The following is a 54,038-nucleotide window of genomic DNA, read 5'->3' as shown; positions in this document are numbered from 1 at the left end:
CGCACCGGCGCGGTGATGCCCGCAGCCTGCGTGGCTTTCGCAATGGTGCAGGCCTCGACGACGAAGTCGCTCGTGAGCAGGCCACGGCGACCGAAGCCGCCGCCGGCCATCTGCACGTGCATCGCCACCTGCTCGGGCTTGATGCCCAGCGTGCGCGCGGCGGCGGCCGTGTCCAGGCCCGGCATCTGGGTGCCGGTCCACACGCTGGCCTTCGCGTTGGCGCCCGAGCCCTCGATCTGCACGGTGCAGTTCAACGGCTCCATGGGCGCGTGCGCCAGGTAGGGGAACACGAACTCGGCGCTGATCTTCTGCGGCGCGTTCGCCAGCGGCGCCATGTCGGCGTTGTGCTTGATGTGGCCGGTCTTCGCGGCCAGTTCGCGGTAGCTCGCGAGCTGCTTCGCGCTGTCTACCTTCTCGCGGCCTGCGTCGTCCCACTGCACCTTCAGGGCGTCGCGGCCCTGCTTCGCGGCCCAGTAGCCCTCGCCCACCACGGCCACGCCTTCGCCACCGTCGTGCAGCGGTATGCGCAGCACGGCCTTCACGCCCGGCACGGCGCGCGCGGCGGCGTCATCGACCGACGCCACCTTGCTGCCGAACACGGGTGGGTGCTGCAGCACGGCGGTGAGCATGCCGGGCAGGCGCACGTCCATGCCAAAGCCTTGCTGGCCGCTGGCCTTGGCCTTGGCGTCCAGCCGTGTCGTGGGCTGACCGATCAGCTTGAAGCGCGACGGGTCCTTCAACGTCACCTGCGCGGGCACGGGCTGCTGCATGGCGGCATCGGCCAGCGCGCCGTAGGTGAGCTTCTTGCCACCCGGGCCGATCACCACGCCGCGCTCGGTGGCCAGCGCCGTCACCGGCACATTCCACTGCTTCGCAGCCGCCGCAAGCAGCATCGCACGGGTGCGCGCGCCGAGTTCCCGGTACTGGGTGTACGAATGCTTCACCGCTGTGGAGCCGCCGGTGATCTGCATGCCGAAGGCGGGGTCGTTGTAGGCCGGGTCGGCGTTGCCGTGCACGGCCTGCACGCGGCTCCAGTCGGCGTCGAGTTCTTCGGCCAGCACCATGGCCAGCCCCGTGTGCGTGCCCTGGCCGAACTCCAGACGGTTGACGGTGACGGTGACGGTGCCATCGCGCGCGATCTTCACGAACGCGGCGGGTTGCTGGTCGGGCTTGAGGCCCGAGGCGGCCGGCGCTGCGCCCTGCTGGGCGTTCGCCATGAAGGGGTAAGCGCCGAGCGCGAAACCCGAGGCGGTGGCGATCTTCAGGAAACTGCGGCGCGCGATGCCTTCAGCGGTCCCGGCGTCCGCCAGGCGGTGTGCGAGCGCGGGCGGCAGGTGGGCGCGGATCTGTTCAGCGGAGTGGTGTTGGAGGTGCATGGCGGTTCCTTTCAGGCCAGCGTGCGGGCCGCGTCCTTGATGGCGATGCGGATGCGCGAGTAGGTGCCGCAGCGGCAGATGTTGCCGGCCATCGCCGCGTCGATGTCGGCATCGCTCGGCTTCCTGTTCGTCTTGAGCAGCGCGGTGGCGCTCATGATCTGGCCGCTCTGGCAGTAGCCGCATTGCGCCACGTCGGCCTTGACCCAGGCCTGGTGCACGGCCTTGCCCACGCGATCGGTCTGCAGCGCTTCGATGGTGGTGATCTTCTGACCCACCACCGCCGAGATCGGCGTGACGCAGGAGCGCGTGGCCGTGCCATTCACGTGCACGGTGCAGGCGCCGCACAAAGCCGCGCCACAGCCGAACTTGGTGCCGGTCATGCCCAGCGTGTCGCGAAGGGCCCAGAGAATGGGCGTGGATTCGTCGGCATCGACGCGGACGTCCTTGCCGTTGATGTTGAGCGTGGTGGGCATCGTGGTTTTCTCCTGAGGGTGGGTGGGGAAATGGTTTATGAATGAACGTTCATTCGGTTTTTGAAGGCAATTCGGCTTTCAGATTCAAGTGGCTCAGGCCTTGATGCCGTCCCAGCAGAGGCTGAAAGCCTGGTTCAGCGCAGCGTCGGTATCAGGCAGGTCACCGCTGCGCAGCAGGCTGGCGGTGTCGCGCACGGAGCCGAAGAAGTGCGCCGCCAGCATCATGGTGGGCGCATCCTTCACGATCTGCTGCTCACGCGCTTCGTCGAAGAAGCGAAGGCAACCGGCGGCGAATCGCGCAGAGAACTGGCGCGAAGCCTCGCTGAACCACGGCGAGTTGTAGTACTGGTCCATGAAAACGGCCTCCGGGCCGTGCGCCAGCCGGTGCCGCAGCAGGCGCGTCCAGTTCATCTGGAAGCGGGTTCGAAACGGCGTGGCGGGATCGATGTCGACATCGATCAACCCCACCAGCGCGCCCTTGACCTGCTCGTACAGCGCGTTGAGCAGCTCTTCCTTGGAGCGGTGGTAGACGTACAGCGTGCCGGTGGCAATGCCGGCCTCGCGCGCAATGGCCGCCATGGTCAATCCGCTCAGGCCGACGCGCTCCACCAGCGCCAGGGTGGCGCTGGCAATGGCCTGCTGCTTGTCGTCGTCCTTGGGTTTCATGGCGACGCGATCTTAAGCGAATGAATATTCACCCGTCAATCGTTGTCTTCGAGCCCATGGCATTTCTTGTACTTCTTGCCGCTGCCGCACGGGCAGGGATCGTTGCGGCCCGGCGCGGCGGCCTTGCGCACGGGCGCCACGCGCGGCCCGAGGCTGCGGCCGATCTGGCACAGGTCGTACACGGCCCAGATCGCGGCACCGAAATCGTTGAGGCGCTCGTCGCTCACGCTCGGCGGGCCTTCCTCGTCGTGCATGTTGACGGTGGGCTTGCCGGTGTCGTCCTCGGTCAGCGCCACGATGCGGTCCAGCGCCTCGTCGATCCACGCGGCGGTGTCCTTGTCGCGCGGCGGCGCCCAGTCGTCCGACCAGTTCTCCACCACGAACATGAAGCCCAGCGCCCAGACCTGGGCGTAGGCGGGCAGGTCCTGGTTCTTGAAATCGGCGCGCTCGGCCTCGGGCAATGCAGCCACAGCGCCTCGCACGTCCATGAGTTCCGGGTGGTAGCTGCGCTCGTCTTCCAGGGTTTCAACCGGGGCCGCGAGCGACGCGGCCACCTCGGCGCCACGCCGCGCCCACAAGCCCATGAAGCGGTCGTACTGGGCGGTGTTGGCGAAGTGCGTGCCCTCTTCCTGCGGCGCCGTGGGCAGGGAGCCGGTGCCCAGCAGCACCGGCAGCCATTCGGCCGGCGAGAGGGTGCGGCGCGTGCACAGCAATGCGGCCATGGCGCCTTCGCAGAACTCCCATTGCGGCACCTCTTCGTCGCGCGTGCGCAGGTCGTCGAGGATCTCGTCGAGCGCGTCGTAGTCGGTGTGGTCTAGGGGTTCGGGCAGGGTACTCATGAGCGGCATCTTTATGATGGCCGCCAGTGTAGCCCCCGCCATCCCTGGAGACGACCGCATGCTAGAACGACTCAATGCCCTCTACCCGGTTCGCTACACGGCCTTTGCGTTGTGCGTGCTGATTGCGCTGCTGAGCCTGTTCACGCTGGTGGGCTTCGGCGTGGGTGGCTGGACCTTCCTGCTGTTCGCCGCGCTCTCGGCGGTGGGCCTGTGGGACCTGCGCCAGACCAGGAGCTCGGTCCTGCGCAACTACCCGGTCATCGGGCATCTGCGTTTCATGCTGGAGAAGATCCGCCCCGAGATGCGGCAGTACTTTCTGGAGAGCGACAACGAGGCCACGCCGTTCTCGCGCAGCCAGCGCAGCCTGGCCTACTCACGCGCCAAGGGCGAGACCGACAAGCGCCCCTTCGGCACCCAGCACGACCAGAGCGCCAACGGCCACGAGTGGCTGAACCACTCGCTGCAACCCAGCCACATCGCCACGCACGATTTCCGCCTCACCATCGGTGGCGCTGACTGCACGCAGCCCTACGAGGCCAGCGTGTTCAACATCTCGGCGATGAGCTTCGGTTCGCTCTCGGCCAACGCCATCCAGGCGCTGAACGCGGGCGCCAAACGCGGCGGCTTCGCGCACGACACGGGCGAAGGGTCCATCTCCGCGTACCACCGGCTGCATGGTGGCGACCTCATCTGGGAAGTGGCCTCGGGCTACTTCGGCTGCCGCGACGAAGAAGGCCGCTTCAGCCCCGATCGTTTCAAGGCCAACGCCATCGACGCGCAGGTGAAGATGATCGAGATCAAGCTCAGCCAGGGTGCCAAGCCGGGCGTGGGCGGCATCCTGCCCGGGGCCAAGGTCACGCCCGAGATCGCCGCCGCGCGCGGCGTGCCGGTCGGCATGGACTGCATCTCGCCACCTTCGCACAGCGCGTTCTCCACGCCAGTGGAACTGATGCATTTCATCGTGCAGTTGCGCGAACTCTCGGGCGGCAAGCCGGTGGGTTTCAAGCTCTGCATCGGCCACCCCTGGGAGTGGTTTGCCATGGTCAAGGCCATGCTGCAGACCGGCATCACCCCCGACTTCATCGTGGTCGACGGCTCCGAGGGCGGCACCGGCGCAGCACCGCTGGAGTTCACCGACCATGTGGGTGCGCCGCTGCAGGAAGGGTTGCGCCTGGTGCACAACACGCTGATGGGTGTGAACTTGCGCGACCGCATCAAGATCGGCTGCGCAGGCAAGGTGATCAGCGCGTTCGACATCGTGCGCGCCATGGCGATCGGTGCGGACTGGTGCAACAGCGCGCGCGGCTTCATGTTCGCGCTGGGCTGCATCCAGGCCCAGAGCTGCCACACCGGCACGTGTCCCACCGGCGTGACCACACAGGACCCCGTGCGCCAGCAGGCGCTGGTGGTGCCCGACAAGGCGGACCGCGTCTATCACTTCCACCAGAACACGCTCAAGGCCCTGAAGGAACTGGTGCAGGCCGCCGGCCTTCTGCACCCGCGCGAGATCACCGCCCACCATCTGGTGCGCCGCGTGAGCGAGAACGAGGTGCGCCTGCTCTCCAACCTGCTGCCGCACACACCAGCCGGTGCACTGCTCACCGATGTGGCCGCCCAGCACGCGGTGTTCACCACCTACTGGGACCGCTCCAGTGCGGAGCGCTTCAGCCTGGGTTGAGGGGAGCGGTTTCGCCGCCGGGCCGCCCCAAGGCGAACCAACCCCTTAGGAGCAGCGACCCGCGCAGCGGCGGAGCGTGCGGGTGCGTCTCAGGCAGCCTTGCGCTGCTCCATGGCCAGGCGCACGGCCAGACCGCCGAGCACAAAGCCCATGATGTAGCGCTGCGCCGCCATCCAGCGCGGGTGGTGCACAAACCAGGTGGCCAGGGTGCCCGCCGACAGTGCGATGGCCAGGTTGATGGTGAAGCTCACCCCGATCTGCGTGAAACCCAGCACCATGCTCTGCACGAAGACCGAACCGTTCTCGGGTGACACGAACTGCGGAAAGATCGCCAGGTAAAAGACCGCGATCTTGGGGTTCAGCAGGTTCGTGAGGAAGCCCATGAAGAAAAGCTTCCTCGTCGAGTCCACCGGCAATTGCCGCGCCTCGAAGGGAGAACTCGCACCCGGCCTCACCGCCTGCCAGGCCATGTAGAGCAGGTAGGCCGCCCCGGCCCACTTGAGCAGTTCGTAGGCCAGCGGCACCGCCATGAACAGCGCCGTCAGCCCCAGCGCGGCGGCAAACATGTGAACGAGAAAACCCGCCATGACGCCGAACAAGGAAATCACCCCCGCCTTGCGACCCTGGCAGATGGAACGGGAGATCACATAGATCATGTTCGGCCCAGGCGTGAGCACGATCAGCAGGGCGGCGCCGACGAACAGCAGCCAGTCATTGAAGGGAACCATCGATGCGTCTCCGGATTGAGATGAACGTGGATCGAGTTCCGCGGTTCACATGTCGCGGCCGTTGAACTCGTGCACCGGTATCGTAGCCAGATCCACGCCCTGGAGGCAGCGCAGGTTGATCGCGGCCATCGCCTGGCCCTTCGGGTCGACCCCTTCGCCATACGGATGGATGCCGCAGGTGGGGCAGAACCGGTGCTTGATCACATGCTTGTTGAACATGTAAGTGCCCGCGGCGTCTTCGAGTGTGATCAGCTTCATCTGCTCACGGGGGACGAACCAGAGCAGGCTGCCTTTGCGCAAGCAGATCGAGCAGTTGCAGGACAGCGCGCTGTCGATCTCGCCTTTGACTTCAAAGGCGACCTGGCCGCAGTGGCAGCTTCCGGTGTAGGTGTTACGGATCATGGTGTTGTCTCGACGTTGACCAGAGGACGGCCCTCTGACTCTACGACGAACACCGCATGCCCGGATCGACAGCCCCGGGGCGGGAGGAGGCACCCGGGGAGCCGGAGCCTCAGTTCTTGGCCGTGGTGGCCGGGACTTCGGTGCCGACCGTGGGCACCCCGTCCTTTTCGGCCATGCGGTCGAACACCAGCGATTTTCCGAACACCAGTTGTACCCAGAGCGGATACGAGTAAGCCGTGCCCTTGTTGTGGTCGATGATGGCGCCGATGCCGCCGCCAAGAATGATGTTGCCGAACATGCCTCCGTTGGCGCGGGAAATGGCCTTGGCCACCGCGTCGGGATTCGCAGGGTCCTTGCAGACGATCTCAAGGTCTTTGCTGGAACGACGAACTTGCACGGTATCGCCGGATTTCACCGGGAAAACCCCATAATCGTTGGTCAGCTTGCACTCGGCTCCAGCGACCACGTTGCCCGTGGAGGTCTTGGTCTCCACCTTCATCGGATGGGTCACGTCGTTGATGACAGAGGCGCAGCCGGTAAGAGCGAGGGCACCGACGGCGAGCAGGCAGGAACGGAACATGGGAGTCTCCCTGGTTGATGTGCCGGCGAGTGTAACGACGGCTCGCAGGGCTTTGATACCCCTGTCTGAAACGTACGACACATTGCTTACCAGGGCGTGTTGAACGTCACGTGGTTGCCAGGCTCATTGATGCGCAGACCGCCGAAGCCAATGCCGCTGCGGTGCGCACATGGTTCCCCCAGGTCCATTCGCTCAGGTACAGCTTCCAGTAACTCGCGGCTTCGGGTGAGTGCGCGTCCAGCCGCGCCAGGCGATCGTTGCGCGGCACGTTCAGGGCGCCCGTCACGCCGAACGTGCCCACCGCATAGAGCAGGCCTGCCGCCAGCAGCCAGCCGGAAGCTGGCGAGCCCCAGGACATCGCAGCCACCGCCACGCATCCCAGGGCGAGCAGCGCAGTGCCCAGGAACGTGCCCAGGAACAAGGGGTTGATCACCACCACGTTGATGCGCTGCATGGCAGCGATGCCCTGGGCCGGTGGCAGGTCGGCCAGCGCTTTCATCACGAAGGAAGAGAACGCAAAGAACACGCCACCGACCGTGGCGGCACCCAGCGCGGTGAACAGCGCGAGCGCCGTGTGCCAGCTCATGCCGCCGGCTCCACCAGCGCACCCTTCTCCAGCAGCAGCTCGCGCAGGATGGAGCGGTGGCAACGGGATTCGTCCTCGCAGTAACAGCCCACGGAGAAATCGCTCTGGTGCGAGAGCCTGGCCAGCAATTCGATGCTGCGAACGTGGTCGGGCAGGGCCATCTCGGTGCGGTACTTGCGGGTGAAACCCAGCCACTGGGCCGGCGTGCGCGCTTCCTGACCGAGCTTCATGGTCTCCACGCTGGGTGCGAGGTTCGGGTACCACACGTCGTACCAGTTGCCCGAAGCGAACTCGGACTTGGGCACGCCACGCGGCGGACGCCGCACGGTGCCGATGCGCATGCCCTCGCCGGCCGCTCGCTCGCTGCCCAGTCGCACCACCCGAATGACCATGTCCGTTCTCCTCGTCGGTTTGAGACGCGCCGTCCTCAGATGCGCGAGCCGTCTTCCAGGAAACGTTCCTCGCGCTCCAGGGCGCCCTGGGCATCGTAGCGCTTGCGGCGCAGCAGCAGGCCGCGCTCGCCGTGCTCCTCCTCGCGCTGCAACACACCGTCTTCGCTGAAGTATTTCTGCCAGCCCCACAGTCGACCGTTGCGCTCCTGATTCACCGCGGCGGGCTTGCCGTTGTCCCAGAAACTCTCGGTGGTCCGCTCCTGGTTGCGGCCTTCGCGCCGGATCTGCTGGCGCACCTTGCGCTGCCCGTTCAGGTACCACTGCTCGATGCGTTGCTCGTAGCCGCCCACCCAGGTGCTCACCTGCGTGAGCTGGCCGCTCTCGGCCCATTCACGCGCCGTGCCCTCGCGACCTTCGCTGCTGTTGGGGTCGCGCTCGATGAAGTCGGTCTCGGAGCGCGGCTGGCCGGACGCGTAGAACACGCGCTTGATGCGCCGGCCGTCTTTCAGTTCCTCGCTGCGCACCAGCCGGCCTTCGCGGTCCAGCACGGTCTGGCGCTGCATCTGGCCCTTGAGGTAACTCACGGTGCCCGAAGGCTTGCCCGCCTCGCGGTACAGCGTGACTTCACTGGCGCGACCGGCATGACCGCACACGTCGCGGTCCTGCGGCACCAGCGTGACGGGCGCGCAGCGCAGCTCGCTGAGTGCGCCATCGGCCAGGTAGCCGATCGTGAGCACAGTGCGACGGCCCAGCGCAAAGTGCAGCTCCTGCAGATGGCCGGCCTCGGCGAAGTTCTTCTGCACACCCACCGCGGCGCCGTCTTCCAGGTTCTCTTCCTTTCGCAAGGTGCCCTTTCCATCGAAGGTGCGCGCCACGCCATCGCGGTTGCCGCGGTCGTTGACGCTGTACTCGCGGCGCTCGCCGTCGGCCAGCACCATCACCACGGGTCCGACGAAGCGGCCGTCGCGCAGGGTCTGTTCGCGCCGACGCACCTGGCCGTCCTCGTCAACGCAGCGCATCACACCGCTCTTGCCGGCGGTGGTGTGGCCGTTGTTGGGGTTGACGCTCTCGCCGTTGAGCTCGCAGCGCGGGATGGCGTGGGCATTCACGCACGTGAAAACCCCCAAAAGGGCAAGCAGGATCAGCGTTCTAGACATGCAAGGGACTCCATTCGCGGCGGACGTGCACACCCACGCGCGCCAGGCGCCTGGCCATGCAGAGCACGGCATCGTCCTTGCTGATCAGCGTGGCGCGGTGTTGCACCGCGAGGTCGATGAACTTCTGGTCGTCGGCATCCTTGCAGGTGTAGGCGGCCTTGGGGGCCTCGGGCACGATGCGCGCGTGGCGATAGAAAGCGTCGAGCACCTCCGCGGCGGGCCGCGCCAGCGCATCCAGGCGGCGGGCGATCTGCGGGTAGCCGAGAACGCGCGCGAACTCTTCGCGCATGGGTGCAGTGGCGATCCAGGCGTTCCGATCACCCTCCAGCCATTCACGCAGGGGCGCGATGGCCGGATCCTGGAACACGAAAAGATCGAGTGCGATGTTGGTGTCGAGCACCAGCGCGTCGGTGATCTCCGCCGCGACCTCCACGTTCAGGCCTCAGCGGTGGGGCGCGGCTTGCGTGCCAGCAAATCGAATCGGAACAGCCGGCATTCGATCGGACCGTTCCACAGCGGCACGCGGCGCGACTCCTTGAAGCGCATCTTGCCCGGCAGTTTGAGGTCGGGCGTGAGCAGCCAGGCACTCCAGCCGGCGTAGTGGCTTTTCCAGTGCGCGGCGAGCTGATTGAAGAACTCGCTGCCGTCGCCACCATCGGCCATCTGCGCGCTTTCGCGACCCTGGCCTTGCCCCACGGTGAAGGTGCGCGGCTCCCGGCGCTGGGCGCGTGCGCTGGCGTTCTCACCTGCCACACCAGCCGCCGCGATGCGCTCGCCGTACGGCGGGTTGAGCAGCAGCACGCCCGGCCGCTCGCTCGGCGGCATGCGTTGAAGCGCATCACCTCCGCGCAACTCGACGGCATGCGCTACGCCGGCGCGCTCGGCATTGCGCTGCGCGAAATCGACCATGCGGAACGACACGTCGCTGCCGAAGACGATGGGGGCGTGGCCGGCCGGCCATTCGCGCTGCTGCTTCGAGGCGTCGTCCTTGATGGCCTGCCACACATGCGGCTGGAAGGGCAGCAGCTTCTCGAACCCGAACCGGCGCAGTTGCCCGGGCGCGATGCGCAGCGCGATCTGAGCCGCCTCGATCGCCACGGTCCCGCTGCCGCAGCAGGGGTCGTAGAGCGGCACGATCTCATCCAGCGGCTGGTCGGCGCAGGCGTCCCAGCCGGTAGCGGTGATCATGGCCGCGGCCAGCGTTTCCTTCAGCGGCGCATCGCCCTTGTCCTCGCGCCAGCCGCGCTTGAACAGCGGCTCGCCCGAGGTGTCGATGTACAGGCTCACCGTGTCGGTGGTGAGGTGTACGTGGATGCGCACATCGGGCCAGGTGGTGTCGACGCTGGGTCGCTCGCCGCGCTTCTCGCGGAAGCGGTCGCACACGGCGTCCTTCACCTTGAGCGCGGCAAAGTTGAGCGAGGTCAGTGGGCTGTGCTGCGCGGTGATCTCGACCTTGATGGTCTGCGCGGGCGTGAACCAGATTTCCCAGGCCACGTCGCTCGCGGCGCGGTACAGGTCCTGTTCGCTGCGGTATTCGCCGTGCCAGAGCTGCACCAGCACGCGCTGCGCCAGGCGGCTGTGCAGGTTCAGGCGCATGGCATCGCGCCACGAGGCATTCACCGCCACACCGCCGCGCGCCTTGTAGGGCGCGGCCTCACCGGTGATGCGGCTCACCTCGGCGGCGAGCATGTCCTCCACGCCGGCGGCGCAGGGCAAGAAAATTTGCAGTTGATTCATAAGGGAGCGTTTCGCCGCCGGGCCGCCCCAAGGCGAAACAGCCCCCTTGGGGGGCAGCGACCCGCGAAGCGGCGGAGCGTGGGGGTCATAGCGCTTTGCGGAGGTTCGCGGGCGCAATGCGCAGCGCTTCGCGGTACTTGGCCACGGTGCGGCGCGCGCACTCGATGCCCTGTTCGCGCAGCAGGTCGGAGAGCTGGTTGTCGGACAGCGGCTTGGCCGGCTCTTCGGCCGAGATGAATTGCTTGAGCAGCGCGCGCACCGCCGTGCTCGACGCGTTGCCACCGGTCTCGGTGCCCAGCGACGAGCCGAAGAAGTACTTGAGTTCGTAGGTGCCGAAGGGCGTGGCCATGTACTTGGCGGTGGTCACGCGGCTGATGGTGGACTCGTGCAGGCCGAGCTCGTCGGCGATCTCGCGCAGCACCAGCGGGCGCATGGCCAGTTCACCGTGCATGAAGAAGTTGCGCTGGCGTTCGACGATGGCACTGGACACGCGCAGGATGGTGTCGAAGCGCTGCTGGATGTTCTTGATGAACCAGCGCGCTTCCTGCAGGCGCTGCTGCATGGCCGCGTGGCCGGCCTCGCCGCCGTTGTCACGGCCGCCCCGGTTCTGGCGCATGGCGTTGGCGTACACGTCGTGCACTCGCAGGCGCGGCATCACGTCGGGATTGAGGATGACCTTGAAACCGCGACCGGCGCGCGTGACGATCACATCGGGCACGACCACGTTGCGCTCGACATCGACGAAGCGACGACCCGGCTTGGGTTCGAGGCGGGCGATGAGCCCGAGCGCGGCGCGAGCGGTTTCGTCGTCGATGCCGCAGAGGTTGCACAGGCGCTTGACGTCGCGCTTGGCCATGAGCTCCAGCGGCTGGCCGCAGATGGCGAGCGCGGCACGCGCCTCGGGCGTGTTGCGCAGTTCCAGGATCTGCAGGCGCAGGCATTCGCCCAGGTCGCGCGCGCCCACGCCCGCGGGTTCCATGTGCTGCAGCCATTGCAGGGCCACGCCCAGGCGCTGCTCCAGTTCCTCGCGCGCTTCCTGCGCGGCAGGATCGTTCTCGATCAGGGTCGCCACCGCCGAGAGATGCAGCCAGGCACCGGCCAGTTCGGCCAGACTTTCTTCCAGATAGCCGTCGTCGTTGAGGGATTCGATCAGGAAGTACAGCGCAGCGCGGTCCTCATCGGACAGGCGCAGGCAGCGCGCCTGGTCGTGCAGGTGGTCCTGCAGGCTGACCGGTGCGCGCGCGAGATCGGCGGCGCTGGCGGTTTCGTCGCCGTCGCCCGATCCGCTGTTGCGCGCCGGGGCCTCGCCCCCCCACTCGCTGTCGTCCGGCGCCATCTCCACCGTGCCGTCGCCCTCCCAGCTTTCCTCCACCGGGCTGGCGCCTTCGAGCTTGCTTTCCAGCCCATCGCCGTCGGTGGCCTCGGAACTGGAGGAGCTCGATTCTGAGATCGACTGCGCGGGAAGAGGCGCTTCCGGGAGGGAGGCATCGGCAATCTGCTCCCCCGCGCTCACCGGCACGTCGACCTGCTCCAGCCCGAAAGCTTCGCGCTCGGCGATTTCCTCGGTGCGTTCCAGAAACGGGTTCTCGTCGAGCATCTGCTCGACTTCCTGCGCCATCTCCAGCGTGGACAGTTGCAACAGGCGGATCGACTGCTGCAACTGGGGCGTAAGCGCCAAGTGCTGCGAGACGCGTAAGGACAGGCCTTGTTTCATGGTCTGCCGGCTTACATTCGAAAGTGTTCGCCGAGGTACACCCGGCGGACGTCGGCGTTCTCGACGATTTCGGACGGTGTGCCGCTGGTGAGCACGTGGCCGTCGTTGATGATGTACGCGCGGTCGCAGATGCCCAGCGTCTCGCGCACGTTGTGGTCGGTGATGAGCACGCCAATGCCGCGCGACTTGAGAAAACCGATGATGCGCTGGATCTCGATCACGGCAATGGGGTCGATGCCGGCAAAGGGCTCGTCCAGCAGGATGAAGCGCGGGTCGGTGGCCAGTGCACGGGCGATTTCGACGCGGCGGCGTTCGCCGCCGGAGAGCGCAGGTGCGGGGGAATCGCGCAGGTGCTCCACGTGCAGGTCCTGCAGCAGCCCGTCGAGCCGGCTCTCCACCGCATCGCTGCTCAGGGCCTTGCCCTTTTCATCCACCTGCAGTTCCAGCACGGCGCGCACGTTTTCGGCCACGCTGAGCTTGCGGAAGATCGAGGCTTCCTGGGGCAGATAGCCCAGCCCCAGGCGGGCGCGGCGGTGGATCGGCAGGTCTTCGATGGCCCGGCCATCAAGCAGGATCTGCCCGGCGTCCGAGCGCAGCAGGCCGACCAACATATAGAAAGACGTTGTCTTGCCCGCTCCGTTGGGACCGAGCAAGCCCACCACTTCACCCTTGAAGACGGCCAGCGAAACGTCCTTGACCACCTTGCGGCTGCCATAGGCCTTCTGCAGGCCACGCGCCTCCAGCCGACTGACGGCGGGACTGCTGGGCATCGCCGTCACTGACGGCCCTCTTCGATCTGGGGACTGGGCCGCAGCGTGGCCGGCGGTGTGGGCGCGGGGGGAGGGGCCGAACCCGGCGCCGCTTCCTTGGGCACCGGTGAAAGCATGGCCCGCACGCGCCCGGTGGGGTTGGAGGCGGTGCGGTTGGCGCTGCCGCCATCCACCGTGAACACGTCCGTGGTGTTGTTGTAGACGATCACGCTGCCGGTGGTCTCGTCGCTGAGCTGCGTGCCCTTGAAACGTTTCATGACCGCGTTGCCGATGAAACGCACGGTGTCGGCCCGGCTGTCGTACTCGATGCGCTGGCCGGTGCCCTCGATGAATTCGTCCACACCATCGCGCTTCTGCCGGAAAAATGCCGGCGCGGCAGGGCCAGCGGTGACCGTGCCGAACTGGTTGCCCTGGGGGTCCTGCCGCACCTCCACAACCGCCCCCCGGATCAGGATCGTGCCCTTGGTGATGACCACATTGCCGGTGAACACGCTGACCTGGCGCGCGTCGTCGTAGCGAAGCGAATCGGCCTCGGCATTGAGCGGCTGGTTGCGGTCGGCCTTTTCAGCCAGCACCGCACCACTCCACCCAAGCCCTGCCGTGAGGCAGGCGGCGAAAGAAACAACTCGAAACAAGTGAGGGAATGCAGGCATGGGGATATGAGGGCACGAAACTTGCATTCATTGTAGCGGCGCAGACACCGCCAGATGGCTTGCGAAACCGCTTTGTGCAAGCGATCCGGCATTCCGTGCAAATGTTGTCAGGCCGAGCGAGCAGCCTGATCGAGAGACACCGAGGAACCGGCTTTGCCGGGCCTCAGGTGTCGCCCCCTAGAGGGGGTCGCGCAAAGCGCGGCGGGGGTGCCTACCCTTTCCTCGCTTCCGCTATCAGCGCATCCGCCACCACCAGCGTGCGAGGCCCCTGCCCGCTGATGTAGTAACGCCCGGCCACACCCAGGGCGGGCGTGCCCTCCACGCCGTACTCGTCCTGCAGCTTGGCGGCACGGGCGGCTTTTTCACCGGTGGGCCCGCTGTTGAATGTCTCGGTGAAGCGGGCACGGTCCACGCCCTGCCTGGCCACCCAGTCGACGATGGCCGCTGGCGTGGTCAATGGCAGGCGCTCTTCATGGATGGCGGCGAACACCTTGGCGTGCAGCTTCTCCACCAGGTTCATGGACTCCAGCGAGTAGTACAGGCGCTGCATGGGCACGAAGGCGGGACTGAACGCCACAGGCGTGCGGCGCACCACCACATGGGCGGGCTGCTTCTTGATCCAGGCGTCGAAGATCGGCTCGAAGTTGTGGCAATGGATGCAGCTGTAGGCGAAGAACTCCACCACTTCCACCTGGCCGGCGGTGCTCTGCACGGGGGCTTGTCGCGGCAGGCGGACGAAATCCACGCCTTCCTTGGGGCCGATGCGCTGTGCCATGGCCGGGTTGAGCGTCAGGCCGCCGACGGCGCCCAGCGCGGAGCCAGCCAGAAGGGACCGGGAAAAGACGCGACGTTGCATGAAATCAGACTCCTTGATACACCCTGTGGGCAGGCCCGGTTGGGCCGGCCGCGCCGCCAAAAGTTCCTTCAGCGCTGAACCCGGACCAGCGCCGCTTCAACGCCATTGACCTGGAGCTGCTCCTGGGTGAGATCGGCCATCGCCTTCTGGGTGAACGGACCCACGCGCACGCGGTAGACCGTGCGGCCAGACTGTTCACGCTCGGTGATGGCGGCGTCGATGCCGAGCATGGCCAGCTTGGCGCGCTGCGCTTCGGCGTCGTCTTGCGAGCGGAAAGCACCGGCCTGCACGAAGTAGGTGAACGGATCGGCACCCGCTGGCAGGGGAGCGGAAGCTGCGGCGGCGGGCGTGGCCTGGCCCATGCGGGATTGCGCCAGATCGCCCAGCGGATCGGCAGCAGGCGCGGGCAGGGGGCGGCCATCGGCCGGGGGCACCACGATGGCGCCGGCCTGCCCTGCGGGCGGGACGGCCGCAGCGGGTGGTGGAACAGCCGGTGCACCGGCCGCAGGCGGGTTGCGGCTCAGTGTGCTGTTCGGATTCCAGCCCTTGTTGCGCTCGGCCTCCAGCGCGTCGAGATCGGAGTTGCGCGAGACGCCCCGGTCCACGAAGGGAATCGGCACGCGGGTGACGTACACCGCCACGGCCAGCGCCACACCCAGCCCCACGAGCAGACCCACCACGAAGCCGATGAGCGTGCCGCCGAGGGTGCTGCGCGCCTGAGGGGATTTCTTTTTCATTGCAGGTTTCACCATCACATCTTCTGCGGGGCACCGACGCCCAGCACAGCCAGACCATTGTGCAACACCTGCGCCGTGGCGGCGACCAGCGCCAGCCGCGCGTTTTTCACCGCCTCGTCGTCGACCAGGATGCGCTCGGCGTCGTAGTAGCTGTGGTAACTGGCCGCGAGCTCGCGCAGGTAGAAAGTGACGTCGTGCGGCGCGAAGTCGCGCGCGGCGTCGGCCAGCATGGCCGGGTACTTCGCCAGCAACAGCATGAGGGCCTGCGCGGGCGCGCTGTCGAGCGCGGCCAGGTCGGCGTCCTTGAGCGTGGCCACGTCGCCACCCCACGAGGCCAGCACCGAGCAGATGCGCGCGTGCGCGTACTGCACGTAATACACCGGGTTATCGTTGTTCTTCTGCACTGCCAGGTCCACGTCGAAGGTGTATTCGGTGTCGGGCTTGCGGCTGAGCAGGAAGAAGCGCACCGCGTCCTTGCTGGTCCACTCGATCAGGTCGCGCAGCGTCACGTAGCTGCCCGCACGCTTGCTGATCTTCACCTCTTCACCCCCGCGCACCACCCGCACCATGGTGTGCAGCACGTAGTCGGGGTACCCCTGCGGAATGCCCACGCCAGCGGCCTGGAGGCCGGCGCGCACGCGCGCAATCGTGCCGTGGTGGTCGGTGCCCTGGATGTTGATGACCTTGGTGAAGCCGCGCTCCCACTTGGCGATGTGGTAGGCCACATCGGGCACAAAGTAGGTGAACGAACCGTCGGACTTGCGCATCACGCGGTCCTTGTCGTCGCCGTAGTCGGTGGACTTCAGCCACAGCGCGCCGTCCTGCTCGTAGGTCTTGCCGGCGTCGATGAGTTTCTGCACCGTGGCCGCCACGCGCCCACTCGTGTACAGACTCGACTCCAGGTAGTAGTGATCGAATTTGACCGCGAAGGCCTGCAGGTCGAGGTCTTGTTCGTGGCGCAGGTAGGCCACGGCGAACTGGCGCATGCCGTCCAGATCGTTCACGTCGCCGCTGGCGGTGAACTCGCGGTCGTCGGACTTCACGGTCTTCTTCGCCAGGAAATCGTTGGCGATGTCCTGGATGTACTCGCCGTTGTAGGCCGCTTCGGGCCATTCGGCGTCGCCGGGCTTGACGCCCTTGGCGCGCCACTGCGTGGAGGTGGCCAGCGTGCCGATCTGCACGCCCGCGTCGTTGTAATAGAACTCGCGGTGCACCTGCCAGCCCTGTGTCTGGTACAGGCTGCAGATGGCATCGCCCAGCGCGGCCTGGCGGCCGTGGCCCACGTGCAGCGGACCGGTGGGGTTGGCCGAGACGAACTCGACCATGAGCTTCTGCCCGTTGGACGGCTGCACACCGAACCCGGAGCCAGCGCCCAGCACCTCGCGCACGATCTGCTGCTTGGCTTCGGGCTTGAGGCGGATGTTGAGGAAGCCCGGGCCGGCCAGGTCGATATCGGACACCCAGCGCTGGTAAACAGGCTGCGCCAGCAGCGCCGCGCGCAGGTTCTCGCCGAGCTGGCGCGGATTCAGCTTGAGCGGCTTGGCCAGTTGCATGGCGGCGGTGCTGGCGAAATCGCCGTGCGCGGCCACCTTGGGCGATTCGAACGCTGCCCTGGCGCCTGCGCCGGGAGACAGCGTTTCCAGCTCGGCGGCCAGGCCGTCGAGCAATTCCTGTTTGATCTTGAGCATAAGGATGGGATTTTAGGCGGGGGGCCGCAGGTGCTCGCGCGCCGCGGTCTTCACCGCCGCGGTGAGCCGCTGGGCCGAAATCGATTCGTGCGCCCAGTGCTGCCAGTACAGCACCACGTCCACCGCCGCCCCGGGCAGGATCTCTTCGAGGCCCGGGCGCTTAGCGAGGTGCTGCTCGGGCACCATGCCCCAGCCCAGACCGAGTTCGAGAGCGGTCTCGAAAGCTTCCACCGCGGGCGCGAAATGGCGCGGGTAATGGGGCTGGCGCAGGCCGAAGTGCTGTTCCAGGAAGGCGTCCTGCAGCGCGTCCTTGCGGTTGAAGATCACCGCCGGCTGCGCCAGCAGCTTGTGCGGCGACACGGCTCCGCGTGGCGTGCGGCAGCGCCGCACCAGGTCGGGCGCACCCACGCAGAGGTAGCGCATCACGCCCAGCGGCTCGGCCACGCAGCCACGCATGGCACTGGAAAGCGTGGTCACACAACCCATCACGTCGCCGCTCTTGAGCGCGTCGTGCGTGTGGTCCTGATCGTCGATCACGATTTCCAGCACCAGGTGGTGGCGCCGCAGCAGCGGCGCCACGCCGGGCAGGAACCAGCTCGCCACCGAGTCGGCGTTGATCGCCACCGACAGGCTCTGCCACCGCACGCCGCCTTGCCCGCTCTCTCCCGCCATACCGCCCTGCAGGCCATCGAGCAGATCCGCTTCCATCAAGCGCACCTGCTTCACATGGCCCAGCAAGGCCTGCCCGGCTGGCGTGGCACGCACCTGCTTGCCGCGCACCAGCAGGCGCTGGCCCAGCGTGTCTTCCAGCGATTTGATGCGCAGCGACACGGCGGCCAGCGTGAGTGACAGGGCCTGCGCGGCCGGGCCGAAGCCGCCGTGTTCGACCACGGCGGCCAGGGCTTCCAGTTGGCGGGCGTCCAGCATGAATCACTCAATTTATTTTGAATTGATTAGAGTTTAAGTTAACTTGGTTTAATTTGTATGCAATCCAGGCCACACTGCGATCCATTCATCTGGAGTTCGTCATGGCCCTCGCTTTTCCCACCTTCACCGCCGGCATGGTGCTCAGCATGTCGCTGATCATGGCCATCGGCCCCCAGAACGCCCACGTGCTGCGTGTAGGCCTGCAGCGCCAGCACCTGTGGCTCACCGTGCTGGTCTGCGCGCTGGCCGACGTGGTGCTCATCGGCCTGGGCGTGCTCGGCCTGGCGCAGCTCGGCGGCCTTTCGGACAAGCTGCATGGCGCGCTGATCGGCGCGGGCATGCTGTTCCTGGCGGTGTATGGCTGGCAGGCCTTCCAGCGCTTCCTGCATCCGCGCCACGTGGCGCTGGAGAACGCCTCGGCCCCGGTTGTGGCCGAACCGGTCTCGCGCCGCCAGGCGGTGCTCTCTGCGCTGGCCTTCTCCTGGCTCAACCCCCACGCCTGGCTCGATACCGCCGTGCTGATCGGCACCGCCTCGCTGGCCTACGGCCAGGGCAGCAAGGTGTTCGGCCTGGGCGCAGCCACCGGTTCGCTGGTGTGGTTCCTGGTGCTCGGCACAGCCGCCTTCTGGCTCGGCCGCCGACTCAATTCGTTGAAGGTGTGGCGCGCACTCGATGGCCTCGTCGCCCTGATGATGTGGGGCACCGCGCTCTGGCTGCTGTCCAGTCTGTTCTGAGTCCGCCTTGGGCCGGGGCAGGTACAGTCGCAAAACCGCGACGAAGCCCTGCCCCATGTCCGACCTCCTGCCCCCCTGGCCGCTGCTCTCGGCCTTCATGCTCGCCAGCCTGGTGCTGGCGGTCACGCCCGGGCCCGGCGTGTTCTACATCCTGGCTCGCAGCCTTTCGCAGGGACGGCGCCATGGCATGGCTTCCGTGGCGGGCGTGGCGCTGGGCAACTTCGGCAACGCGGTGGGCGCGGCGCTCGGCCTGGCCGCGCTGTTTGCGGTGTCGTCGCTGGCCTTCACGGTCGTCAAGATCGCGGGCGCGGCCTACCTCGTGTACCTGGGCATCCAGGCGATCCGCACACCCGAAGCCGCACCGGGTGATGCGTTACCGTCACCACAAAGCCTGCGCCGCATCTTTCGCGACGGTTTCCTGGTGGCGCTGCTCAACCCCAAGACCGCGCTCTTCTTTGCCGCCTTTCTGCCGCAGTTCATGGCGCCGCAGGCGTCGGTGATCGGCCAGAGCGTGGCCCTGGGCGCCCTCTTCGTGGTGATCGCGGCGCTCAGCGACACGGCTTACGCGCTGGCGGCCGGGTGGATCGCCCCCCGGCTGGGACGCCTGGGTGGCCTGCGCCGCGCGGGACGCTACCTCACCGGTGGGGCTTTCATCGGTCTGGGTGTGCTGGCCGCACTGGCCAGCCGGCGCGACGCCACGCCCTGATGAGGGCCACGCCGTGGCACTCTGTTACAACGTTTGACTGACGGCCGGTACAATTTCCGACCGTCCACTGCCCCGGCACCACAGGCCTGTTCGACACGGCTCCTGCGGTGTGTCCTCATGAACCAAGACCCACAGGGACCCGAACGTCAGGCCTGCGACGTTCTCGTGATCGGCGGGGGGCCGGCCGGCTCCACCGTTTCGCCTTTGCTGGCCCGCCTGGGCCACCGCGTCGTGCTGCTCGAGAAGGCCCATCACCCTCGCTTCCACATTGGCGAATCGCTGCTGCCGGCCAACCTGCCCTTGCTCGAACGCCTGGGCGTGGCCGACGAAGTGCGCGCCATCGGCCAACACAAGCCGGGGGCCGAGTTCGTTTCACCCCACCACGAACATTCGCAGACCTTCCTGTTCGCCGAGGCCTGGGACAAGTCCATGCCCGCGGCCTACCAGGTCAAGCGCGCGGAGTTCGACGAGATCCTGATCCGCAACGCCGCACGCGAAGGCGTGCAGGTCCACGAGGGCTGTCAGGCGAAGTCGGTCGAATTCCTGCCCGACCGCACGGTGCGCGTGAGCGCCACGCACGACGACGGCCGCACCACGGTGTGGGATGCGAAATTCCTGGTCGATGCTTCCGGAAGAGACACCTTTCTGGCCTCGCGCTTCAAGATCAAGGACCGCAACCCGAGCCACAACAGCGCCGCCATCTACGGCCACTTTGGCAACGCGCGGCGCAACGAGGGCGAGTCCGAGGGCAACATCACCGTGTTCTGGTTCGACCACGGCTGGTTCTGGTTCATCCCTCTCACGGGTGGCGCCACCAGCGTGGGCATGGTGACCTGGCCGTACCACATGAAGACGCGCGGCGGGCGCAGCCTGCAGCAGTTCATGATGGACAACGTGGCCACCTGCGCCGGCCTGGCCGAGCGACTGAAGGATGCCGAGCTGCTCACCCCGGTGGAGGCCACCGGCAACTTCTCGTACTCGGCGCGGCACAACCACGGCGACAACTACCTGATGCTGGGCGACGCCTTCACCTTCATCGACCCGGTGTTCTCGTCGGGCGTGTGGCTGGCCATGAGCGGCGGTGAACTCGGCGCGCAGACCATTCACACCTGCCTGCGCGAACCTGCGCGCGCGCGCGCCGCGCTCAAGCGCTTCGACCGCCAGATGCGCCACGGCCCGAAAGAGTTCTCGTGGTTCATCTACCGTGTGACCAACCCGGTGATGCGCGATTTCTTCATGGGGCCCAGCAACATCTTCCGCGTCAAGGAAGCGCTGCTGTCCATGCTGGCCGGCGACATCTTCGGCCGCACGCCGATCTGGCGCTCGCTGCTGATGTTCAAGGCGCTTTATTACGGCGCCAACGTGCTGCAACCCCGACGCGCCTTCGCGGCCTGGCGTCGGCGCCGCCACAACGTCCGCCCGGCCGACGACGCCGCGCTGGCGCACCCGTCGTGAGCGTGACCACCCGCCGGCCACTGCCGTCCCGATGAGCGCGCGCCTGCGGTCCACATCCCTGCCGTGGGGCGTGTACGAACACCTCGCGATGGTGCTGGGGTTCTGCGCACTGGCACTGCTCTGCCTGGCCTGGTTGCCATTGGCGTTCGCGCTGCGCCCGGTGCTGCCGCAACGGCTGGGCCAACGGCTGGGACGCCGGGTGGTCATGCACGGCTTTCGGCTCTACATTGGCCTCTTGCGCCTGCTCTGCGCCTGCCGATTCGACATCGAGGCCATCGACGCGCTGCGCGACCAGGGCCCGATGGTCATCGTCGCCAACCACCCCTCGTTGCTGGACGCCGTGCTGATCACCTCGCGCCTGCCCAATGTGGTCTGCGTGATGAAGGCCGAAGTGATGGACAACCCCTTGTTCGGTGCGCCTGCGCGCATGGCCGGTTACGTGCGCAACGAACCGCCGCTGCACGTGGTGCTGCGCTGCCGCGAGGCCTTGCGGCAAGGGGCCCAGGTGGTGATCTTTCCTGAGGGCACGCGCACTCCGGGCTACCCGGCCAACCCGGTCAACCCGCTGTCGCGCACGGCCGCCCTGATCGCCTCGCGCGCGGGTGTGCCGGTGCAGACGCTGATCATCGAGTTCTCCAGCCCCTACCTGGGCAAAGGCTGGCCGTTGCAGCGAGCACCGCGCCTGCCGCTGGCCGGCCGCATCCGCCTCGCCCAGCGATTCGAGCCCCCGCGCGATCCCCGTGCTTTCACCACCGAGCTGGAGGCGCACCTGCGCGCCGAACTCGCCAGACCCACGACACCATGACGCCGAAGCACAGCACCTCGCACCTGGTCCTCATCCCCAGCTACAACCCAGGCCGCAAGGTGCTGGAGACGGTGCGCGCTGCCCGCGCGCAATGGACGCCGGTGTGGGTGGTGGTCGACGGCAGCACCGACGGCTCCGCCGACTGGCTGCGCGAAGAAGCCGCCACGGACCCCGGCCTGCGCGTGCTGGTGCTGCCGAAGAACCGTGGCAAGGGCTCCGCGGTGCTCGAAGGCATCACACGGGCGGCGCAAGCGGGCTTCACCCACGCGCTGACCATGGACTCCGACGGCCAGCACCCAGAGACGCTGATTCCCCACTTCATGGCCACCTCGCAGGCCTCGCCGGATGCCATGGTGCTGGGCAAACCGGTGTTTGGACCGGAAGCGCCCGCACTGCGCGTGAACGGTCGCAAGGTGTCCAACGCCTGGGCCAACCTGGAGACGCTGGGCATGGGCATCGGCGATTCGCTCTATGGGTTTCGCGTCTACCCCATCGCACCACTGATGCGCGTGATGCACAGCACCCGTTTCATGCGCCGCTTCGATTTCGACCCCGAGGCGGTGGTGCGGTTGTGCTGGGCCGGCGTGCGGCCGATCAATGTGGACGCGCCGGTGCGCTACTTCACGCCGCAGGAAGGCGGCGTGTCGCACTTCAACTACCTGCGCGACAACCTGCTGCTGAGCTGGATGCACACCCGCCTGTTTGCCGGATTCGTGCTGCGCCTGCCGCTGCTGCTGTGCCGGCGCCTGTTCGGCTGAGCGACATGAACACCACCGAGATCTACCTGATCGCCATGGCGATCATCTTCACCGTGCCGTGGCTGATCTGGCGTGTGGCGCGCACCGACTATTGGGCACCGCTGGTGGTGGTGCAGATCGTCACCGGCATCCTGCTCGGTCCCGGCGTGCTGGGCAAGGCGTTCCCCGAATACCACGCCTTCGTGTTCAACCCGGTGGTGACCCAGTCGCTCAACGGCATCGCCTGGTGGGCGGTGATGCTGTTCGTGATGATCGCCGGCGTGGAGCTGGATCTGCGGCAGGCGTGGAAGCAGCGGCGCGACAGCGGCATCACCGCCGGGCTGGCCCTTGGCGCGCCCATGCTGGCGGGGTGTCTTGCCGCGGTGCTGCTGCTGGGCCAGGCTGGCTGGATCGGCGCTTCGGCGAGGCCGTGGCAATTCGTGCTGGGCGTGGGTATGGCCTGCGCGGTCACCGCGCTGCCCATCCTGATCCTGCTCATGGAAAAGCTGCAGGTGCTGCGCCAGCCGCTGGGCCAGCGCATCCTGCGCTACGCCAGCCTGGACGACATCGCCATCTGGGGGGTGCTGGCACTGATCCTCATGGACTGGCAGCGCGTGGGCAGGCAGGTGGTCTTCGTGCTCGCGTTCGCCAGCCTCGCCTGGGTTTTCCGCCGCCTGATGCGCTGGCTGCCCGAAGGCGACCGCTGGTACATCGCCCTGATCTGGCTCGCCGTGTGCGCCTTCGGTGCCGACTGGTGCGGCCTGCACTACATGGTGGGGGCCTTCCTGGCCGGGGTGGTGATGGACGCCGAATGGTTCGACCAGGACAAGCTCGACCAGCTGCGCCACCATGTGCTGCTGGTGATGATGCCGGTGTTCTTCCTCTCCACCGGCCTGCGCACCGAATGGGGCGTGGGCGGCGTGGCGGTGTTCGGCGCGGCAGCGCTGCTGCTGGTGGCCTCGGTCGGCGGCAAACTGCTGGGTGTGCACGCCGCCGGGCGATGGCTGAGATGGCCCGCCGGGGAAGCCTCCATCATCGGCTGGCTGCTGCAGACCAAGGCCCTGATCATGATCATCTTCGCCAACGTGCTGCTGGACAAGCACATCATCACGAACGAGACCTTCACCGCCCTGCTGCTCATGGCCGTGGCCAGCACCATGCTGACCGTGCCGATGGTGGCGCCGAAGCTGCGCGGCACAAAGCCCGCTGTCGTCAGGCCATCGCTCCGTTGATGGAAATGACCTGGCCGCTCACGTAGGCGGCTTTGTCGGACACCAGAAACGCCACCAGCTCCGCGACCTCATCGGCGCGGCCCGCGCGCTGCATGGGCACCAGCCGCTTGATGGTCTCGGCATCAAAGGCCCCTTCGATCATGTCGGTCTCGATGATGCCGGGCGCCACCGCGTTGACGGTGATGCCCCGGCTGGCAAGTTCGAGCGCGAGCGCCTTGCTCGCCGAATGCAGCGCACCCTTGGCCGCTGCGTAGTTCACCTGACCCCGGTTGCCCATGATCGCCGTCACCGAGGAGATGCTGACGATGCGGCCCCAGCGCGTGCGGATCATGGGCATCGTGAGCGGCTGCGTCACGTTGTAGAAACCGTTGAGCGAGACGTCCACCACGCGGTCCCATTGTTCGCCGCTCATGCCGGGGAACACCGCGTCGTCGTGCACGCCCGCGTTGTTCACCAGGACCTGGATCGCGCCGGCCTCGGTGAGCGCGGCCAGCGCGCTCGCACAGGCTGAGCGATCGGTCACATCAAACGCCACCGCCTCGGCGCTGCCTCCGCTCGCACGAATGGCTTCGGCGGTGGCCTCGGCCTTGTCGAGCGCGCGGTGGGCGTGCACGATGACGTGGTGGCCGTCAACCGCCAGGCGCTGGCAGATGGCCGCGCCGATACCGCCGCTGCCGCCAGTGACCAGCGCCCTTTTTTTCATGGGTGTGCCCCCGGTTCAAGTTGTTCGGCGTCCAGCACCACCGCCGCGCGGCCTGCGAGCAGGCAGCGCTCGCCATGGTGCAGGCTGAAGCGGTAGAGCACCTGGTTGCTGTCGCCCGAGAGGCGTTCGGCGCGCACGCAGAGCGGGCCTTCCAGATCGTCGAGCCGCTCCACATGCAGGCCGACACCGCGCACGCTGGTGAGGTAACCCTGGCGCGGCGCGTCCTCGGCGCCTGCCACGAGTGCGCCATGAACGGCCATGGCCTGCGCCGCGTACTCGATGCCGCTCGCCGCGCCCAGGCGCCCCGCCGCCCGCAGCGGATGCGCCGGGTCGGTGTGGCCGGTCGCCCGGCACTCGATGTGGTCGGCCGACCATTCGCTCACGGCGTCCAGCAGGCACATGTCGCCCTGGTGGGGAATGTGGGCGGCGATCCAGTCGCGGTTCATGCGGCCTCGATCCGCACCGCCAGCTGCAGGCCGGGCAGATAGTCCAGACAGGCCTCGCCCCACTCGGCGCGTGCGAGACGCTCCAGCATCGGCAGGCCCCGCAGTGCGGGCACGCTCGCGCGCAACGGCTCCAGTGTCGCGTGCTGCCAGGGCGTGGCGCTGGCGTCGGTGGTCCATGCGGTGAGGCGGGCCAGCGAGCGCGGCGTGGCCACGGGCTCGAGCAGCAGGCCCACACCGGCGCAATCGGGCAGCGGGCGCACGCCGTGCAAGGGCTCGGGGTACTCGCTGTCGTAGGCCATCAGCAGGGTCGACTGTTGGTCGAGAACCACTTGGCCCAGCGCGTCGAGCAGGCCGGCGCCGAAGCTGCCGTCGTAGGCGCACAGCACCTGGCAGGGCGCCATGGATTTCGTGGCGATGCCCCAGTAGCCGGCGGGCGCGTTGTGCACCGAGTTGTGGAAACGCGTGGGCGAGATGTGGCGGTCTTCGGTGGCCAGTTGTTCGCAGATCGCATGGCAGTTGTGTCCATCGGACCCCGACGCGGTGAACACCGTGGCCAGGCGGGCCACGTCGTCACCTGCGGCGGCCTCCAGGCCCAGGCCCAGTGCGAGCTTGATGACGCGGCTGGCGCGGCGGCGCTCGGCCGGCGGCAGGAGCGCCGGCACCGGCAGCACCGAGGGCGCCGTTACCCAGGGCGCTTCGCCGCGCAGCACCGCGCGCGCGCTCGGCCAGTCGGGCAGGCCAGGTGCGATCAGGCCGATGCCGTTGATCCAGGCGGTGAGGGGCGTGATCACTGGAAGTCTCCCGCGCCCAACACCAGGCTGCAATTGCTGCCGCCGAAACCAAACGAGTTGGTCAGCACATGGCGCAGCGTTGCAGGGGCGCCGCGCAACTGGTAGCGAAGCGGAATGGCGGGATCGAGCTCGCGCGTGCCGGGACTGCCGGGCAAGAACTGCTCGCTCAGCGCAAGCGCGCACAGCACGGATTCCACCGCGCCGGCCGCACCCAACGTGTGGCCGGTGGCGCCCTTGGTGGAGGAACAGATCACGCCCTCGCCAAACACGGCGGCCACGGCCTTGCCTTCGGACACGTCGTTGGCGGGCGTGGCGGTGCCGTGCAGGTTGACGTAGTCAATGTCGCTGGCCCCGAGGCCCGCCGATCGCAACGCGGCCTGCATCGCCAGGCGCGCGCCCAGGCCTTCAGGGTGCGGAGCCGACATGTGGTGCGCATCACTGGACTCGCCCGCGCCCAGCAGCCAGAGCGTATCGGCGGCAGCGCCAGCGGATCCCGCGCGCTCCAGCAGGGCGTAAGCCGCGCCCTCGCCGATGGAGATCCCGTTGCGCCCGGCGTCGCACGGGCGGCAGGGTTCGCGAGACGTGAGTTCCAGCGAGGCAAAGCCGTACATCGTGGTCAGGCAAAGGGAGTCCACGCCGCCGACCAGCGCCGCGTCGATGGTCCCCAGTTCGATCTGGCGTGCAGCGGCGGCAAAGACCTTCGCACTTGACGAGCAGGCGGTGGAAATGGCGGTCGACTGGCCGGTGATGCCCAGGTGCTGGCGCAGGAACTCAGCCAGCGCGTAAGGGTTGTGCGTGGTGGCGTAGCCGAAGTCGGCGGGCAGCGCACCGGTGGAGGGGTCGCGCCGGCGGTAGGCGAGTTCGGTCTGCAGGATGCCGGAGGTGCTGGTGCCCATGAACACGCCGACGCGGCTCGCGCCATGGCGCGCCACGGCCTCGCGCATCCGCTCGTCGAAACCATCGGCCTGCAGCGCGAGCATTGCCAGGCGGTGGTTGCGGCAGTCGTAGGCGGCCAGCGCCTCGGGCAGCACGACATCGTCCACACCGGCCACTTCGCCCACCCAGGTCGGCAGGTCCACGGTTTCGAAGGCGCAGGGCGCGAGGCCGCTGCGGTTCTCGCGCAGGGCCTCGCGGTGCGCGTTCAACCCCACACCCAGGCAGGTGGTGACGGTGCAGGCGGACAGCAGCAGGGGCTTCACGAGGGCAGACGAAAAACAGGGTCGCGCATTGTCTCAGATGGTGGCAGGTGAACGCGCGCCGTTCGGTGCGGAACCCGACAAACCAGCATCACATTGGCAAAGGGCTTGCGCCCGCTCATGGGTTGGGTTTCCACCACGAAGCCCAGGCGCTCGAGTTCGGCCACCCAGTCGGCCAGCGTGCGGCAGTACAGCGTGGGCAGGCGGTGTCCTCGGGCGTAGGTCACCAGGCGGTCGACGCCGTTGCAGATGCGGTGGGGCAGACCGGCGCTGGCGTCGCCGATGCGGGTGAGGAACACGCCGCCCGCAGGCAGGGCCTGCCGGATGCGCGAGAGCACCTCGCGCTGCTGCACGTGGCTGAAGTAGTGCAAGGCGTCCAGGATCAGAACCGCATCGGGACGGCCAAAGTCCACCGCATTCATGTCGCCCTGCTCCACGCACACCACCGGGTGCTGCGGGCCGAAGGCGCGCGCCGCCCGCTCCACGTCCTTCTGCATCAGCTCCACCCCGCGCAACCGGCGTGGCTGCGGGGGCGGTGCCCAGCCGGCGGGCCAGTGCCCCTGGTCGTGCAGCCGGCGCGCCGCGAGCAGCCAGGCAAACAGACTGCCCTGGCCACAGCCCAGATCGAGGTAGTGGCCTCCCTCGGGCAGCAGGCCCCGGCGCAACATTTCGTGAAAGATGTTGTCATGGCCGAGCTTGCCGCGTGCGTAGTGATGCGCAAAGTGCCCGCTGGGACGAAAGGTCTGGCTGGCCTCGGCCACCAGGAGTTTGAGGAAGGGTCGGTTCATGGAACGGAATCGGCCAGGGTGACGGGATGCAGATCGCGCTCGGCGATGCGGCGCAGCAGGCGCGGCAGCACCGCGAGGATTACCGGCTCACCATCGGGCGTTCGGGCGCCGTGGCCGTCGTGCATCAGCACGATGTCGCCCGCATCGAGGCGAGCGGTCAGGCGCTGGAACACGCGCTCGGCGTCGCCGGTGCGGGTGTCGTAGGCGCGGCGCGTCCAGGTGGCCAGCGTCAGGCCCAGGCCGTGCAGCACCGGATCGAGGAAGGGATTGCGCAGACCCGCAGTGGCGCGGAAGAAACGCGGCGCCTGGCCGGTGATGCCGGTGAGCGTGGCCTGCGCCAGCGCAATGTCGCGCCGCATGCGGGCCGGGCCGAAAAGCGAGAAAGCGTTGCTGTGCGCATGGCCGTGGTTTTCCACGCGGTGGCCGCGCTGCACGATCTCGCGGCACAACGCAGGATGCCGCTGCGCGAGATGGCCGATACAGAAGAAGCTGGCCTTCGCATTCGCCGCGTCGAGCAGGTCGAGCACGCGCGGTGTGACCTCAGGGTCGGGGCCGTCGTCGATGGTGAGTGCGATCTCGCGCCGCTGCGCGGCGGCCTCGGGCAGGCGGATCAGGTTGGGGCCGAGCAGGCGCGAGCTCGGCCAGAGGCCGGCACCGGCGAGCAGCGCGTGGTTGGCCACCAGCGCACCCAGGGCCCACGGCCAGGCGGCGGGCACCAGCACCGTGCCCAGCGCGGCCACGCCGTGCGCGGCGGCGCTGGCACGCAGGAAGGGGGAGGGCGTCCACCGGGTCGTCATGTCAGGCGATGTGTCCAGCGTCGAGGAAGCGTTCCCACAGTGGCAGCCAGGCGGACCAGTCGTGCCCGCCACCGACGGTGTGGCGCGAGGCCGGTGGGAAACGTTCGGCCACTTGCTGGATGCGTCCGGCAAAGCGGTCCTCGCGGCCATGGCCGATGAACACCAGCAGATCGGCCGGTGGGCGCTGCAGCCACTGCCACACGCGCAGCTCGGGATCCTGCAGGTCTTCTGCGCTGGGTCGCCAGCGGTCGGGGCCACCGGCACGCTCGATCACATTGGTGCTCGGACGGCTGCCGGCGTAGGGTGCCAGCAGACACAGGCCGGCGACCACGCCCGGGCGCGCGGCCACATGCGCCATGGCCAGTAGCCCACCCAGAGAGATGCCACCCAGCCAGACCTGCGCTGCGCGCGAGCGGGCCGGATCGATGATCTCGTTCTGCAACGCATCCCATCGGTCCATGGCATCGAGCCCCACGCCACCAATGTCCACGCAGAGCAGATCCAGCGGTAGCCCGCGCTGCTCGATGGCACGGGCGAAGCCGGCCTCGAAGATCGCCTCCGGTTGCATGGCCACACCGGGCAGCATCACCATGAGGTGCGGCGCCGAGCCGGCGGTGCCCACGGTGCGCAGGGAGGTCACGGCGCGGGCTTTCTGACGGCAAAAGCCGCCGAGAGAATCAAGGCTAGCACGGCGCCCGGCCCCACCGTGATGCCCAGGGCGTGCAGCACCGGCACCGAGGACCATGCCAGCACGCCGAAACCGATGGCGGTGGTGAAACTGGCCACGCCGATGGACAGCAGGGTCTCGTCGTCCAGCGTTTCACCCAGCGCGAGGCGGTCGAAGAACAGCGTGTAGTTGGAACCCACGGCCACGGTGAGCAGCAGGCCCACCAGGTGCAGCAGATGCAGGCGAACGCCGCTGACATGCAGGCCGGCCACCACCACCATCACCGCCATCACCAGCGGCAGCATCACCCCCAGCAAACGCGCGGGGCTGCGCAGCACGAAGGCGAGCACGACGACGATGGCGGCAAAACCCGCCAGCGACAACACGATGGCTTCATCGATGTAGTCGCCGTAGAGCGTGTCGAACTCGCCTTTGAGATCGACGAACAGCGCGCCGCTGCCCGCCAGCGCCGCGCGCACTTCCTCGACCGGGATGTCCTTGTCGGGTGCCGGGCGCAGCGGCAGCAACACGCTCCAGCCTTGCGCACGCTGCAGCAGCAAGGCATCCACCGCCAGCCCGAGGCCGGTGCCGTCGAGGTCCTGCCGCGTGAGGTTGGCCGAGGCGCGCGCGGCCCGCACGTCGTCCAGGAACGGCTGGAGGCGATCGGCCGGAATCGGCGCATCGACCAGCGCGGTGCGCAGGCGCGCATCGAGCTCTTCGAGTGTCGGCAGGCTGGCGCGGCGCGCGTTCTGCATGGCCTCGCTGGGCAGGAAGCGCGCCGGTGTGTCAAAGCCACCGATGTGCCCGTCCTCCACCAGCCGCCGCAGGGGCGCCCCCGCGCGCTCGGCCGCCTGCAAGGCGCTTTCGCGATCGGGCGCGGTGATCACCGCCATGTAGCGCGCATCGGGCGCGCCGAGGTCGCCGCGCAGCCGGGCATCGAGTTCGCCTTCGGCCTGCGTCACCGTGGAGAGCGCCGACAGGTTGGGGTACCAGAGTTCGTTGCGGTTCTGCACCAGGTACGCCCCGGCCACCAGCACCACCGCCAGCAAGGGCCAGCGGAGTGTGCCCGCGCGTTCCACCAGCGGGCGCAACACGCGTCCCTGGCGTGCGCCGTCGTTCAGGTGCACGCCAGGACCCGCCAGGTGGGGCAACAGGTAGCGCGTCACCAGGGCGGCCGTGAGCACGCCGCTGATGGCGTACAGGCCGAGCTGGGCCAGGCCTGGAAAGCCCGAGAACAGCAGCGCGCCAAAGCCCAGCAGCGACGTGAGCACGCCCAGGCGGATGGTGGGCCAGTACTGTTCTCGCCAGGAGCTCATGCCCATGCGGCCGGACTGCACGAAGTAATAGATGGCGTAGTCCACCGCCTCACCAATGAGCGCGGCGCCGAAGCCCACCGTGATGCCGAACACCGTGCCGTGCACCAGGCCGACCGTGACGATGGCCGCGAGCGTGCCGCTGAGCACCGGCACCAGCGTGAGCAGCATCAGGCGAGCGCGGCGGTAGACGAAACCGAGCAGGATCGCGAGGATCACCGAACTCATGAGCGACAGCCGTGCGACCTCTTCCTGGATGGTGGCGCGCGCGCGCACCGCGAACAGACCCGGCCCGGACATCTCCAGCGTCAGCGCCTCCAGGCCACTCTGGCGGGTGGCTTCTGCGAAACGTTCGCGGATCAGATCGATGGCGGCAGCCTGGCCGTCGGTATCGGAGCCCAGCGCATGGGTCTGCAGGATCAGCATGGCGCGCTCGCCATCGCGCGAGGCCCACACGCCCTCCCTTTCGTTGGGTTGCACACCCGCGCCCAGGCCCGAGACCAGTTCCACCAGTTCGCCCGTGGGGTCGCGCGCGAGGAAAGGCTTGAACAGCAGACCGGCCGAGGAACTGAGCAGGTCGATGCTGTTGTTCACGGCGCTGCGCAGGCCTTCCACGCTGAAGTGTTCCGGCGTGACCGCACTGCTGAGCAGGTAGCGGTGATCGAGCAGGAAATCGCGCGCCGTGTCCAGCGCTTCGGACTCACCGTTCTGCACCGTGGCAAAGGCCTCGTTCCCAGCCAGCGAGGCGCGCAGTGCGCGCGAGGCATCCGCGCGCTGCTTCGCGTCGCCACCGGCAATCGACAGCATCAGCAGCCGCGACACCGCGCCTTCGCGCAACTGGTCGACCATCACCGACTGTTCGGCGGTGGGCCTGGAGGGCAGGAAGAAGGAGACGTCGGCGGAGAAGCGCGTGTTCAGGAGCAACACCACGCCGATCGCCATCGCACCGAGCCAGACCACAAGGGCCTGCCAGAAACTTCGGGTCATGGCGCCTTCACCGGCTCGATGCTCATCTCCGTGCGATCGCCATCGGCCTGCAGGTATTCGATGCCCAGCACCTGTTCGCGCACGCCGCTGAGCGTGATGCGCTTGAGCAGCGTGGCGATGCGGGCGTCACTGGGCACCAGCGTGAGCACCCAGGCGTCCAGGCTGCCGGTGAGCGAAAGCTGGTAGCTGCGCTCCAGGGACGCGCGGTTGCCTGAAAGCGTGCTGCGGATGCTCTCCACGAAGGCCGCCACCTCGGGCCGCTGGCCGAGCTGGATCGACATCTTGCGGCGGTCGCGCTCCAGGCTGAGCGTGTCCTTGTCGAGCAGCATCGTCTCTGGCTTGGGCGTGAGCGTGCGTTTCTCCAGCCGGTCGGGGGCGGTGTAGGTCATCTCGCCGGTGGCCACCACCGGTTTGTCGAGCAGGGCCAGGTGGCGTTTCTCGACGAACTTCGCCTGACCGCCAGGGTTGCGGGCCAGCTCGGTCATCAGCTGGTCGATGTCGAAGGCGGCCTGCGCCAGGCCGGTGAAGACCAGAAGTGCAAGGGCGGTGAGAAGACGTCGGATCATGAGCGGTTCCAGAAATCGTAGAAGTTGAACCAGTTGTACGGCGCACGACGGCAGAAATCGCCGAGCCGGTCGGCGTAGGCCTGCATGGCTGCTGTCACCGCAGCTTCGCGTTCGCCGCGTTCGATGGTCGTGAAATCGGCCAGCGGCTCGAAATGCAGCTCGTAACGGTTGCCACCGAGGTAGAGGCCGGCCATGAAGAACACCGGCCGGCGCAACATGGCTGCCATGCGCCAGGGTCCCACCGGAAAGCGCGCGGGGGCACCGAGGAACATGCATTCTGCCGTGGAGTCGTTGGCCAGGGATCGGTCGGCGAGCATGCCCACCAGGCAGCCGGCCTCCAGACGGTCGCGCGCCTTGAGCATCGAATCGGGGTGGCCCAGTGCCACCACGTCCTGCTGCGCGGCCGGGTTGATGGCGTGCAGGATGGCGTTGATCTTGCGCGCGTTCTCTTCGTACATGAGCATGGCCACCGGCGCCTGGGCATGCGTGTGCCCCACGGCGCGCAGCACCTCGAAGCTGCCCAGGTGCGCACCCATCAGCAATGCGCCGGGCTGATGCCGCAGCGCCTCGCTCACCAGCTCGCCACCGACGATGCGGATGTCGAAAAGATCGAAGCGATCGTTGAGCAGGTAGACGCGGTCGTGCACGGTGCTGGCGAAGCTGAACACGTGGCGGTAGCCATCGGCCCAGGTGGGCGTGCGGCCCAGCGCACGTTCCAGATAGGCGCGGCCATTGCGGCGGGCCTTGGGCGAGAACAGCACGAAGTACAGCGCAATGCCACACAGCACCAGACGCCCGACACGGCGGCCCAGGCGCAACGAGATCCACACCATGAGGCGCAGCGCGCCCAGGTGGCTGCGCTCCTGCTCGCGCATCCACTCGGGAGTAGGGCCGTGGGTCATGGCGCGGGCGGCACCAGGTTGCCGCTGGCCACATCGCGCCCCTCGCAGATCACGCGAAAGCCGATGCCGCCGCGCGCGGTGGCTTGCAGGACAAACTGCAACATGGCCCCCGGCCCGACCGGCACGAAGAACTTGGCCTGCGCGACCTGCCAGCCCGCGGTGGTTTCGGCTCCGTGCAGGCGCTCCGCGAACAGCAGGGCCTGGTCGAGCAGCACGACGCCGGGCACGATGGGCCGCGCAGGAAAATGGCCAGCGAAGGCAGGGTGGTCGACCGGCACGGTCCACGTGAACTCAGCGCTGTCCATGCCCCACCTGCTCGGCGTAGAGCGCCTGCAATGCCTGCCGTGTGAGTTTGCCGGTGCTGTTGCGCGGCAAGGCGTCCACCAGCACCAGCGGACGCGGCAGAAAGATGGCGTCCAGCCGCGGGCGCAGGCCCGCCATGAGCGTGCGCGCATCCAGCGTGGGCGCAACCACGAAGGCCACCAGACGCGTCACGGCTTCGACGCCCTCAGCCCCTTCGGGCGCATCGGGCAGAAAAAAGGCAACATCGACCACACCCGGCAGCGCGCCGAGCTGGTGGTTGAGGTAGGCCAGCGAGGTGCGCTTGCCGGCGATGTTGACCAGATCGGCGTGGCGGCCGTGCAGCAGGAAGCGGCCGTCGGCGCGGGTCTCGATGAGGTCCGCGAGCGGCACGCGGCCTTCCACATGACCCCCGCTGGCATGGGTGGTGTCGCCGTCCTGCTCCAGCAACACATCCTGCATCGGCTGCCAGGCCGCGCCGTCGAGCGTGCGCCGGCTGGCCAGTGCGGACGATTCGGTGGAACCGTAGATCTCGTGCACCGGCGCGCCGCAACGATCTTCGGTGCGGCGCGCGAGCTCGGGGCTGAGCGGCGCGGTGGCCGAAAGCACCAGGTCCAGCGGTGGCACCGGCAGGCCCGAAGCGAGCAGCGTGGAGAGGTGAAACGGCGTGGTCACCAGCATGCGCGGGCGCGGCATGGCCTGCAGCGCGTCCACGATGTCCTGTGGATAGAAAGGCTTGCCGGCGGCGAACTGGCAGCCGCCGTGCAATGCGATGAGGAACGTGGACTCGAAGCCGTAACTGTGCTGGATGGGCACGGTGCCCACGATGGCCTGCGGTTGCTGAAGCAACCCGAGCGCGGCGGCCTCGGCGCGGCCATTGAGCACCAGCTTGCCCCAGGTCTTGCGGTGCGGCTGAGGCAGGCCGGTGGAGCCGGAGGTGAACAGGATCGCGACGAGTCGCTCGTCGTCGATCTGCGGCATCTCCTGCACGTCGGCGCGCGGCAGCGCGGCCAGATCGGGAAAACGGCAACCCGGCAGGCCAGGCACCGCATCGGGCTGGTCGCTGAGCCAGCAGGTGCCTGGGTAGTCGGCCCCCAGGCGCTGCAGCGTTTCGGGTGATTGCGAGGAAGGCTGCAGACTGACCTTGCCCGCCAGCAGGCCGGCGGCAAAGCCGACCGCAAAGTGGTAGCGATCCTCACACAGGTTGAGCAGCCAGCCGCCACCCGGCAGCCGCGCTGCCAGCGCGTGCGCGTCGGCCAGGAATTCGCGCACCCGCACCGGTCCCTGGGCTCGCCAGGCCAGCACGTCGTCGAGCTGGCGATCACTGATCAGCGCGGAAGTGACCGTCATGCGGGGGGAGGGGTGGTCACACGCACCGAGCGCTCGGCCGATTCGCGGCGGTACGCCCGCACGATGTCGGCCAGGCCGGGGCGCTCGTGCGGCGGCAGCACGCACACGCGCCACACGTGTTCGATCAGGAACATCAGGCCGATCAAGGGGCCGGTGAGCAGGTTGGCGTGCACTGACCAGATGGCGGGGGGCGCAAAGACGAACAGCACCGTGGACACCAGCGCATTGGCGAAGAAGAAGAGCGTCCAGGCCAGGGTGACGTTGCGTGTGTAGCACACCTTGCGCGCGGAGAGTTCGTGGCTGAAGATGCGTCGCGCCATGCGGGTGATGAGCGCTTCACCCGGGCCGAGCAGGGACTTGCCGAAGTACACGCCCAGCGCCACGTGGATGCCCAGGTGCTGCAGGTAATACAGCAGAGGCACGTTGCTTCTGAGCTGGGGCCACAGCCACGCGAGCAAGCCCAGGACCACGAGCACACCGGCCACGCGGGCCGCCCACGGCGGCACGCGCCACAGCGCCATGAACAATGCCGCCACCACCGGCAACACGGCCACGGCGGTGTTGAAGTCGGCGTTGCCCCAGCCAGCGCTGCCCACGTGCGCCGCGACCACCCAGGCCGCCATCAGCAGCAGCGCGCCCAGGTTGCGCAGGAGCGTCATTGCGTGCGTTGGCTGGCGATGTGGGCCGCCAGGGCGCGCGGCGTGGCAAAGATCTTCTCGTTGTCTTCGTTGTCCGAACGCATCTGGAAACCGTAGCGTTTGGAAATGACGAGCGAGATTTCGAGCATGTCGATGGAGTCGAGCCCCATGCCGTCGCCGTACAGCGGGCCGTCGGGGTTCACCTCGCCGGGTTCGATGTCCATGTTGAGGGCTTCGATGATCAGGGCCACGACCTCGGGCCACAGGGCGTCGACGGCTTCAGGGGAGACAGGTTGGGTCATGGAATTCAGTCAGTTTCAAGAAAAGCGTCAACGGGGCGGCGCACGGAACGCCAGCACGGCATTGCTGCCACCGAAGGCAAAGGAACTCGAGAGCGCGGCCTGCATGGTCATGCCACGGCGGCCCTGCAGGATGTGGTCGACACCTTCGCAGGCCGGATCGATTCGGCCTGCGAGGTGGGCGGTGGGTGGGGCGGCCTGCTCGCGCAGCGCCAGCGCCGTGACCACGGCTTCGATGGCACCGGCGGCGCCGAGCAGGTGCCCATGCATGGATTTGGTGGCGCTCACGGGCAGCCTCGATGCCAACACGCCAAACACCTCGCACAAGGCGGCGATCTCCACCGGGTCACCCTCGGTGGTGGCCGTGCCGTGCGCATTGACGTAGTGGATGTCCGCAGGCGCCAGCCCGCCGTCGACGAGGGCGGCGCGCATCGCACGCACCTGGCCTTCGCGCTGCGGACGGACCAGGTGGCTGTGATCGCAACTGGTGCCATAGCCGACGATTTCACCATGGATGCGGGCGCCCCGGGCCACCGCGTGGTCCCAGGCCTCCAGCACCAGGGCTGCGGCGCCTTCGCCCAGCACCAGGCCGGCACGGTCGGCCGCGAAAGGTCGGCAGGCGGCCGCCGAGGACGCCGCATCGCCTGGCGACAACACCCGCATGGCTTCCCATGCGCGCACCACGCCATAGGACTGGCAGACATCGGAGCCGCCGGTCAGCATCACGTTGGCTTCACCGCTGCGCACGCGCCTGAACGCTTCGCCGATGGCGATGCCCGACGAGGCGCAGGCGGCCGTGTGGCTGGTGCTGACGCCGCCCAGACCGAGTTGTATGGAAATGTGCGCGTTGACCGCGTTGTTCATGCCCTGTACGACCGACAGCGGCGAAAGACGTTCACGGCCCATCTGCCACATCTCGCGGCTGCCGCGCTCGTGTGCCGCCAGGCCACCCAGGGCCGTGCCCCAGATGCAGCCCCACTGCTCGCGCGCACCGCCGCAGGCCTCTTCAGGCCGGCGTGGCAACCCGGCCTGCTCCCAGGCCTGGAACGCCGCTGCCATGCCGAGCTGGGCGAAGCGCTCCATCATGAGCGAGAGCGGCTTGCCCAGGGCGGCAATAGCGTCGAAACCGGCGCAACTCACGAAAGGGGTCGACAGCGGGCGGGGCAGGTCTTCGGTGAGCAGGTGGTGCACGGCCGACTCGCCTGCGATCAAACGCTCGAAGAAGTCGGCGATGTCGCCACCGTAGGGGCTGATCACCCCGAGACCTGTGATCGCGACGCGGCGGGCCTGCATGGGTCAGCCGGTCTTCGCGGTGGTCAGCGAATCCAGCGTCGCCCGCATGTCGCCCACCGTGCTGGGCAGCGGAAGATCGGACGGAATCTCGATCCCCAGCCGGTCTTCGGCCTCGAACAGGAGCTCGGCCAGCATCAGCGAGTCCACCCCCAGGTCGGCCAGCAGCGAAGCGGGCTGGATCTGGCTGGGCTCCACGCCCAGGCGATCGGTGAGAAAGGTGCGAATCAGATCGGCAGAACTCATGGGAAAGGTCCGAATTTTGACCGGCAGGGTGTGACCAGAGCGAAAGCCCGGGCACGTGAACGGATGCGGGGGAGTCCCGGAAGCAGCAGCCTTTTTGTTGTTGTGGGGCCCGGTGCGTACACAGGCCACCCGTGCTGCGAAGGGCGACAGATTATACAAATGCGCTACCCCAGAGGGCGCCTGTCGTACATTAGCGCGGCGCCAACGCCGATCGACCTCCACCCCGCATGACACCCCCCACCGATCGCGCCTGGCCCCGGCAACTGATGGCCCGTTTCGTGACGCTCTGGTACCTGAAGGCGGCCGGCACCACCGCTTTCATGGTGCTGTTCTTCCAGGGTTACTTCTGGGTGCTGCACCACCCCACGCGTGAACCCTGGCCGATGCCGGCGCTGGCCATCGACGACTGGGTGCCCTTCACACCCGCCGGGTTCGCCGCCTACGTCTCGCTCTGGGTGTATGTGTCTCTGCCATCGGCCCTCATGCCGAACTTTCGCGAGCTGCTGCGCTACGGGCTGTGGACCGCCGCCCTGTGCGCCTCGTGCCTGCTGGTGTTCTGGTTGTTGCCCACGCAGGCGCCGGTGCCCGACATCGACTGGTCGCTCCACCCCCAACTGGCGTTCATGAAAGGCATCGACGCCTCCGGCAACGCCTGCCCTTCGCTGCACGTGGCCTCGGCGGTCTACACCGCGTTCTGGCTGCAGCGCGTGTTTTCCCAGGTGGGCGCGCCCCGCGCACTCAAGGTCTGGAGCGTGCTGCAGTGCGCCGTGATCGTGTGGTCGACCATGGCGATCCGCCAGCACGTGTTTCTGGACGTGGTGGCCGGTGCGCTGGTGGGCGGGCTGTTCGCGTGGCTCTCGCTTCGGCGTGGGGCCTCGGGGGTCACGCACTGAAAGTCAGGCGCCAATGCCGGCGCGCCCTGGCCGCTTCTTCCTCCGCTGAGGCGGGCGGCAACAGGACGAAACCCAGTTCTTCCAACACCGCCTGCGAGGCGCCATTGTCCGCGTGGGTGTAGGCGTGCATCTCGCGCAGTTTCAGCTGGCGATCGCCGTAGTCCACCCAGGCCGCTGCGGCCTCGCGCACCAGCCCCTGGCCGCGCGCTTCGGGCAGCTGCGCATAACCCAGCTCCACGTCGGGTGACCCTTCCCTGACCAGCAGGCCGCACATGCCGACCGGGCGCGGCTCGACCTCCTTCAGGTCCATCGCACACAGCCCGATACCCAGTGCGGCGTACATGGCCATGGGGCCTTCGAGCAGGTAGCGCTTCGCGTCCTCCAGCGTGCGCACGGCCTTGTCGCCGATGTACGCGAGCCAGGCGGCGTCGTTCACGAGTTCGAGGACGAAAGGCGCGTCCGCCTCGGTGAAGGGCCGCAGGCGCAGGCGGTCGGTTTCCAGCGTGGGAGGCATGGCGGTTCAGCGCGCGCCCGCGCCGGCCCAGAACTCTGGCCGGGCGTATTCGTGCTTGAGGAAATCGATCCACAACCGCACGCGCAGCGCCAGGTGCTTGCGCTGCGGGAACAGCGCGAAGATGCCGTTGGGTGGTGCAGCGAAATCGTCGAGCACGCTCTCCAGCCGGCCGGCGGCGATGTCGGCCTCCACTTCCCAGGTGCTGCGCCAGGCGATGCCGTAACCGGCCAGGCACCATTCGCGCAGCACCTGCCCGTCGGTGCAGTCCAGCGGACCACCCGGTCGCAGGTGAACGATCTCCCTGTCGCCGCCCTCGGCGGGCACGGCAAATGCCCAGCCCCGGGTCTGTGACGCATCGCTGGAAAGCGTGAGGCAGTCGAAGCGAGCGAGATCGGCCGGCACTTGCGGACGGCCATGCTGCTGCAGGTAGCGCGGTGTGGCCACGCACAGTCGGCGGTTGTCGGCCAGGCGCACGCTCACCAGCGAGGAATCCGGCAGGTCGCCCACGCGCACCGCGCAGTCGTAGGCTTCACCGGCCACGTCCACCACGCGGTCGCTCAGGTTGAGCGAGATGGTGACCTCGGGATGCAGCTCGCGAAAGCGCGGCACCAGCGGCGCCACGTGGCGCCGCCCGAAGCCGGCCGGCGCGGTGATGCGCAGGTGGCCGCTGGCCTTGACGCCGCCCGCGCTCACACTGGCTTCGGCGTTGGCGATGTCGACCAGCAGGCGCTGGCAGTCTTCCAGAAAGGCGCTGCCTTCGTGCGTGAGCGTGATGCGGCGCGTGGTGCGCACCATCAGTTTCACGCCCAACCGGGCTTCGAGGGCGTCGAGCCGGCGTCCGATGATGGCCGGAGCCACGCCCTCGGCTTTGGCGGCCGCCGTGAGGCTGCCGCGCGTGGCGACCGCCACGAAGGTTTCGAGTTGCTTGAGTTTGTCCACGGGGGGCAGATTACCCCACTCTCACGCATGGACCCATGAAAGATCTGACAGGATTGATGACTTTTCAGTCAGCTTTCAGCACGGTGCGGCTCAATTGCGTCGCTTGTTCAGCCGTGTACCCCAGTGACGTCAGCAACTCGTCGCTGTGCTCTCCCAGCCGGGGCGGGCTGCGGCGCACGCCCAGTCGCTCACCATCGAGCGCCAGCGGCAGGAGCACGGTTTGCGCAGTCTCGCCCGCGCGCTTTCCGTCGGGCAGGGTGATGGGCGCCAGGCCGCCGGTGGCGCACAGGTGGGGGTCCTCCAGCAGTTCGTGGGGCCTGGTGATCGGCGCGAATGGCAGGCCGTGGCGTTCGAACAGTGCGGCCAGGTCGGCCGCCTTCTGCGTGGACAGGCGTTCGCGCAGCAAGGGCATGAGCCAGTCGCGCGCGCGCACCCGGTTGTTGTTGCCCATCAGCCTCGCATCGGCTTTCAGATCCTGATAGCCAAAGGCCTCGCAGAAGAGGGCCCACTGCGTGTCGCTCACCACGGCCAGGAAGATCTGCTCGCCATCCTGCACCTGGAACACGTCGTAGATGCCCCAGGACGAAATGCGATCGGGCATGGGTGCGGCGGGCTTGCCGGTGACGGCGAACTGCATCATGTGCTGCGCGACGAGGAAGACGTTGTTCTCGAACAGCGAGCTCTGCACTTCGCAGCCTTCGCCGGTCTTCTCGCGCGCACTCAGCGCCGCCATGACGCCGATCGCGCCGAAGAGCCCGCCCATGATGTCGTTCACGGAAGAACCCGCTCGCAGCGGGTCGCCGGGGCGGCCTGTCATGTAGGCCAGGCCGCCCATCATCTGCACCACCTCATCGAGCGCGGTTCGGTGGTCGTAGGGGCCGGGCAGGAAGCCCTTGTGGCTCACATGGATCAGGCGCGGGTTGAGCGTCTTCAAGGTGTCGTAGTCCAACCCCAGCTTCTTCATGGTGCCGGGCTTGAAGTTCTCGCTGACCACGTCGGCGGTGGCGATGAGCTTGCGCACCGCCTCCTGGCCTTCGTGCGACTGCAGGTCCAGCACCAGGCTTTTCTTGTTGCGGTTGAACAGGGGGTAGAAACCGGCGCCCGAGCCCAGCAGGCGGCGCGTGTTGTCGCCGGTGGGCGGCTCCACCTTGATGACCTCGGCGCCCAGGTCGGCCAGCACCATGCCGCAGGTGGGGCCCATGACCATGTGGGTGAATTCGACGACTCGCAGGCCTTCGTAGGGGAGTTTTGTCATGAGAAGAAATTCTTGGGCAGACCCGCTTCGGGCGTCATGCCGTACACGGGTTCACCGGGCAGGCCCGCTCTAAGCGGCTCGCGCGCGGCGATGAGTTTCGAGATGTCGATGCCGGTGCGCACACCCATGGCCTCGAACATGAACACCAGATCTTCAGTGACCACATTGCCGGAGGCGCCGGGTGCGTAGGGACAACCGCCCAGGCCACCGAGCGAAGCATCGAAAGTTCGCACACCCACATCAAAAGCCGCCAGACAGTTGGCAAGCCCCAGGCCACGCGTGTTGTGCATGTGGGCCGCGCCCGCGCGCTCGCCCAGTTCGTCGCGCAGTCGCGTGAACAGGCGGCGCACCTGCGCCGGATTGGCCATGCCCGTGGTGTCGGACAGGCCCACTTCGTCCACACCCGCTTCCACACAGGCCACGGCCAGACGGATCACATCGTCTTCGTTCACCGCACCCTGCAACGTGCAGCCGAACGCGGTGGACAGGCCCACCTCCATCGACACAACGGGCGCGAGCTCTCGCCGCAGTGCATGCACCTCGCGCAGTTCGTCGAGCATCTGTGCCGGCGTCTTGCGCACATTGGCCAGCGAGTGCGCCTCGCTCGCCGAAACCGGCAGGGTGATCTTGTGCACGCCAGCGGCCAGCGCGGCCTCGGCGCCGCGCCGATTGGGCACCAGCGCCATCACCGTGATGCCCTGGTGCCGCAGTGTGTGGTGCACCACGTCCACCACGTCGGCCATCTGCGGCAACAGCCTGGCTGGCACGAAAGAGCCGACCTCGATCTCGCGCAGGCCGGCCGCCACGAGCGCGTCGATCCAGCGCAGCTTGTCGACCGTGGGCATGGTGGCCTTCACGGATTGCAGGCCGTCGCGCGGACCGACTTCGCTGATGAGGACTTCGAACGGAAAGGACATGAAAGTGTTTCAGGACTTGCGTTCTATCAGACAGAACGATATTCTTTCTGATGAAAGAATGGCAGATCATCCCGATGCTGTCAACCCGAGCCCGTCGCCATGCCCCGCAAAGCACAAAGCCCTTCCGTTGCCGACACCCACGCCGCCACAGGCGGAACCGCCGCAGTGGACCGCGCGCTCTCGCTGCTGGGCGCGTTCCACGCGGGCGATGCGGCCTTGTCGCTGGCCGAACTGGCCGAGCGCACACATCTTTACAAGAGCACCGCATTGCGCCTGCTCGCATCCCTCGAACACGCCCACCTGCTGCAACGGCTGGACGACGGACGTTACGCCTTGGGCGGCGAAGTGGCACGGCTGCACGGCATTTACGCCGCGTCCTTCTCGCTCGACCGTGTTGTCATGCCGGTGCTGCGCCAGCTCGTGGCCACCACAGGCGAGAGCGCGGCTTACCACGTGCGCCAGGGCCAGGCGCCGAACCAGACGCGCCTGTGCCTCTACCGAGTGGATTCACCCCACCCGGTGCGCGACCATATTCGCGCCGGAGACCTGCTGCCGCTGCACCAGGGCACAGGCGGGCGTGTGCTCTCGGCCTTCGGCGCCGGCGACGACAACCGCAATCCCACGCCGGCAGACAAGCGCGTGTACGCGCGCATCCGCACCGACGGCTTCATGACCGCCGTGGGCGACCGCCTGGCCGAGGTGGCGGGCATCTCCGCGCCGGTGTTCCATGCGGACGGATCGATTGCCGCGTCGCTCACGCTCACCATGCCCGCGCACCGGTTCGATGAGCGGCATGTGGGCAAGGTGCTGGCGGCGGCGCGGGGGTTGAGTGGGCGCGTGGGCTGAGCGTCACCCGATCCCGCCTCAGGCCGTCGCCTTGCCCAACACGTCGATCACCCGCCAGTCGTGCACCAGGGCGTGCTGGTGCAACGCGGCGTCCGGGTTGACGGCGACCGGGTGCCCCACGTTGCTGAGCAGGGGCAGATCGTTGATGGAGTCGCTGTAGAACCAGGCCGACTCCAGCGCTTGCTCCGACAGGCCTTGGTCGGCCAGCCAGATGCGCAGGCGCCGCAACTTGCCTTCACGCATGTTGGGAAAGCCCAGCACCTCCCCGGTGTACACGCCGTTGGAGAGAACCAGCTCGGTCGAGAGCCAGTCGGTGAAGCCCAGATCGGCGGCGGTGCGGGCGGCGATCACGCTGTTGCTGGCGGTGGTCAGCAGCAGCGAGTGGCCGGCATCCCGATGCGATGCCACCAGGGCGCGCGCGGCGTCCGGGAGGCGGGGACGAATTTCCTCCGCCAGGAACCGGTCCTGCCAGGGTGCCCATTCGGCCGGTGTGCGGCCGGCCAACAGCGCGGCATAGAAATCGCTGAAGGCTTCCACGCTGACGCGCCCGGCGCGGTAGTCGGCGCCCATGCGCTCGTTGCCGGCCTGCACCTTGGCGTCCACCAGGCGGTGGCGCAGAAGAAAGCGGCACCAGAGGTCGTCGCCGTCGCCGTCGAGCAGGGTGTGGTCCAGGTCAAACAAGGCCAGGGTGGGCATGGTTCGTGGTGTCATGGTGGAAGGGAATCGATCGCGCTCTGGTCCTTGAGGCCGACGCCGGTCAATCCCCGGCGCAGCGCCTGCCGGACCAGCCAGGCCAGGCGTTGTCCAGCGGCGGCGGGCGCCAGGCCATCGGGACGGATGTTGCTCACGCAGTTGCGCTCGGCGTCGGTGCGGCCCGGTCGAGGTTCGTGGGTCAGGTAGGCGCCCAGGCTGTCGGCCGCGCTCAGGCCCGGGCGCTCGCCGAGCAGGATCAAGGCCAGCCGCGCCTGCAGCGCGGCGCCCACGTCGTCGGCCAGCGCGACGCGCGCCTGGGTGGCCACCACGAGGGGCGCGCACTGCAGTGGCGCATCGGGCGACGCGGCCAGCGAGCGGTGCAGCGCAGTCAGCACCGCCAGCGCATGCGACTGCACCGCCAGCGCGGACAGGCCATCGCCCAGCACCACCACCAGATCCGCGGGGCCGGTGGCCACATCGCGCAGGTGCTGCCGGTCTTCAGCCCGCAGGCGTCGGCCGAGATCGGGCCGGCGCAAATAATCCACCCGCGTGGGCGCCTCGCTGGCGACCATCACCGGCGGCCAGCCCGCCTGCGCGGCGTCGAGTGCCAGGGCCTCGATGTCCAGCGCCACATGCACTGCGTCGCGCGCCCGCGCATGCGCCGCCGAGAAGCGCAACAGCTCTGCGGTGGGCAGGCTGCTGCCCGCGCGGCCCAGCGCGATGCGCGCCGGCGTGTGGCGTCGCAGCTCGGTCCACGGGTCCTGAACCACCGGCTCGTTCATGGCGCCCCCAGCAAGGGACTGAAACGCCGCGCCAGCGCGGGCACCACCGGCGCGGGGTACAGGCGCCCTTGCGCATCGGTGATGCCCTGCGCCTGCAACCAGGCCTCGAATTCCGGTGCGCGTTTTTTACCCAGCAACTCGCGCACGAAGAGCGCGTCGTGGAACGAGGTGCTCTGGTAGTTGAGCATCACGTCGTCGGCACCGGGCACGCCCATCATGAAGTTCAACCCGGCCGAGGCGAGCAGCACGAGCAGGTTGTCCATGTCGTCCTGGTCGGCTTCGGCGTGGTTGGTGTAGCAGATGTCGCAACCCATGGGCAGGCCGAGCAGCTTGCCGCAGAAGTGGTCTTCCAGGCCGGCGCGGATGATCTGCTTGCCATCAAACAGGTACTCTGGCCCGATGAAGCCGACCACGGTGTTCACCAGCAGCGGCTGGTAGCGCCGCGCCACGGCATAGGCGCGCGCTTCGATGGTCTGCTGGTCGACACCATGGTGCGCCCCGGCCGACAGGGCACTGCCCTGGCCGGTCTCGAAGTACATGAGGTTCTGGCCCACGCTGCCGCGCCGCTGGGCCTGCGCGGCCGCATGCACCTCGTCGAGCAGCCCCAGGTGCACGCCGAAGCTGCGGTTGGTGGCCTCGGTGCCGCCGATGCTCTGGAACACCAGGTCCACCGGCGCGCCCTGTTCGATGGCCTGCAGCGTGTTGGTGACATGGGTGAGCACGCAGCATTGCGTGGGCAGCCCGTGGCGCTGCACGAGCTCGTCGAACAGGTGCAGCAGGCGCACCAGCTCGGGCACGCTGTCGCTCACCGGGTTCACGCCGATGCACGCATCGCCTGCGCCGTACATGAGTCCGTCGAGCATGCTGGCCAGAATGCCGGCCGGGCTGTCGGCCGGGTGGTTGGGTTGCAGGCGCACTGCGAGGTGGCCGGGCAGGCCCAGCGTGTTGCGAAAGCGCGTGACGACCTGGCAGCGGCTGGCCACCAGGATCAGGTCCTGGTTGCGCATGAGCTTGCTCACCGCGGCCACCATCTCGGGCGTGAGGCCGGGCGCGAGCGCTTGCAGCGTGGCGGTGTCGGCCGCATCGGAGAGCAACCAGTCGCGAAAGCCGCCCACCGTGAGGTGGGCCACTGGCGCGAACGCCGATGCATCGTGGCCATCGACGATGAGGCGCGTGATTTCGTCCTCTTCATAAGGGACCACGGCATCGTCAAGGAAGCGCTGCAAGGGCAGGTCGGCCAACACCTCGCGCGCGGCCACGCGCTGCTGCGCGCTCTGCGCGGCCAGCCCGGCCAGCTCGTCGCCCGAGCGCGGCGGCGATGCGCAGGCCAGCAGGGCGCGCAGGTCGGCGAAGTGGTGCCGCTCCAGGCCCACCTGCGCCTGCATCACAGCACCAGCGCCGGACCGAAGGCCTCGACGTAGCTCAAGTGGGTGCACAGGCCGTGCGGCAGCGACCAGCGGTGCAGCGAGATCTTGGGCGGTTCGAGTTGCGCGCGCAGCGGTGCACCGGGCCGCAGGTCGAGCGTGATCTGATGCGCCACCGAAGGCGCCACATGCAGCGGCGCACCGCCGAACTGCATCTGCACCGGGCGGTGCAGGTGGCCGCACAGCACGCCCTGCACCGCGCCGTGCTGGCGCACCAGCGCGGCCAATGCGTCGCCACCGGTCAGGAGGCTGCAGGCGTCCATGGCTTCGATGCCGGTGGGCAGCGGTGGGTGGTGCATGAAGATCAGCACCGGCTCGTCCCGGCAAGCATCCAGCGTGCGCGCCAGCCAGGCAAGTTGGTCGGCCTCCAGGGCGCCGTGCGATTGCCGGGGCACCACGGTATCGAGTGCCACCAGGTGCAGGCCACCGTGGTGGCGGTGGTAGCAGCACACCCCGTGTGGTGCATCGGGCGCCACCGGCATGCACCGGCTCAGGGCGTCGCGCGCCACCTTGGGGTCGTCGTGGTTGCCCGGCACGGCGTACACCGGCATCGACAGCAGTGCCAGGGCATCGGCCACCACCGCGTATTCGGCTGCGCTGCCGTGTTCGGTGAGGTCACCGGTGAGCAACACCAGATCGGGCGCTGGCTCCATGGCCGCCACATAGGCCACCGCCTGGCGCAGAGCGTGCTCGGTGTCCATGCGACCGCCCAGGAAAGCGGGCCCGGTACCCACGTGGGGATCGGACAGTTGGGCCATCAGCAGCGTCGTGCTCATGGTGGTGGAGTCTAAGATCATTTTCAACACAAATCCATAATTTGATGTGGAACTATTCTTGCTTGTGTGGATTTCATATGTTTGTCACGATGTGACCGGAACATACGACCTGCCTTTTTTCTTGTTTTCGATTCACCACCCTGTCTTGAAGGAGCCGTGTCATGTCCCGATTCAACCCCACCCCGCGCCGCCAGTTCCTCAAAAGCAGCGCCACCGTGTCGGCCGCCGCGCTGCTCGGCGGCATGCCGCTGTTTGCCTCGGGCCAGCAGCAGGTCAAGCTGGCTTTCATGTACCCCGTCGGCGTCTCGGGCGACATCAACCGCCTGGTCTCCAACATGATCAGCAGCTTCAATGCCGCCCACAGCGACATCCAGGTCGAGGCGATCTACGCCGGCAGCTACGACAACACCGAGCAGAAGGTGATGACGGCGCTCGGCGTGGGCGATCCGCCGGCGTCCTGGCTGCCCATCAACTCCATGCTGACCACCTTTCTGGGCATGGACGCCCTGGAGGACGTGACGGCCCTGGCCAAGGCCGACGACATCTACCAGGACTTCATGCCCGGCTTCCTGGGCACGTGCATGTCCGACAACAAACTCTATGGCCTGCCGTTCCAGTGCAGCACACCGGTGCTCTATTACAACAAGCCGGCTTTCGAAAAGGCCGGCATCAAGGCTGCTCCGACGACCTGGACCGAGCTGGAAGCGGCGGCCAAGGCGCTCACCCAGCGCCAGGGTGACACCGTCTCGCAATGGGGCCTGACCATCGGCGGCGGCTGGCACGACTGGATCTTCGAGAGCTTCGTGCGCCAGAACGGCCTGGTGTTCTGGACCAGGGACAAGGTGGCCTTCGATGCGCCGGAAAGCGTGAACGCGCTGGAGTTCTGGCAGCGCATGGCGCAGGCGAAGATGATGCCGGCGGCTTCCACGTGGGAGAGCTCGGCCAACGATTTCATGGCCGGGCGCACCGCCATGCTCTACCACTCCACCGGCTCGATGACCAACATCCTCAAGTCGGCGTCGTTCCCGGTGGGCGTGGCGCCCATGCCCAAGGGCAAGCAGCTCGGCTCCACCATGGGCGGTGGGCCGATCCTGATTGCCAAAAAGCAGCCCGACGCGCACAAGAAGGCGGCCTGGACCTTTGCGCGCTGGATGACCAACACGCAGAACCAGGCGCAGTGGTGCATCGACACCGGCTACCTGGCGGCGCGCAAGTCGTCTTGGGACACGCCGGTGCTCAAGGCGCACGTGGCCAAGGTGCCCGAAGCGCGCACCGCGTTCGTCACCGCGGAAGTGGCGGGCGCCTTCCTGCAGGTGCCGGGTTACCACAAGGTGCGCGCGCACCTGCAGAGCGCCATCGACCGCACGCTGGCCGGCGAGGTGAAGCCCGACGCCGCGCTGCGCGAGGCCACCGCCAAGTCCAACCTTGAGATCCAGCGCCTGGCTCGCCGGCGCGGCTGAGGCACCGGGAAATGCCATGAACACCCTGACCCTGGCCGATGCGCCCGACGCCGTGCCTGTCGTGCGCAACCGCGCGCGAAGGCGCGAGATCCTCACTGCCGTGGTGATGCTCGCGCCGTCACTGGTGTTCCTGGCGGCGTTCACCTACTGGCCGATCATCCGTTCACTCATCTACGGTTTCTACGATGTGCAGCTGGGATCGACCGAGGTCTTCCACGTGGGCTGGGAGAACTACCAGCGGCTCTGGCACGACGCGCTGTTCTGGCAGTCGCTGCGCAACACGGTCGTCTACATGGTGGTCACGGTGCCCACGTCCATCGGGCTGGCGCTGGTGCTGGCCGTGGCGCTCGACCGCAAGCTCCGGGGCACCGCGCTCTACCGGGCGATCTTCTTCTACCCGGTGATGGTGCCTTCGGTGGCCGCGGGCATGGTGTGGGTGTTTCTGTACGCGCCGGGCTACGGCCCCATCAACGGGTTGATGGAGATGCTCGGCCTGCCCAAGCTGGAATGGCTGTACGACCGCCAATGGGCGCTGCCAGCCATCATCTTCATGAGCATCTGGAAGTACGCGGGGTACTTCATGCTGATCCTGCTCGCCGCGCTGCAGCTGGTGCCACGCGACCTGTACGAAGCCGCGCGGCTCGACGGCGTCTCGGGCTTCCGGCAACTGGTGCACATCACCATCCCGCTGATCTCGCCCACGCTGTACTTCGTGGTGATCATCGGCGTGCTGCACTCGTACCAGATCTTCGACTACGTGTTCGTGATGACACAGGGCGGCCCCGCCGACGCCACCAACGTGCTCACCTTCTACATCTACCAGAACGCCTTCCAGTTCCAGGACATCGGCACCGCGTCGGCGATCGCCAACATCCTTCTGCTGGTCGTCATGGGACTGATCGGCATCGTGGCGCTCACCCTCGGACGCCGTGTTCACTACATAGGACGCTGAACATGACAGCACACCGCTTCCTCCTGGCCCGTTCGCGATGGATGCACTGGCTGCTGGTGCCGGCCATGTTGCTGTGGCTCAGTCCGCTCGCGTGGATGGCCATCACCTCGTTCAAGACGCGCGCCGAAATCTTCGACCCTGCCTCTGGCGTGCTGCCGCAGGTGCTGCAGTGGGCGAACTACCCGGCGGCGCTGTCGGTCGCGCCCTTTGGCATGTACCTGTTCAACTCGCTGCTGGTGACGGGTTGCATTCTGCTGGCGCAGCTGACCACCATCACGCTGGCCGCGTACGCGTTTGCGCGCCTGCGCTTCCCCGGCCGCGACCTGCTGTTCGGCCTGTTCCTGCTCCAGGTGATGTTCCCGATCTACGCCACCTTCCTGACCAACTTCATCACGGTGCGCGAGCTCGGCCTGCTCAACAGCCTGTGGGCGCTGATGGTGCCGTTCATTGCCAGCGGCTACGGCACCTTCATGCTGCGCCAGTCGTTCCGCCAGGTGCCGCAGGACCTGGCCGATGCGGCGCGCCTGGACGGCTGCGGGCACTGGGCCACGCTCTGGCATGTGTACCTGCCGCTGGTCAAGCCCACCCTGGTGGCCTTCGGGATGATTTCGGTGGTGACGCACTGGAACGACTACATGTGGCCGCTGCTGGTCACCAACAGCGAGTCGGTGCGCACCCTGCCGATCGGCCTGGGCCTGCTGGCCAAGGCCGACAGCGGCGCCGACTGGCCGCGCCTGATGGCGGCCACCATGGTCGTCATCGCCCCGCTGATGCTGCTCTTCCTGATCTTCCAGCGCCGCTTCGTCGACAGCTTCATGCACGCGGGGTTGAAATGAGACACCTCCCTGCGCCGCTGCGCGGCTTCCCCCCTCTCTTGCGCGCCTTCGGCGCTTGGAGGGGGGACGGCATCTCGGGCCGGCGGAGCCGGACCCTTGATGCCTCTGGATCGCGTCGCTTCATTTGTTGCGGGTTGCGCTTCGGCGCGGTGACCGCCTGAAATCACTCCCTTCCACTCGCCCTTACCATCCATACCCATGTCTGCCATCTCTCTCCAAGGCATCACCAAACGCTACCCCGACCACGTTGCCGTGGACCGGCTGGATCTCGACGTGCAGGCGGGCGAGTTCATGGTGCTGGTCGGCCCTTCCGGCTGCGGCAAGTCCACCACCCTGCGCATGATCGCGGGGCTGGAGGACATCAGCGAAGGTCGGCTGCTGATCGGCGGACGCGACGTGACCCACGCCGAGCCCCACGAACGCGACATCGCCATGGTGTTCCAGTCGTACGCGCTGTACCCGCACATGACGGTCTACATGAACATGGCGTTCGGCCTGCTGCGCACGAGCAAGCTCTCGCGCGATGAGGTGGACGAGCGGGTGCAGGAGGCCGCGCGGCGGCTCCAGATCACGGAGCTGCTCCAGCGCCGGCCGAACGAACTCTCGGGTGGCCAGCGGCAGCGGGTTGCGATCGGCCGCGCCCTGGTCCGCAAGCCCAAGGTGTTCCTGTTCGATGAGCCGCTGTCCAACCTCGACGCCAAGCTGCGCACCCACATGCGCGGCGAACTCGAGCGGCTGCACGCCGAGCTGGGCATCACCATTGTCTACGTGACGCACGACCAGGTGGAGGCCATGACCCTGGGTACACGCATCGCGGTGATGGACAAGGGACATCTGCGGCAGGTGGGCGCACCGATGGAGGTGTACCGTCAGCCCGCGAACCGCTTTGTCGCCTCTTTCATTGGTTCACCCGAGATGAATTTCCTGCCCGTGCCCGGCGGCGCCTCCACCGGCCGAGCGTGGCTCAACGACCGTTACGGCGACGCCGCGCTGCAGCCTGGCACCTTGCTGGGCCTGCGTCCGGAAGAACTGTTGCTCTCCGGCGCTTCTGGCTCCGGCTTCGCCTCCGCCGCTCCGCTGAGCTGGCCCGGCGTGGTGCAGCGCGTCGAGCGCCTGGGCGCGGAGGCCTACGCGCAGATCCGCGTGGAAGGTGCCGACGTGCTGGTGCGCACCGAAGCGGACGCGTCGCTGGATGCCGAGCAGGCCATCCTGCTCACCCCCGAACTCTCGCGCCTGCGCGTGTTCGACGCACAGACCGGGGCCTCGCTGGCCGCCAGGGGCTGACCGCCATGAGCCTTGCCCCCGTGCTCAGCGCGCGCCAGGAGCGCATTGTCGAGATCCTGCGCGCCATGCCGTCCATCACCACCGTCGACCTCGCGGTGCGCCTGGGCGTCTCTGGCGAGACCGTGCGCCGCGATCTCCAGGCGATGGCCGACGACGGCATCGTGCAGAAGTTCCACGGCGGCGTCAGCCTGCACCGCGACGTGCAGGAGTCGCCGTTCCAGTTGCGCCTGCGCAGCAACGTCAGCGCCAAGCGCCGCCTGGCACAGCAGGTGTCGGCGCTCTTGCCCGACGGCGCCAGCATCGTGCTCGACAACAGCAGCACCGCCTGTTTCGTGGCCGAAGCGCTGGCCGAGCGGCGCGGCCTGACCGTGGCCACGCCCTCGCTGGAAGTGGCGCGTGCCCTGGCGCAAAGCGGTGACCGCCACACCGTCATGCTGCCCGGCGGCACGCTGCGCATCAGCGACATGACCCTGGCCGGCGCCAACGCACTGCGCTTCGCCACGCAACTGCACCCCGACTACCTGGTGGTGTCGGTGGCGTCCCTGAGCGCGCGCGGTGGCTGCCTGGACTTCGACCCCTTCGAGGTCGAATTCAAGCAGGCCGTCTGTCCGCACGCGGGCACGGTGATCGTGGTGGCCGACGCGAGCAAGTTCGAAGCCCCCGGCCTGATCACCAGCCTGCCCTGGCAGGACGTGCAGGTCCTGGTGGTCGACCGCGCGCTGCCGGACGACCTGGCCCGCGCCACCGAAGGCATTCGCATCGTGACGGCCGAGGAAGCCATCGACGGTTGAGCGGGCGGGCCCGTAAACTTGCTCCATGTCACTCCAGATCACCGTCTACTCCAAGTCCGCCTGCCCGCAATGCGAGTCGGCCAAGATGCTCCTCAAGTCCCGGTCGCTCGATTTCACGGAGATCAAGATCGATGACGAGTCGGAGCGTCTGTCCTTCTATGAAAAATGCGGCCCGTCCGTGCGGCAGATGCCCCAGATCTTCATCAACGACCAGCGCGTCGGCGGTCTGGCGGGACTGCAGGCGGCGCTGACCCAACTCGGCCGCTGAGGCGTTGGCATCGGTGGGGTAAGGCCGATTACCCTCACCGAAGTCACGGATAAATCGCAAGAAACGGATTTAATGGCGGCCCGAGTGTGGAATACAGTGCAAGCTTCCACGTCTTTCCGCCCTGATGGAGCACCCCATGACGACGACAGCACGCACCACGATCCACGGCCTTCAGGTCGCCACCGAACTCTTCGACTTCATCAACCAGCAGGTGCTGCCTGGCACGGGAGTGGACCAGGCGACATTCTGGAAGGGCTTCGATGCGATCGTGGCCGACCTCGCGCCCAAGAACGCCGCGCTGCTGGGCGAGCGCGACCGGCTGCAAGCCGAGTTGGACACCTGGCACGCGGCCAACCCAGGCCCGATCCGCAACATGGCGGGCTACCGCAAGTTTCTGGAAACCATCGGCTACCTGGTCCCCGAGCCCAAGAGCGTCAAGGCCACCACGAAGAACGTGGACGACGAACTGGCCGTGCAGGCCGGCCCGCAACTGGTGGTGCCGATCCTGAATGCGCGCTACGCGCTCAACGCCGCCAACGCACGCTGGGGCTCGCTTTACGACGCGCTGTACGGCACCGACGTGATTTCGGAAGACAAGGGCTGCGGCAAGGCCGGCCCCAAGGGCGGCTACAACCCGAAACGCGGCGCCAAGGTCATCGAGTACGCACGTTACGTGCTGGACCGCACCGCGCCCCTGAAGAAGGGTTCGCACGTGGGCTCCACCGGCTACCGCATCAACAAGGACGGTGAGCTGGTGGTGACGCTGGCCGACGGCGGCACCACCAAGCTGGCCGACAAGTCGCAGTTCGTGGGCTATCAGGGCGAGGCAAAGATGCCGAGCGCCGTGCTGCTGACCCACAACGGCCTGCACCTGGAGATCCAGATCGACCGCAACACGCCGATCGGCCAGAGCGACGCGGCCGGCGTGAGCGACCTCGTGGTGGAAGCAGCCCTCTCCACCATCCTCGATCTGGAGGACTCGATTGCCGCCGTGGACGCCGAAGACAAGGTGCTGGCTTACCGCAACTGGCTCGGCATCCTGCAGGGCACGCTGACCGAGTCGGTGAACAAGGGCGGCAAGACCTTCACACGCGGCCTGAACGCCGACCGCGAGTACACCGCACCCAACGGCAAGAAGAACGCGGTGCGCCTGCATGGCCGCTCGCTCATGTTCCTGCGCAACGTCGGCCACCTCATGACCAACCCGGCCATCCTCTGGGGTTCAGAGGGTAAGGAAATTCCCGAGGGCATCATGGATGCGGTGGTCACCACCACCATCGCCCTGCACGACCTCAAGCGCACGAAGAAGGACGGCATCCGCAACTCGCGCAAGGGCTCGGTCTACATCGTCAAGCCCAAGATGCACGGCCCGCGCGAAGTGGCATTTGCCGCCGAACTCTTCGGCCGCGTGGAGCAGTTGCTGGGTTTGAAGGACAGCACGGTCAAGCTCGGCATCATGGACGAAGAGCGCCGCACCTCCGTCAACCTCAAGGCCTGCATCGCCGCAGCCGCCAGCCGCGTGGCCTTCATCAACACCGGCTTCCTGGACCGCACCGGCGACGAGATGCACAGTGCCATGCTCGCTGGCCCCATGGTGCGCAAGGGCGACATGAAGGCCAGCGCCTGGATCCAGAGCTACGAGAAGAACAACGTGATCGTGGGCCTGTCTTGCGGCCTGCGCGGCAAGGCGCAGATTGGCAAGGGCATGTGGGCCATGCCCGATCTGATGAAGGCCATGCTGGAGCAGAAGATCGCCCACCCCAAGGCCGGCGCCAACACCGCCTGGGTGCCCAGCCCCACCGGCGCCACGCTGCACGCGCTGCACTACCACCAGGTGCTGGTGAGCGACGTGCAGATAGGCCTGGAGAAGATCGATGCCGCCGCCGAGCGCGACAACCTGCTCACCGGTCTGCTCACCATTCCCGTGAGCAGCAACCCGAACTGGAGCGAGGCCGAGAAGCAGCAGGAACTGGACAACAACGTGCAGGGCATCCTGGGCTACGTGGTGCGCTGGGTCGACCAGGGCGTGGGCTGCTCCAAGGTGCCCGACATCCACAACGTGGGCCTGATGGAAGACCGCGCCACGCTGCGCATTTCCAGCCAGCACATCGCCAACTGGCTGCACCACGGCATCGTGACCGAAGCGCAGGTGACCAAGACCTTCGAGCGCATGGCCGCCGTGGTGGACGGCCAGAACGCGGGCGACCCGCTGTACAAACAGATGGCCGGCAACTTCAAGACCAGCATGGCCTACCAGGCCGCGCTGGACCTGGTGTTCAAGGGCAAGGAACAGCCCAGCGGCTACACCGAGCCACTGCTGCATGCGTGGCGGTTGAAGGTGAAGGCGGGCTGACCCTGCACTACCTGATCTTCGACGCCAGCGACGACGGCGAAGGCACGGGCACCTGGGAAGCGATGGCCAGCGTGCGGGCCGCACAGTTGCCCGAGGTGCTGCAGGAAGTGCAGGCGGTGCTGGCCTGGGCCGAAACCCACAGCCCCGG

58 protein-coding genes and 1 pseudogene (2 of these 59 only partly in view) are annotated in these 54,038 nt (G+C 67.7%); 17 read left to right on the top strand and 42 right to left on the bottom strand.

The features are described from left to right. From ACTIF6_RS14730 to ACTIF6_RS14715, 4 genes are all read right to left on the bottom strand, one after another. Positions 1 to 1,376, bottom strand: partial view of a molybdopterin cofactor-binding domain-containing protein gene (locus ACTIF6_RS14730; RefSeq protein ID WP_439588671.1) — the 5' portion only. It extends 889 nt beyond the left edge of the window; the window shows 1,376 of its 2,265 coding nt (coding positions 1–1,376); the start codon lies at positions 1,374 to 1,376; its stop codon lies off the left edge, out of view. A gap of 11 nt (positions 1,377 to 1,387) precedes the next feature. Beyond that, complete coding sequence (locus tag ACTIF6_RS14725; RefSeq protein ID WP_439588670.1) at positions 1,388 to 1,849, bottom strand: (2Fe-2S)-binding protein; 462 nt, start codon at positions 1,847 to 1,849, stop codon at positions 1,388 to 1,390. Positions 1,850 to 1,942: 93 nt separating this feature from the next. Further along, positions 1,943 to 2,515 (bottom strand): TetR/AcrR family transcriptional regulator, encoded by a 573-nt coding sequence (locus ACTIF6_RS14720; RefSeq protein ID WP_439588669.1) that lies wholly within the window; start codon positions 2,513 to 2,515, stop codon positions 1,943 to 1,945. 35 nt (positions 2,516 to 2,550) lie between these two features. Then, a complete protein-coding gene (locus ACTIF6_RS14715) occupies positions 2,551 to 3,354 on the bottom strand; it encodes a UPF0149 family protein (RefSeq protein ID WP_439588668.1) in 804 nt (267 codons plus the stop codon). Between the two features lie 58 nt (positions 3,355 to 3,412). On the opposite strand from ACTIF6_RS14715, the gene ACTIF6_RS14710 reads away from it, so the two are divergent. Then, on the top strand, positions 3,413 to 5,032 hold the full coding sequence (locus ACTIF6_RS14710) for an FMN-binding glutamate synthase family protein (RefSeq protein WP_439588667.1): 1,620 nt from the start codon (positions 3,413 to 3,415) through the stop codon (positions 5,030 to 5,032). An 89-nt stretch (positions 5,033 to 5,121) separates the two neighbouring features. On the opposite strand, the gene ACTIF6_RS14705 is transcribed toward ACTIF6_RS14710, so the two are convergent. The 15 genes from ACTIF6_RS14705 to ACTIF6_RS14635 all read right to left on the bottom strand — a co-directional run bounded on the left by ACTIF6_RS14705 (position 5,122) and on the right by ACTIF6_RS14635 (position 17,959). Beyond that, a complete protein-coding gene (locus ACTIF6_RS14705) occupies positions 5,122 to 5,760 on the bottom strand; it encodes a LysE family translocator (protein WP_439588666.1) in 639 nt (212 codons plus the stop codon). A 45-nt stretch (positions 5,761 to 5,805) separates the two neighbouring features. After that, on the bottom strand, positions 5,806 to 6,162 hold the full coding sequence (locus tag ACTIF6_RS14700; protein ID WP_439588665.1) for a GFA family protein: 357 nt from the start codon (positions 6,160 to 6,162) through the stop codon (positions 5,806 to 5,808). 109 nt (positions 6,163 to 6,271) lie between these two features. Beyond that, the gene (locus tag ACTIF6_RS14695; protein ID WP_439588664.1) at positions 6,272 to 6,742 is read right to left on the bottom strand and encodes a hypothetical protein; all 471 of its coding nucleotides are present in this window, start codon (positions 6,740 to 6,742) and stop codon (positions 6,272 to 6,274) included. Positions 6,743 to 6,848: 106 nt separating this feature from the next. Then, the gene (locus ACTIF6_RS14690) at positions 6,849 to 7,328 is read right to left on the bottom strand and encodes an anthrone oxygenase family protein (protein ID WP_439588663.1); all 480 of its coding nucleotides are present in this window, start codon (positions 7,326 to 7,328) and stop codon (positions 6,849 to 6,851) included. Next, positions 7,325 to 7,720: a DUF488 domain-containing protein gene (locus ACTIF6_RS14685; RefSeq protein WP_439588662.1), complete on the bottom strand. Its 396-nt coding sequence runs from the start codon at positions 7,718 to 7,720 to the stop codon at positions 7,325 to 7,327. Before ACTIF6_RS14685 ends, ACTIF6_RS14690 begins: the two co-directional genes overlap by 4 nt. Positions 7,721 to 7,755: 35 nt before the next feature. Beyond that, on the bottom strand, positions 7,756 to 8,877 hold the full coding sequence (locus tag ACTIF6_RS14680) for a toxin-antitoxin system YwqK family antitoxin (protein ID WP_439588661.1): 1,122 nt from the start codon (positions 8,875 to 8,877) through the stop codon (positions 7,756 to 7,758). Further along, positions 8,870 to 9,310 (bottom strand): PIN domain-containing protein, encoded by a 441-nt coding sequence (locus ACTIF6_RS14675; RefSeq protein ID WP_439588660.1) that lies wholly within the window; start codon positions 9,308 to 9,310, stop codon positions 8,870 to 8,872. Before ACTIF6_RS14675 ends, ACTIF6_RS14680 begins: the two co-directional genes overlap by 8 nt. A 2-nt stretch (positions 9,311 to 9,312) precedes the next feature. Beyond that, the gene (locus ACTIF6_RS14670) at positions 9,313 to 10,614 is read right to left on the bottom strand and encodes a THUMP domain-containing class I SAM-dependent RNA methyltransferase (RefSeq protein ID WP_439588659.1); all 1,302 of its coding nucleotides are present in this window, start codon (positions 10,612 to 10,614) and stop codon (positions 9,313 to 9,315) included. Between the two features lie 85 nt (positions 10,615 to 10,699). Continuing rightward, positions 10,700 to 12,328, bottom strand: coding sequence for an RNA polymerase factor sigma-54 (gene rpoN, locus ACTIF6_RS14665; protein ID WP_439588658.1), 1,629 nt, complete (start codon positions 12,326 to 12,328; stop codon positions 10,700 to 10,702). 11 nt (positions 12,329 to 12,339) lie between these two features. Further along, on the bottom strand, positions 12,340 to 13,098 hold the full coding sequence (gene lptB / locus ACTIF6_RS14660) for an LPS export ABC transporter ATP-binding protein (protein ID WP_439588657.1): 759 nt from the start codon (positions 13,096 to 13,098) through the stop codon (positions 12,340 to 12,342). A 5-nt stretch (positions 13,099 to 13,103) separates the two neighbouring features. Further along, complete coding sequence (gene lptA, locus ACTIF6_RS14655; RefSeq protein WP_439588656.1) at positions 13,104 to 13,751, bottom strand: lipopolysaccharide transport periplasmic protein LptA; 648 nt, start codon at positions 13,749 to 13,751, stop codon at positions 13,104 to 13,106. Between the two features lie 211 nt (positions 13,752 to 13,962). Then, positions 13,963 to 14,607, bottom strand: coding sequence for a thiol:disulfide interchange protein DsbA/DsbL (locus tag ACTIF6_RS14650; protein ID WP_439588655.1), 645 nt, complete (start codon positions 14,605 to 14,607; stop codon positions 13,963 to 13,965). Between the two features lie 68 nt (positions 14,608 to 14,675). Beyond that, positions 14,676 to 15,344: an SPOR domain-containing protein gene (locus ACTIF6_RS14645; RefSeq protein ID WP_439588654.1), complete on the bottom strand. Its 669-nt coding sequence runs from the start codon at positions 15,342 to 15,344 to the stop codon at positions 14,676 to 14,678. A gap of 14 nt (positions 15,345 to 15,358) precedes the next feature. After that, on the bottom strand, positions 15,359 to 17,032 hold the full coding sequence (gene argS / locus ACTIF6_RS14640) for an arginine--tRNA ligase (RefSeq protein ID WP_439588653.1): 1,674 nt from the start codon (positions 17,030 to 17,032) through the stop codon (positions 15,359 to 15,361). Positions 17,033 to 17,044: 12 nt separating this feature from the next. Then, on the bottom strand, positions 17,045 to 17,959 hold the full coding sequence (locus ACTIF6_RS14635) for an HTH-type transcriptional regulator ArgP (protein WP_439588652.1): 915 nt from the start codon (positions 17,957 to 17,959) through the stop codon (positions 17,045 to 17,047). A 101-nt stretch (positions 17,960 to 18,060) separates the two neighbouring features. Here ACTIF6_RS14635 and ACTIF6_RS14630 point away from each other — a divergent pair, with 101 nt between their 5' ends. From ACTIF6_RS14630 to ACTIF6_RS14605, 6 genes are all read left to right on the top strand, one after another. Further along, entirely contained in the window at positions 18,061 to 18,693 is a 633-nt protein-coding gene (locus ACTIF6_RS14630; RefSeq protein WP_439588651.1) for a LysE/ArgO family amino acid transporter, read from the top strand. A 55-nt stretch (positions 18,694 to 18,748) separates the two neighbouring features. Then, a complete protein-coding gene (locus ACTIF6_RS14625; protein WP_439588650.1) occupies positions 18,749 to 19,399 on the top strand; it encodes a LysE family translocator in 651 nt (216 codons plus the stop codon). 117 nt (positions 19,400 to 19,516) lie between these two features. Further along, entirely contained in the window at positions 19,517 to 20,854 is a 1,338-nt protein-coding gene (locus ACTIF6_RS14620; RefSeq protein WP_439588649.1) for an NAD(P)/FAD-dependent oxidoreductase, read from the top strand. Positions 20,855 to 20,885: 31 nt separating this feature from the next. Further along, the gene (locus ACTIF6_RS14615) at positions 20,886 to 21,659 is read left to right on the top strand and encodes a lysophospholipid acyltransferase family protein (RefSeq protein WP_439588648.1); all 774 of its coding nucleotides are present in this window, start codon (positions 20,886 to 20,888) and stop codon (positions 21,657 to 21,659) included. Continuing rightward, positions 21,656 to 22,417: a glycosyltransferase family 2 protein gene (locus tag ACTIF6_RS14610; protein ID WP_439588647.1), complete on the top strand. Its 762-nt coding sequence runs from the start codon at positions 21,656 to 21,658 to the stop codon at positions 22,415 to 22,417. The genes ACTIF6_RS14615 and ACTIF6_RS14610 overlap by 4 nt, the downstream gene beginning before the upstream one ends. A gap of 5 nt (positions 22,418 to 22,422) precedes the next feature. Beyond that, positions 22,423 to 23,628, top strand: coding sequence for a cation:proton antiporter (locus ACTIF6_RS14605; protein WP_439588646.1), 1,206 nt, complete (start codon positions 22,423 to 22,425; stop codon positions 23,626 to 23,628). Here the strand turns inward: ACTIF6_RS14605 and fabG are convergent. From fabG to ACTIF6_RS14530, 15 genes and pseudogenes are all read right to left on the bottom strand, one after another. Continuing rightward, on the bottom strand, positions 23,609 to 24,331 hold the full coding sequence (fabG, locus tag ACTIF6_RS14600) for a 3-oxoacyl-ACP reductase FabG (protein WP_439588645.1): 723 nt from the start codon (positions 24,329 to 24,331) through the stop codon (positions 23,609 to 23,611). The two genes, ACTIF6_RS14605 and fabG, sit on opposite strands and share 20 nt — an antisense overlap. Then, positions 24,328 to 24,777: a hotdog family protein gene (locus ACTIF6_RS14595; RefSeq protein ID WP_439588644.1), complete on the bottom strand. Its 450-nt coding sequence runs from the start codon at positions 24,775 to 24,777 to the stop codon at positions 24,328 to 24,330. The genes fabG and ACTIF6_RS14595 overlap by 4 nt, the downstream gene beginning before the upstream one ends. Then, the gene (locus ACTIF6_RS14590; protein ID WP_439588745.1) at positions 24,774 to 25,565 is read right to left on the bottom strand and encodes a beta-ketoacyl synthase chain length factor; all 792 of its coding nucleotides are present in this window, start codon (positions 25,563 to 25,565) and stop codon (positions 24,774 to 24,776) included. The genes ACTIF6_RS14595 and ACTIF6_RS14590 overlap by 4 nt, the downstream gene beginning before the upstream one ends. Next, positions 25,565 to 26,767 (bottom strand): beta-ketoacyl-[acyl-carrier-protein] synthase family protein, encoded by a 1,203-nt coding sequence (locus ACTIF6_RS14585; RefSeq protein ID WP_439588643.1) that lies wholly within the window; start codon positions 26,765 to 26,767, stop codon positions 25,565 to 25,567. Before ACTIF6_RS14585 ends, ACTIF6_RS14590 begins: the two co-directional genes overlap by 1 nt. Further along, positions 26,764 to 27,552: a class I SAM-dependent methyltransferase gene (locus tag ACTIF6_RS14580; RefSeq protein ID WP_439588642.1), complete on the bottom strand. Its 789-nt coding sequence runs from the start codon at positions 27,550 to 27,552 to the stop codon at positions 26,764 to 26,766. Before ACTIF6_RS14580 ends, ACTIF6_RS14585 begins: the two co-directional genes overlap by 4 nt. After that, complete coding sequence (locus ACTIF6_RS14575; protein WP_439588641.1) at positions 27,549 to 28,349, bottom strand: polysaccharide deacetylase family protein; 801 nt, start codon at positions 28,347 to 28,349, stop codon at positions 27,549 to 27,551. The genes ACTIF6_RS14580 and ACTIF6_RS14575 overlap by 4 nt, the downstream gene beginning before the upstream one ends. A gap of 1 nt (position 28,350) precedes the next feature. After that, positions 28,351 to 28,989: a hypothetical protein gene (locus ACTIF6_RS14570; protein ID WP_439588640.1), complete on the bottom strand. Its 639-nt coding sequence runs from the start codon at positions 28,987 to 28,989 to the stop codon at positions 28,351 to 28,353. Next, entirely contained in the window at positions 28,986 to 31,316 is a 2,331-nt protein-coding gene (locus tag ACTIF6_RS14565) for an MMPL family transporter (protein WP_439588639.1), read from the bottom strand. The genes ACTIF6_RS14570 and ACTIF6_RS14565 overlap by 4 nt, the downstream gene beginning before the upstream one ends. Further along, positions 31,313 to 31,882, bottom strand: coding sequence for a LolA-related protein (locus ACTIF6_RS14560; RefSeq protein ID WP_439588638.1), 570 nt, complete (start codon positions 31,880 to 31,882; stop codon positions 31,313 to 31,315). The genes ACTIF6_RS14565 and ACTIF6_RS14560 overlap by 4 nt, the downstream gene beginning before the upstream one ends. Beyond that, positions 31,879 to 32,784, bottom strand: a complete 906-nt coding sequence (locus tag ACTIF6_RS14555) for an LpxL/LpxP family acyltransferase (RefSeq protein WP_439588637.1) — start codon at positions 32,782 to 32,784, stop codon at positions 31,879 to 31,881. Before ACTIF6_RS14555 ends, ACTIF6_RS14560 begins: the two co-directional genes overlap by 4 nt. Next, positions 32,781 to 34,434, bottom strand: a pseudogene (locus ACTIF6_RS14550) (AMP-binding protein). Before ACTIF6_RS14550 ends, ACTIF6_RS14555 begins: the two are co-directional and overlap by 4 nt. Continuing rightward, positions 34,431 to 35,093, bottom strand: a complete 663-nt coding sequence (locus tag ACTIF6_RS14545) for a hypothetical protein (RefSeq protein ID WP_439588636.1) — start codon at positions 35,091 to 35,093, stop codon at positions 34,431 to 34,433. Before ACTIF6_RS14545 ends, ACTIF6_RS14550 begins: the two are co-directional and overlap by 4 nt. After that, the gene (locus tag ACTIF6_RS14540) at positions 35,090 to 35,374 is read right to left on the bottom strand and encodes a phosphopantetheine-binding protein (RefSeq protein ID WP_439588635.1); all 285 of its coding nucleotides are present in this window, start codon (positions 35,372 to 35,374) and stop codon (positions 35,090 to 35,092) included. The genes ACTIF6_RS14545 and ACTIF6_RS14540 overlap by 4 nt, the downstream gene beginning before the upstream one ends. Before the next feature lie 27 nt (positions 35,375 to 35,401). Then, entirely contained in the window at positions 35,402 to 36,664 is a 1,263-nt protein-coding gene (locus ACTIF6_RS14535; RefSeq protein WP_439588634.1) for a beta-ketoacyl-[acyl-carrier-protein] synthase family protein, read from the bottom strand. A 3-nt stretch (positions 36,665 to 36,667) separates the two neighbouring features. Beyond that, a complete protein-coding gene (locus ACTIF6_RS14530) occupies positions 36,668 to 36,907 on the bottom strand; it encodes an acyl carrier protein (protein ID WP_439588633.1) in 240 nt (79 codons plus the stop codon). Between the two features lie 227 nt (positions 36,908 to 37,134). On the opposite strand from ACTIF6_RS14530, the gene ACTIF6_RS14525 reads away from it, so the two are divergent. Beyond that, positions 37,135 to 37,800, top strand: coding sequence for a phosphatase PAP2 family protein (locus tag ACTIF6_RS14525; RefSeq protein ID WP_439588632.1), 666 nt, complete (start codon positions 37,135 to 37,137; stop codon positions 37,798 to 37,800). On the opposite strand, the gene ACTIF6_RS14520 is transcribed toward ACTIF6_RS14525, so the two are convergent. The 4 genes from ACTIF6_RS14520 to ACTIF6_RS14505 all read right to left on the bottom strand — a co-directional run bounded on the left by ACTIF6_RS14520 (position 37,790) and on the right by ACTIF6_RS14505 (position 41,425). Then, on the bottom strand, positions 37,790 to 38,314 hold the full coding sequence (locus tag ACTIF6_RS14520) for a GNAT family N-acetyltransferase (RefSeq protein WP_439588631.1): 525 nt from the start codon (positions 38,312 to 38,314) through the stop codon (positions 37,790 to 37,792). The two genes, ACTIF6_RS14525 and ACTIF6_RS14520, sit on opposite strands and share 11 nt — an antisense overlap. 6 nt (positions 38,315 to 38,320) lie before the next feature. After that, a complete protein-coding gene (locus ACTIF6_RS14515) occupies positions 38,321 to 39,253 on the bottom strand; it encodes a LysR family transcriptional regulator (protein WP_439588630.1) in 933 nt (310 codons plus the stop codon). A 64-nt stretch (positions 39,254 to 39,317) separates the two neighbouring features. Beyond that, a complete protein-coding gene (locus tag ACTIF6_RS14510) occupies positions 39,318 to 40,508 on the bottom strand; it encodes a CaiB/BaiF CoA transferase family protein (RefSeq protein ID WP_439588629.1) in 1,191 nt (396 codons plus the stop codon). Next, the gene (locus tag ACTIF6_RS14505) at positions 40,505 to 41,425 is read right to left on the bottom strand and encodes a hydroxymethylglutaryl-CoA lyase (protein WP_439588628.1); all 921 of its coding nucleotides are present in this window, start codon (positions 41,423 to 41,425) and stop codon (positions 40,505 to 40,507) included. The genes ACTIF6_RS14510 and ACTIF6_RS14505 overlap by 4 nt, the downstream gene beginning before the upstream one ends. 99 nt (positions 41,426 to 41,524) lie before the next feature. On the opposite strand from ACTIF6_RS14505, the gene ACTIF6_RS14500 reads away from it, so the two are divergent. Then, on the top strand, positions 41,525 to 42,271 hold the full coding sequence (locus ACTIF6_RS14500; RefSeq protein ID WP_439588627.1) for an IclR family transcriptional regulator: 747 nt from the start codon (positions 41,525 to 41,527) through the stop codon (positions 42,269 to 42,271). Between the two features lie 18 nt (positions 42,272 to 42,289). Here ACTIF6_RS14500 and ACTIF6_RS14495 read toward each other — a convergent pair whose 3' ends face one another. Genes ACTIF6_RS14495 through ACTIF6_RS14480 form a run of 4 tightly spaced genes read right to left on the bottom strand, consistent with a single transcriptional unit; the run spans position 42,290 to position 45,967 of the window. Further along, positions 42,290 to 42,982 (bottom strand): HAD family hydrolase, encoded by a 693-nt coding sequence (locus ACTIF6_RS14495; protein ID WP_439588626.1) that lies wholly within the window; start codon positions 42,980 to 42,982, stop codon positions 42,290 to 42,292. Further along, the gene (eutC, locus tag ACTIF6_RS14490; RefSeq protein WP_439588625.1) at positions 42,979 to 43,746 is read right to left on the bottom strand and encodes an ethanolamine ammonia-lyase subunit EutC; all 768 of its coding nucleotides are present in this window, start codon (positions 43,744 to 43,746) and stop codon (positions 42,979 to 42,981) included. Before eutC ends, ACTIF6_RS14495 begins: the two co-directional genes overlap by 4 nt. Continuing rightward, the gene (locus ACTIF6_RS14485; protein WP_439588624.1) at positions 43,743 to 45,131 is read right to left on the bottom strand and encodes an ethanolamine ammonia-lyase subunit EutB; all 1,389 of its coding nucleotides are present in this window, start codon (positions 45,129 to 45,131) and stop codon (positions 43,743 to 43,745) included. The genes eutC and ACTIF6_RS14485 overlap by 4 nt, the downstream gene beginning before the upstream one ends. Further along, on the bottom strand, positions 45,131 to 45,967 hold the full coding sequence (locus ACTIF6_RS14480; RefSeq protein ID WP_439588623.1) for a phosphodiesterase: 837 nt from the start codon (positions 45,965 to 45,967) through the stop codon (positions 45,131 to 45,133). Before ACTIF6_RS14480 ends, ACTIF6_RS14485 begins: the two co-directional genes overlap by 1 nt. Before the next feature lie 140 nt (positions 45,968 to 46,107). On the opposite strand from ACTIF6_RS14480, the gene ACTIF6_RS14475 reads away from it, so the two are divergent. The 8 genes from ACTIF6_RS14475 to ACTIF6_RS14440 all read left to right on the top strand — a co-directional run. Then, positions 46,108 to 47,406 carry an ABC transporter substrate-binding protein gene (locus ACTIF6_RS14475; protein ID WP_439588622.1) on the top strand — a complete coding sequence of 433 codons (1,299 nt, stop codon included), beginning with the start codon at positions 46,108 to 46,110 and terminating at the stop codon, positions 47,404 to 47,406. Positions 47,407 to 47,422: 16 nt separating this feature from the next. Continuing rightward, positions 47,423 to 48,358 carry a carbohydrate ABC transporter permease gene (locus tag ACTIF6_RS14470; protein WP_439588621.1) on the top strand — a complete coding sequence of 312 codons (936 nt, stop codon included), beginning with the start codon at positions 47,423 to 47,425 and terminating at the stop codon, positions 48,356 to 48,358. A gap of 2 nt (positions 48,359 to 48,360) precedes the next feature. Further along, entirely contained in the window at positions 48,361 to 49,194 is an 834-nt protein-coding gene (locus tag ACTIF6_RS14465; protein WP_439588620.1) for a carbohydrate ABC transporter permease, read from the top strand. 198 nt (positions 49,195 to 49,392) lie between these two features. After that, positions 49,393 to 50,478 carry an ABC transporter ATP-binding protein gene (locus ACTIF6_RS14460; protein WP_439588619.1) on the top strand — a complete coding sequence of 362 codons (1,086 nt, stop codon included), beginning with the start codon at positions 49,393 to 49,395 and terminating at the stop codon, positions 50,476 to 50,478. 5 nt (positions 50,479 to 50,483) lie between these two features. Next, entirely contained in the window at positions 50,484 to 51,269 is a 786-nt protein-coding gene (locus ACTIF6_RS14455) for a DeoR/GlpR family DNA-binding transcription regulator (RefSeq protein WP_439588618.1), read from the top strand. Between the two features lie 25 nt (positions 51,270 to 51,294). Next, on the top strand, positions 51,295 to 51,537 hold the full coding sequence (locus ACTIF6_RS14450; RefSeq protein ID WP_439588617.1) for a glutaredoxin domain-containing protein: 243 nt from the start codon (positions 51,295 to 51,297) through the stop codon (positions 51,535 to 51,537). A 136-nt stretch (positions 51,538 to 51,673) separates the two neighbouring features. Then, on the top strand, positions 51,674 to 53,890 hold the full coding sequence (locus ACTIF6_RS14445; protein ID WP_439588616.1) for a malate synthase G: 2,217 nt from the start codon (positions 51,674 to 51,676) through the stop codon (positions 53,888 to 53,890). Beyond that, positions 53,863 to 54,038, top strand: partial view of a hypothetical protein gene (locus ACTIF6_RS14440; protein ID WP_439588615.1) — the 5' portion only. It continues 151 nt past the right edge of the window; 176 of the gene's 327 nt are visible here — the first part of the coding sequence; it begins with the start codon at positions 53,863 to 53,865; its stop codon lies off the right edge, out of view. Before ACTIF6_RS14445 ends, ACTIF6_RS14440 begins: the two co-directional genes overlap by 28 nt.

Source organism: Hydrogenophaga sp. (genome assembly GCF_051860785.1).
Taxonomy (GTDB): domain Bacteria; phylum Pseudomonadota; class Gammaproteobacteria; order Burkholderiales; family Burkholderiaceae_C; genus Hydrogenophaga.
This window is presented reverse-complemented; position numbering and strand designations above follow the sequence as displayed.

Bases quoted from the DNA above. Each gene is read 5' to 3' on its own strand.
- ACTIF6_RS14725 (WP_439588670.1), bottom strand. From the start codon at position 1,849: ATGCCCACCACGCTCAACATCAACGGCAAGGACGTCCGCGTCGATGCC.
- ACTIF6_RS14720 (WP_439588669.1), bottom strand. From the start codon at position 2,515: ATGAAACCCAAGGACGACGACAAGCAGCAGGCCATTGCCAGCGCCACC.
- ACTIF6_RS14715 (WP_439588668.1), bottom strand. From the start codon at position 3,354: ATGAGTACCCTGCCCGAACCCCTAGACCACACCGACTACGACGCGCTC.
- ACTIF6_RS14710 (WP_439588667.1), top strand. From the start codon at position 3,413: ATGCTAGAACGACTCAATGCCCTCTACCCGGTTCGCTACACGGCCTTT.
- ACTIF6_RS14705 (WP_439588666.1), bottom strand. From the start codon at position 5,760: ATGGTTCCCTTCAATGACTGGCTGCTGTTCGTCGGCGCCGCCCTGCTG.
- ACTIF6_RS14700 (WP_439588665.1), bottom strand. From the start codon at position 6,162: ATGATCCGTAACACCTACACCGGAAGCTGCCACTGCGGCCAGGTCGCC.
- ACTIF6_RS14695 (WP_439588664.1), bottom strand. From the start codon at position 6,742: ATGTTCCGTTCCTGCCTGCTCGCCGTCGGTGCCCTCGCTCTTACCGGC.
- ACTIF6_RS14690 (WP_439588663.1), bottom strand. From the start codon at position 7,328: ATGAGCTGGCACACGGCGCTCGCGCTGTTCACCGCGCTGGGTGCCGCC.
- ACTIF6_RS14685 (WP_439588662.1), bottom strand. From the start codon at position 7,720: ATGGTCATTCGGGTGGTGCGACTGGGCAGCGAGCGAGCGGCCGGCGAG.
- ACTIF6_RS14680 (WP_439588661.1), bottom strand. From the start codon at position 8,877: ATGTCTAGAACGCTGATCCTGCTTGCCCTTTTGGGGGTTTTCACGTGC.
- ACTIF6_RS14670 (WP_439588659.1), bottom strand. From the start codon at position 10,614: ATGAATCAACTGCAAATTTTCTTGCCCTGCGCCGCCGGCGTGGAGGAC.
- rpoN (WP_439588658.1), bottom strand. From the start codon at position 12,328: ATGAAACAAGGCCTGTCCTTACGCGTCTCGCAGCACTTGGCGCTTACG.
- lptB (WP_439588657.1), bottom strand. From the start codon at position 13,098: ATGCCCAGCAGTCCCGCCGTCAGTCGGCTGGAGGCGCGTGGCCTGCAG.
- lptA (WP_439588656.1), bottom strand. From the start codon at position 13,751: ATGCCTGCATTCCCTCACTTGTTTCGAGTTGTTTCTTTCGCCGCCTGC.
- ACTIF6_RS14650 (WP_439588655.1), bottom strand. From the start codon at position 14,607: ATGCAACGTCGCGTCTTTTCCCGGTCCCTTCTGGCTGGCTCCGCGCTG.
- ACTIF6_RS14645 (WP_439588654.1), bottom strand. From the start codon at position 15,344: ATGAAAAAGAAATCCCCTCAGGCGCGCAGCACCCTCGGCGGCACGCTC.
- argS (WP_439588653.1), bottom strand. From the start codon at position 17,032: ATGCTCAAGATCAAACAGGAATTGCTCGACGGCCTGGCCGCCGAGCTG.
- ACTIF6_RS14635 (WP_439588652.1), bottom strand. From the start codon at position 17,959: ATGCTGGACGCCCGCCAACTGGAAGCCCTGGCCGCCGTGGTCGAACAC.
- ACTIF6_RS14630 (WP_439588651.1), top strand. From the start codon at position 18,061: ATGGCCCTCGCTTTTCCCACCTTCACCGCCGGCATGGTGCTCAGCATG.
- ACTIF6_RS14625 (WP_439588650.1), top strand. From the start codon at position 18,749: ATGTCCGACCTCCTGCCCCCCTGGCCGCTGCTCTCGGCCTTCATGCTC.
- ACTIF6_RS14620 (WP_439588649.1), top strand. From the start codon at position 19,517: ATGAACCAAGACCCACAGGGACCCGAACGTCAGGCCTGCGACGTTCTC.
- ACTIF6_RS14615 (WP_439588648.1), top strand. From the start codon at position 20,886: ATGAGCGCGCGCCTGCGGTCCACATCCCTGCCGTGGGGCGTGTACGAA.
- ACTIF6_RS14610 (WP_439588647.1), top strand. From the start codon at position 21,656: ATGACGCCGAAGCACAGCACCTCGCACCTGGTCCTCATCCCCAGCTAC.
- ACTIF6_RS14605 (WP_439588646.1), top strand. From the start codon at position 22,423: ATGAACACCACCGAGATCTACCTGATCGCCATGGCGATCATCTTCACC.
- fabG (WP_439588645.1), bottom strand. From the start codon at position 24,331: ATGAAAAAAAGGGCGCTGGTCACTGGCGGCAGCGGCGGTATCGGCGCG.
- ACTIF6_RS14595 (WP_439588644.1), bottom strand. From the start codon at position 24,777: ATGAACCGCGACTGGATCGCCGCCCACATTCCCCACCAGGGCGACATG.
- ACTIF6_RS14580 (WP_439588642.1), bottom strand. From the start codon at position 27,552: ATGAACCGACCCTTCCTCAAACTCCTGGTGGCCGAGGCCAGCCAGACC.
- ACTIF6_RS14575 (WP_439588641.1), bottom strand. From the start codon at position 28,349: ATGACGACCCGGTGGACGCCCTCCCCCTTCCTGCGTGCCAGCGCCGCC.
- ACTIF6_RS14565 (WP_439588639.1), bottom strand. From the start codon at position 31,316: ATGACCCGAAGTTTCTGGCAGGCCCTTGTGGTCTGGCTCGGTGCGATG.
- ACTIF6_RS14560 (WP_439588638.1), bottom strand. From the start codon at position 31,882: ATGATCCGACGTCTTCTCACCGCCCTTGCACTTCTGGTCTTCACCGGC.
- ACTIF6_RS14555 (WP_439588637.1), bottom strand. From the start codon at position 32,784: ATGACCCACGGCCCTACTCCCGAGTGGATGCGCGAGCAGGAGCGCAGC.
- ACTIF6_RS14545 (WP_439588636.1), bottom strand. From the start codon at position 35,093: ATGACGCTCCTGCGCAACCTGGGCGCGCTGCTGCTGATGGCGGCCTGG.
- ACTIF6_RS14540 (WP_439588635.1), bottom strand. From the start codon at position 35,374: ATGACCCAACCTGTCTCCCCTGAAGCCGTCGACGCCCTGTGGCCCGAG.
- ACTIF6_RS14535 (WP_439588634.1), bottom strand. From the start codon at position 36,664: ATGCAGGCCCGCCGCGTCGCGATCACAGGTCTCGGGGTGATCAGCCCC.
- ACTIF6_RS14530 (WP_439588633.1), bottom strand. From the start codon at position 36,907: ATGAGTTCTGCCGATCTGATTCGCACCTTTCTCACCGATCGCCTGGGC.
- ACTIF6_RS14525 (WP_439588632.1), top strand. From the start codon at position 37,135: ATGACACCCCCCACCGATCGCGCCTGGCCCCGGCAACTGATGGCCCGT.
- ACTIF6_RS14520 (WP_439588631.1), bottom strand. From the start codon at position 38,314: ATGCCTCCCACGCTGGAAACCGACCGCCTGCGCCTGCGGCCCTTCACC.
- ACTIF6_RS14510 (WP_439588629.1), bottom strand. From the start codon at position 40,508: ATGACAAAACTCCCCTACGAAGGCCTGCGAGTCGTCGAATTCACCCAC.
- ACTIF6_RS14505 (WP_439588628.1), bottom strand. From the start codon at position 41,425: ATGTCCTTTCCGTTCGAAGTCCTCATCAGCGAAGTCGGTCCGCGCGAC.
- ACTIF6_RS14500 (WP_439588627.1), top strand. From the start codon at position 41,525: ATGCCCCGCAAAGCACAAAGCCCTTCCGTTGCCGACACCCACGCCGCC.
- ACTIF6_RS14495 (WP_439588626.1), bottom strand. From the start codon at position 42,982: ATGACACCACGAACCATGCCCACCCTGGCCTTGTTTGACCTGGACCAC.
- eutC (WP_439588625.1), bottom strand. From the start codon at position 43,746: ATGAACGAGCCGGTGGTTCAGGACCCGTGGACCGAGCTGCGACGCCAC.
- ACTIF6_RS14485 (WP_439588624.1), bottom strand. From the start codon at position 45,131: ATGCAGGCGCAGGTGGGCCTGGAGCGGCACCACTTCGCCGACCTGCGC.
- ACTIF6_RS14480 (WP_439588623.1), bottom strand. From the start codon at position 45,967: ATGATCTTAGACTCCACCACCATGAGCACGACGCTGCTGATGGCCCAA.
- ACTIF6_RS14475 (WP_439588622.1), top strand. From the start codon at position 46,108: ATGTCCCGATTCAACCCCACCCCGCGCCGCCAGTTCCTCAAAAGCAGC.
- ACTIF6_RS14470 (WP_439588621.1), top strand. From the start codon at position 47,423: ATGAACACCCTGACCCTGGCCGATGCGCCCGACGCCGTGCCTGTCGTG.
- ACTIF6_RS14465 (WP_439588620.1), top strand. From the start codon at position 48,361: ATGACAGCACACCGCTTCCTCCTGGCCCGTTCGCGATGGATGCACTGG.
- ACTIF6_RS14460 (WP_439588619.1), top strand. From the start codon at position 49,393: ATGTCTGCCATCTCTCTCCAAGGCATCACCAAACGCTACCCCGACCAC.
- ACTIF6_RS14455 (WP_439588618.1), top strand. From the start codon at position 50,484: ATGAGCCTTGCCCCCGTGCTCAGCGCGCGCCAGGAGCGCATTGTCGAG.
- ACTIF6_RS14450 (WP_439588617.1), top strand. From the start codon at position 51,295: ATGTCACTCCAGATCACCGTCTACTCCAAGTCCGCCTGCCCGCAATGC.
- ACTIF6_RS14445 (WP_439588616.1), top strand. From the start codon at position 51,674: ATGACGACGACAGCACGCACCACGATCCACGGCCTTCAGGTCGCCACC.